This is a genomic window from Amycolatopsis iheyensis (assembly GCF_024703995.1).
Lineage (GTDB): Bacteria > Actinomycetota > Actinomycetes > Mycobacteriales > Pseudonocardiaceae > Amycolatopsis > Amycolatopsis iheyensis.
Genome location: NZ_JAMXQV010000032.1, coordinates 1 through 56,376, shown reverse-complemented (window position 1 = coordinate 56,376; position 56,376 = coordinate 1). Strand labels below are relative to the sequence as shown.

Annotated in this window: 53 protein-coding genes (1 of these 53 only partly in view); 35 read left to right on the top strand and 18 right to left on the bottom strand. The window is 71.2% G+C overall.

Features of this window, described 5'->3' with window-relative positions:
* Positions 1 to 1,406: the 3' portion of a malate synthase A gene (gene aceB / locus M8542_RS41840; RefSeq protein ID WP_257925938.1), read on the top strand. The gene continues 202 nt to the left of window position 1, outside the view; the window shows 1,406 of its 1,608 coding nt (coding positions 203-1,608); the start codon falls outside the window, past its left edge; it ends in the stop codon at positions 1,404 to 1,406.
* A gap of 118 nt (positions 1,407 to 1,524) precedes the next feature.
* Here the strand turns inward: aceB and M8542_RS41835 are convergent, their stop codons facing one another.
* Positions 1,525 to 5,091 carry a S8 family serine peptidase gene (locus M8542_RS41835; RefSeq protein ID WP_257925937.1) on the bottom strand — a complete coding sequence of 1,189 codons (3,567 nt, stop codon included), beginning with the start codon at positions 5,089 to 5,091 and terminating at the stop codon, positions 1,525 to 1,527.
* 142 nt (positions 5,092 to 5,233) lie between these two features.
* Between M8542_RS41835 and M8542_RS41830 the strand changes: the two genes are divergently transcribed.
* Both M8542_RS41830 and M8542_RS41825 read left to right on the top strand, forming a co-directional pair.
* Complete coding sequence (locus M8542_RS41830; RefSeq protein ID WP_257925936.1) at positions 5,234 to 5,725, top strand: SigE family RNA polymerase sigma factor; 492 nt, start codon at positions 5,234 to 5,236, stop codon at positions 5,723 to 5,725.
* 10 nt (positions 5,726 to 5,735) lie between these two features.
* Positions 5,736 to 6,590 (top strand): hypothetical protein, encoded by an 855-nt coding sequence (locus tag M8542_RS41825; protein ID WP_257925935.1) that lies wholly within the window; start codon positions 5,736 to 5,738, stop codon positions 6,588 to 6,590.
* On the opposite strand, the gene M8542_RS41820 is transcribed toward M8542_RS41825, so the two are convergent.
* Entirely contained in the window at positions 6,581 to 7,111 is a 531-nt protein-coding gene (locus M8542_RS41820) for a TetR/AcrR family transcriptional regulator (RefSeq protein ID WP_257925934.1), read from the bottom strand. The genes M8542_RS41825 and M8542_RS41820 overlap by 10 nt on opposite strands.
* Before the next feature lie 82 nt (positions 7,112 to 7,193).
* Between M8542_RS41820 and M8542_RS41815 the strand changes: the two genes are divergently transcribed.
* From M8542_RS41815 to M8542_RS41805, 3 genes are all read left to right on the top strand, one after another.
* Complete coding sequence (locus tag M8542_RS41815; protein ID WP_257925933.1) at positions 7,194 to 7,652, top strand: nuclear transport factor 2 family protein; 459 nt, start codon at positions 7,194 to 7,196, stop codon at positions 7,650 to 7,652.
* 57 nt (positions 7,653 to 7,709) lie between these two features.
* A complete protein-coding gene (locus M8542_RS41810) occupies positions 7,710 to 8,489 on the top strand; it encodes a class I SAM-dependent methyltransferase (RefSeq protein ID WP_257925932.1) in 780 nt (259 codons plus the stop codon).
* Between the two features lie 118 nt (positions 8,490 to 8,607).
* Positions 8,608 to 8,736: a hypothetical protein gene (locus M8542_RS41805; RefSeq protein ID WP_257925931.1), complete on the top strand. Its 129-nt coding sequence runs from the start codon at positions 8,608 to 8,610 to the stop codon at positions 8,734 to 8,736.
* Between the two features lie 12 nt (positions 8,737 to 8,748).
* Here M8542_RS41805 and M8542_RS41800 read toward each other — a convergent pair whose 3' ends face one another.
* Positions 8,749 to 10,026, bottom strand: a complete 1,278-nt coding sequence (locus M8542_RS41800; protein WP_257925930.1) for a glycosyltransferase family 4 protein — start codon at positions 10,024 to 10,026, stop codon at positions 8,749 to 8,751.
* A 123-nt stretch (positions 10,027 to 10,149) separates the two neighbouring features.
* Between M8542_RS41800 and M8542_RS41795 the strand changes: the two genes are divergently transcribed.
* Positions 10,150 to 11,913, top strand: coding sequence for a glycoside hydrolase family 2 protein (locus tag M8542_RS41795; protein WP_257925929.1), 1,764 nt, complete (start codon positions 10,150 to 10,152; stop codon positions 11,911 to 11,913).
* 173 nt (positions 11,914 to 12,086) lie between these two features.
* On the opposite strand, the gene M8542_RS41790 is transcribed toward M8542_RS41795, so the two are convergent.
* Positions 12,087 to 13,205 carry an ROK family transcriptional regulator gene (locus M8542_RS41790; protein ID WP_257925928.1) on the bottom strand — a complete coding sequence of 373 codons (1,119 nt, stop codon included), beginning with the start codon at positions 13,203 to 13,205 and terminating at the stop codon, positions 12,087 to 12,089.
* Positions 13,206 to 13,295: 90 nt separating this feature from the next.
* Between M8542_RS41790 and M8542_RS41785 the strand changes: the two genes are divergently transcribed.
* On the top strand, positions 13,296 to 14,525 hold the full coding sequence (locus M8542_RS41785; protein ID WP_257925927.1) for a YbiU family protein: 1,230 nt from the start codon (positions 13,296 to 13,298) through the stop codon (positions 14,523 to 14,525).
* Positions 14,526 to 14,571: 46 nt separating this feature from the next.
* Here M8542_RS41785 and M8542_RS41780 read toward each other — a convergent pair whose 3' ends face one another.
* The 3 genes from M8542_RS41780 to M8542_RS41770 are packed head-to-tail and all read right to left on the bottom strand — an operon-like array spanning position 14,572 to position 17,346.
* Entirely contained in the window at positions 14,572 to 15,060 is a 489-nt protein-coding gene (locus M8542_RS41780) for a glutathione peroxidase (RefSeq protein WP_257925926.1), read from the bottom strand.
* A gap of 10 nt (positions 15,061 to 15,070) precedes the next feature.
* On the bottom strand, positions 15,071 to 16,576 hold the full coding sequence (locus M8542_RS41775) for a 1,4-alpha-glucan branching protein domain-containing protein (protein WP_257925925.1): 1,506 nt from the start codon (positions 16,574 to 16,576) through the stop codon (positions 15,071 to 15,073).
* Positions 16,573 to 17,346: a class I SAM-dependent methyltransferase gene (locus M8542_RS41770; RefSeq protein WP_257925924.1), complete on the bottom strand. Its 774-nt coding sequence runs from the start codon at positions 17,344 to 17,346 to the stop codon at positions 16,573 to 16,575. The genes M8542_RS41775 and M8542_RS41770 overlap by 4 nt, the downstream gene beginning before the upstream one ends.
* A 53-nt stretch (positions 17,347 to 17,399) precedes the next feature.
* On the opposite strand from M8542_RS41770, the gene M8542_RS41765 reads away from it, so the two are divergent.
* Positions 17,400 to 17,825 (top strand): hypothetical protein, encoded by a 426-nt coding sequence (locus M8542_RS41765; protein ID WP_257925923.1) that lies wholly within the window; start codon positions 17,400 to 17,402, stop codon positions 17,823 to 17,825.
* On the opposite strand, the gene M8542_RS41760 is transcribed toward M8542_RS41765, so the two are convergent.
* Positions 17,803 to 18,648 (bottom strand): DegV family protein, encoded by an 846-nt coding sequence (locus M8542_RS41760; protein WP_257925922.1) that lies wholly within the window; start codon positions 18,646 to 18,648, stop codon positions 17,803 to 17,805. The two genes, M8542_RS41765 and M8542_RS41760, sit on opposite strands and share 23 nt — an antisense overlap.
* Positions 18,649 to 18,890: 242 nt before the next feature.
* Here M8542_RS41760 and M8542_RS41755 point away from each other — a divergent pair, with 242 nt between their 5' ends.
* From M8542_RS41755 to M8542_RS41740, 4 genes are all read left to right on the top strand, one after another.
* Positions 18,891 to 19,676 carry an electron transfer flavoprotein subunit beta/FixA family protein gene (locus M8542_RS41755; protein WP_257925921.1) on the top strand — a complete coding sequence of 262 codons (786 nt, stop codon included), beginning with the start codon at positions 18,891 to 18,893 and terminating at the stop codon, positions 19,674 to 19,676.
* A gap of 28 nt (positions 19,677 to 19,704) precedes the next feature.
* Positions 19,705 to 20,664, top strand: a complete 960-nt coding sequence (locus M8542_RS41750) for an electron transfer flavoprotein subunit alpha/FixB family protein (protein ID WP_257925920.1) — start codon at positions 19,705 to 19,707, stop codon at positions 20,662 to 20,664.
* Positions 20,665 to 20,822: 158 nt separating this feature from the next.
* Positions 20,823 to 21,605: a GNAT family N-acetyltransferase gene (locus M8542_RS41745; RefSeq protein WP_257925919.1), complete on the top strand. Its 783-nt coding sequence runs from the start codon at positions 20,823 to 20,825 to the stop codon at positions 21,603 to 21,605.
* Positions 21,602 to 22,489, top strand: coding sequence for a lysophospholipid acyltransferase family protein (locus M8542_RS41740; protein ID WP_257925918.1), 888 nt, complete (start codon positions 21,602 to 21,604; stop codon positions 22,487 to 22,489). The genes M8542_RS41745 and M8542_RS41740 overlap by 4 nt, the downstream gene beginning before the upstream one ends.
* A gap of 106 nt (positions 22,490 to 22,595) precedes the next feature.
* On the opposite strand, the gene M8542_RS41735 is transcribed toward M8542_RS41740, so the two are convergent.
* Positions 22,596 to 23,498, bottom strand: coding sequence for an NADP-dependent oxidoreductase (locus M8542_RS41735; protein WP_257925917.1), 903 nt, complete (start codon positions 23,496 to 23,498; stop codon positions 22,596 to 22,598).
* Positions 23,499 to 23,648: 150 nt separating this feature from the next.
* On the opposite strand from M8542_RS41735, the gene M8542_RS41730 reads away from it, so the two are divergent.
* From M8542_RS41730 to mnmA, 4 genes are all read left to right on the top strand, one after another.
* Positions 23,649 to 24,932, top strand: coding sequence for a helix-turn-helix transcriptional regulator (locus M8542_RS41730; protein ID WP_257925916.1), 1,284 nt, complete (start codon positions 23,649 to 23,651; stop codon positions 24,930 to 24,932).
* Between the two features lie 44 nt (positions 24,933 to 24,976).
* The gene (locus tag M8542_RS41725) at positions 24,977 to 26,344 is read left to right on the top strand and encodes an MFS transporter (protein WP_257925915.1); all 1,368 of its coding nucleotides are present in this window, start codon (positions 24,977 to 24,979) and stop codon (positions 26,342 to 26,344) included.
* A 64-nt stretch (positions 26,345 to 26,408) separates the two neighbouring features.
* Positions 26,409 to 27,605: a cysteine desulfurase family protein gene (locus tag M8542_RS41720; RefSeq protein ID WP_257925914.1), complete on the top strand. Its 1,197-nt coding sequence runs from the start codon at positions 26,409 to 26,411 to the stop codon at positions 27,603 to 27,605.
* Positions 27,606 to 27,609: 4 nt separating this feature from the next.
* A complete protein-coding gene (gene mnmA / locus M8542_RS41715) occupies positions 27,610 to 28,701 on the top strand; it encodes a tRNA 2-thiouridine(34) synthase MnmA (protein WP_257925913.1) in 1,092 nt (363 codons plus the stop codon).
* A 7-nt stretch (positions 28,702 to 28,708) separates the two neighbouring features.
* Here mnmA and M8542_RS41710 read toward each other — a convergent pair whose 3' ends face one another.
* The 5 genes from M8542_RS41710 to M8542_RS41690 all read right to left on the bottom strand — a co-directional run bounded on the left by M8542_RS41710 (position 28,709) and on the right by M8542_RS41690 (position 33,108).
* Entirely contained in the window at positions 28,709 to 29,983 is a 1,275-nt protein-coding gene (locus M8542_RS41710; RefSeq protein WP_372508748.1) for a DUF222 domain-containing protein, read from the bottom strand.
* A 220-nt stretch (positions 29,984 to 30,203) separates the two neighbouring features.
* Positions 30,204 to 30,656: a GNAT family N-acetyltransferase gene (locus tag M8542_RS41705; RefSeq protein WP_257925911.1), complete on the bottom strand. Its 453-nt coding sequence runs from the start codon at positions 30,654 to 30,656 to the stop codon at positions 30,204 to 30,206.
* 10 nt (positions 30,657 to 30,666) lie between these two features.
* Positions 30,667 to 31,068, bottom strand: a complete 402-nt coding sequence (locus M8542_RS41700) for a GNAT family N-acetyltransferase (protein WP_257925910.1) — start codon at positions 31,066 to 31,068, stop codon at positions 30,667 to 30,669.
* Positions 31,069 to 31,135: 67 nt separating this feature from the next.
* Positions 31,136 to 32,179: an MBL fold metallo-hydrolase gene (locus M8542_RS41695; protein WP_257925909.1), complete on the bottom strand. Its 1,044-nt coding sequence runs from the start codon at positions 32,177 to 32,179 to the stop codon at positions 31,136 to 31,138.
* Between the two features lie 104 nt (positions 32,180 to 32,283).
* On the bottom strand, positions 32,284 to 33,108 hold the full coding sequence (locus M8542_RS41690; RefSeq protein WP_257925908.1) for an LURP-one-related family protein: 825 nt from the start codon (positions 33,106 to 33,108) through the stop codon (positions 32,284 to 32,286).
* A 121-nt stretch (positions 33,109 to 33,229) separates the two neighbouring features.
* Here M8542_RS41690 and M8542_RS41685 point away from each other — a divergent pair, with 121 nt between their 5' ends.
* The 4 genes from M8542_RS41685 (at position 33,230) to M8542_RS41670 (ending at position 37,734) form a co-directional block, all read left to right on the top strand.
* A complete protein-coding gene (locus M8542_RS41685) occupies positions 33,230 to 34,267 on the top strand; it encodes a uroporphyrinogen decarboxylase/cobalamine-independent methonine synthase family protein (protein WP_257925907.1) in 1,038 nt (345 codons plus the stop codon).
* An 83-nt stretch (positions 34,268 to 34,350) separates the two neighbouring features.
* A complete protein-coding gene (locus M8542_RS41680; RefSeq protein ID WP_257925906.1) occupies positions 34,351 to 35,055 on the top strand; it encodes a hypothetical protein in 705 nt (234 codons plus the stop codon).
* An 11-nt stretch (positions 35,056 to 35,066) separates the two neighbouring features.
* Entirely contained in the window at positions 35,067 to 37,247 is a 2,181-nt protein-coding gene (gene ligA, locus M8542_RS41675; protein ID WP_257925905.1) for an NAD-dependent DNA ligase LigA, read from the top strand.
* Positions 37,240 to 37,734, top strand: coding sequence for a GNAT family N-acetyltransferase (locus M8542_RS41670; protein WP_257925904.1), 495 nt, complete (start codon positions 37,240 to 37,242; stop codon positions 37,732 to 37,734). The genes ligA and M8542_RS41670 overlap by 8 nt, the downstream gene beginning before the upstream one ends.
* Positions 37,735 to 37,767: 33 nt before the next feature.
* On the opposite strand, the gene M8542_RS41665 is transcribed toward M8542_RS41670, so the two are convergent.
* On the bottom strand, positions 37,768 to 38,421 hold the full coding sequence (locus M8542_RS41665) for an ACT domain-containing protein (RefSeq protein ID WP_257925903.1): 654 nt from the start codon (positions 38,419 to 38,421) through the stop codon (positions 37,768 to 37,770).
* A 236-nt stretch (positions 38,422 to 38,657) separates the two neighbouring features.
* Between M8542_RS41665 and gatC the strand changes: the two genes are divergently transcribed.
* The 8 genes from gatC (at position 38,658) to M8542_RS41625 (ending at position 46,731) form a co-directional block, all read left to right on the top strand.
* Complete coding sequence (gene gatC, locus M8542_RS41660) at positions 38,658 to 38,957, top strand: Asp-tRNA(Asn)/Glu-tRNA(Gln) amidotransferase subunit GatC (RefSeq protein ID WP_247013514.1); 300 nt, start codon at positions 38,658 to 38,660, stop codon at positions 38,955 to 38,957.
* Complete coding sequence (gatA, locus tag M8542_RS41655) at positions 38,954 to 40,471, top strand: Asp-tRNA(Asn)/Glu-tRNA(Gln) amidotransferase subunit GatA (RefSeq protein WP_257925902.1); 1,518 nt, start codon at positions 38,954 to 38,956, stop codon at positions 40,469 to 40,471. The genes gatC and gatA overlap by 4 nt, the downstream gene beginning before the upstream one ends.
* The gene (gatB, locus tag M8542_RS41650) at positions 40,468 to 41,973 is read left to right on the top strand and encodes an Asp-tRNA(Asn)/Glu-tRNA(Gln) amidotransferase subunit GatB (protein ID WP_257925901.1); all 1,506 of its coding nucleotides are present in this window, start codon (positions 40,468 to 40,470) and stop codon (positions 41,971 to 41,973) included. The genes gatA and gatB overlap by 4 nt, the downstream gene beginning before the upstream one ends.
* Before the next feature lie 2 nt (positions 41,974 to 41,975).
* Positions 41,976 to 42,509, top strand: a complete 534-nt coding sequence (locus M8542_RS41645) for a hypothetical protein (RefSeq protein WP_257925900.1) — start codon at positions 41,976 to 41,978, stop codon at positions 42,507 to 42,509.
* 343 nt (positions 42,510 to 42,852) lie between these two features.
* On the top strand, positions 42,853 to 43,947 hold the full coding sequence (locus tag M8542_RS41640; protein WP_257925899.1) for a Gfo/Idh/MocA family protein: 1,095 nt from the start codon (positions 42,853 to 42,855) through the stop codon (positions 43,945 to 43,947).
* Positions 43,944 to 44,864 (top strand): DUF6807 domain-containing protein, encoded by a 921-nt coding sequence (locus tag M8542_RS41635; RefSeq protein ID WP_257925898.1) that lies wholly within the window; start codon positions 43,944 to 43,946, stop codon positions 44,862 to 44,864. The genes M8542_RS41640 and M8542_RS41635 overlap by 4 nt, the downstream gene beginning before the upstream one ends.
* Positions 44,861 to 45,592: a cupin domain-containing protein gene (locus M8542_RS41630; protein ID WP_257925897.1), complete on the top strand. Its 732-nt coding sequence runs from the start codon at positions 44,861 to 44,863 to the stop codon at positions 45,590 to 45,592. Before M8542_RS41635 ends, M8542_RS41630 begins: the two co-directional genes overlap by 4 nt.
* Positions 45,589 to 46,731 (top strand): Gfo/Idh/MocA family protein, encoded by a 1,143-nt coding sequence (locus tag M8542_RS41625; RefSeq protein WP_257925896.1) that lies wholly within the window; start codon positions 45,589 to 45,591, stop codon positions 46,729 to 46,731. Before M8542_RS41630 ends, M8542_RS41625 begins: the two co-directional genes overlap by 4 nt.
* Here M8542_RS41625 and M8542_RS41620 read toward each other — a convergent pair whose 3' ends face one another.
* Complete coding sequence (locus tag M8542_RS41620) at positions 46,732 to 47,940, bottom strand: PQQ-dependent sugar dehydrogenase (RefSeq protein ID WP_257925895.1); 1,209 nt, start codon at positions 47,938 to 47,940, stop codon at positions 46,732 to 46,734.
* Positions 47,941 to 48,005: 65 nt separating this feature from the next.
* Here M8542_RS41620 and M8542_RS41615 point away from each other — a divergent pair, with 65 nt between their 5' ends.
* Both M8542_RS41615 and M8542_RS41610 read left to right on the top strand, forming a co-directional pair.
* Positions 48,006 to 48,914, top strand: a complete 909-nt coding sequence (locus M8542_RS41615) for an NAD(P)-dependent oxidoreductase (RefSeq protein WP_257925894.1) — start codon at positions 48,006 to 48,008, stop codon at positions 48,912 to 48,914.
* A gap of 46 nt (positions 48,915 to 48,960) precedes the next feature.
* A complete protein-coding gene (locus M8542_RS41610; protein WP_257925893.1) occupies positions 48,961 to 49,536 on the top strand; it encodes a DoxX family membrane protein in 576 nt (191 codons plus the stop codon).
* A 202-nt stretch (positions 49,537 to 49,738) separates the two neighbouring features.
* Here the strand turns inward: M8542_RS41610 and ilvD are convergent, their stop codons facing one another.
* The gene (gene ilvD, locus M8542_RS41605) at positions 49,739 to 51,583 is read right to left on the bottom strand and encodes a dihydroxy-acid dehydratase (RefSeq protein WP_257925892.1); all 1,845 of its coding nucleotides are present in this window, start codon (positions 51,581 to 51,583) and stop codon (positions 49,739 to 49,741) included.
* A gap of 83 nt (positions 51,584 to 51,666) precedes the next feature.
* Complete coding sequence (locus M8542_RS41600) at positions 51,667 to 52,116, bottom strand: PH domain-containing protein (RefSeq protein WP_257925891.1); 450 nt, start codon at positions 52,114 to 52,116, stop codon at positions 51,667 to 51,669.
* Positions 52,117 to 52,541: 425 nt separating this feature from the next.
* Between M8542_RS41600 and M8542_RS41595 the strand changes: the two genes are divergently transcribed.
* From M8542_RS41595 to M8542_RS41580, 4 genes are all read left to right on the top strand, one after another.
* Entirely contained in the window at positions 52,542 to 54,338 is a 1,797-nt protein-coding gene (locus tag M8542_RS41595) for an acetolactate synthase large subunit (protein WP_257926013.1), read from the top strand.
* A 1-nt stretch (position 54,339) separates the two neighbouring features.
* On the top strand, positions 54,340 to 54,846 hold the full coding sequence (gene ilvN / locus M8542_RS41590; RefSeq protein ID WP_003080760.1) for an acetolactate synthase small subunit: 507 nt from the start codon (positions 54,340 to 54,342) through the stop codon (positions 54,844 to 54,846).
* 34 nt (positions 54,847 to 54,880) lie between these two features.
* Positions 54,881 to 55,894, top strand: a complete 1,014-nt coding sequence (gene ilvC, locus M8542_RS41585) for a ketol-acid reductoisomerase (protein WP_013223583.1) — start codon at positions 54,881 to 54,883, stop codon at positions 55,892 to 55,894.
* Between the two features lie 80 nt (positions 55,895 to 55,974).
* Positions 55,975 to 56,253: a DUF397 domain-containing protein gene (locus M8542_RS41580; RefSeq protein ID WP_257925890.1), complete on the top strand. Its 279-nt coding sequence runs from the start codon at positions 55,975 to 55,977 to the stop codon at positions 56,251 to 56,253.
* The last annotated feature ends 123 nt before the right edge of the window (positions 56,254 to 56,376 follow it).

The window sequence follows — 56,376 nt, the reverse complement described above, 5'->3', positions numbered from 1 at the left end:
AGACGCGCCAGGTGCGTGACGACGAGTCTTGGCACGTCGCCCCGACCGCGCCGGGCCTGGAAGACCGCCGCGTCGAGATCACCGGCCCGACCGACCGCAAGATGACGGTCAACGCGCTGAACTCCGGCGCGAAGGTGTGGCTGGCGGACTTCGAGGACGCGACGTCGCCGACGTGGCACAACGTCATCGACGGCCAGCTCAACCTCCACGACGCGATCCGCCGCAACATCGACTTCACCACGGAGGCAGGCAAGCACTACACGATCGGCGACGACCCCGCGACGATCGTGGCGCGCCCCCGCGGCTGGCACCTGGTCGAGAAGCACATCCGCATCGACGGCCGCCCGGTCTCGGCGAGCCTGGTCGACTTCGGCCTGTACTTCTTCCACAACGCGCGCCAGCTGCTCGCCCGCGGCGCCGGCCCGTACTTCTACCTGCCGAAGCTCGAGAACCACCTCGAAGCGCGGCTGTGGAACGACGTCTTCCTGATGGCGCAGCGCGAGCTGGGCATCCCGCGTGGCTCGATCCGCGCGACGGTGCTGATCGAGACGATCACCGCCGCGTTCGAGATGGACGAGATCCTCTACGAGCTGCGTGAGCACGCGGCGGGCCTGAACGCCGGGCGCTGGGACTACATCTTCAGCCTGATCAAGAACTTCGCCGCGCACGGCGCCGACTTCGTGCTGCCGGACCGCGCGCAGGTCACGATGACCGTGCCGTTCATGCGGGCCTACACCGAGCTGCTGGTGCGGACCTGCCACAAGCGTGGCGCGCACGCCATCGGCGGCATGGCCGCGTTCATCCCGAGCAAGGACCCTTCGGTCAACGAGATCGCCGCCGAGAAGGTCCGCGCCGACAAGGAACGCGAGGCCGGCGACGGTTTCGACGGCTCCTGGGTCGCGCACCCCGGCCTGGTCCCGATCTGCCGCGAGGTGTTCGACGGCGTGCTCGGCGGCTGGCCCAACCAGCTCGGCAAGCTCCGCGAGGACGTCGACGTCACCGCCGAGGACCTGCTCGACGTCGCCAGCGCCGGCGGCGAGGTCACCGAAGCGGGCGTGCGCGCGAACATCAACGTCGCGCTGCGCTACGTCGACGCGTGGCTGCGCGGCACCGGTGCGGCCGCGATCCACAACCTGATGGAGGACGCGGCGACCGCGGAGATCGCGCGTTGCCAGGTCTGGCAGTGGATCCGCAACGGCACGAAGCTCGAAGACGGCACGGCGCTGACACTCGAGCTGGCGACGCAGTACCTGGACGAGGAGCTGGCGACGGTCCGCACGGACCTCGGCGAGGGCAACCGCCTCGACGACGCTCGCGAGATCTTCACCGAAACCGCGCTGGGCGAGAAGCTGCCGAGCTTCCTGACCACGGGTGCGTACGCGCGGTACCTCACAGACGCCCGGTAGCAGGGGCCCCAACCGCCCCTACCTGACGAGGGGCGGCGGGAACCCACACTGTTTGGGATGGTGTGGGTCCGGACTGACCCGGCGACGGTGGCTCCCCGTCGCCGGGTCAGTCCGATTTTCAGCTCACCGCATACGCCCGGATCACCGTCTGGCGCACGGTGTTCCCGTCGGCGTCCGCCGCGCTCGCCCGCAGCGAGACGTACCCGGACGCCGGGTTCCGGACCGCGACCGTCCAGTGGTCACCGGTCCGCAGGGTCACTGCCGGTTGCCAGGTGCGTCCGTCGTCGGTGGACGTTTCGACGGCCAGCTTGGTCCCGCCCGGCTCCACATAAGCCGGGAACGTGAAGATCCGGTTGCCCGGCGCCCGGTTCCGCAGATCGACCGCGGGCGTGAACCGCGTCGTCAGCAGCGGCAGCGCTTTCCCGTCCGCGGCCGCCGACGAGCGGAAGCCCCACTCGGCCGAGACGTCCGTCCACAGTGGCCACCAGTCGGCGTGCCGGTGGGCCTCGGCGGTGAGCCGGTACGCGCCGTCGGCGGCCGGCACCGGGATCGACGCCAGCGTCGGCTGTCCTGAAGGTTCGACGGGAATCGCGACGCCGTCCCTGGTCAGGGTCACCGAGCCGGTGTCCCCGGCGAGGGAGTCGGGCGTGCGCGTCCGCCCATCGGCGTCACCGAAGAGCGGCAACCACAGGTCGAAGACGTCGTCCTTGCGCCACGCCCACGGCCTCGGGGCCTCGCCGGAGTGCGTGACCGTCAGCCCGCGCAACGACGGCCCGGCGACGGCCTTGTTCCAGCTCAGCCGGTACTTCCGGCCCGCGGCGACGTCGAGGGTGTCGGTCAGCTCGCCGCGCCACCCGCTCGTCCAGACCGTGTCCCACTTGCCGGGGGAGTAGTACTCCGAGCGTTCCTGTTGTGCGGCAACGGGTTCGGTGTAGCCGTACCCGATCGTCCGGCCGAAGAACCCGTACCCGGCGACGTACCGGACCTCACCGGGAGCGTTGTCGTGGTACGCCGTGCGCACCTCGGCGAGGTCGCGGGTCTTCGGCCGCTGCACCCGGGGCGCCGACAGCTGACCCTGGACGCCGTCGGCGAGCTCGTAGCGGAAGTTCGGCGACGGGCGGCTGACGACCGTCGCCGACGCGCCGCCCTTCTTCGCCAGCTCAGTGAACCGTCGCGCGGTCACGCTCCGGCCGCTCCAGATCGTCGGCAGGGTCAGGACCGGCAGGCCACCGCCGAGGACCGTCGTCGCGGCCACGTCGCCGGACAGCTCGACCATGCCGAGTTTCGCCCCGGCCCGCTCGACGTTCGCGAGCCGCCGGTAGGCCTCGTCGACCGCGATGCCCAAGGGCAGGTGGACGACCACGAGCTTGCCGCGGGCGTCGATCTTCGCCAGGTCCTCGGGGGTGCCCTCGCCGCCGAACACCACCGGGAGCGTGCTGCGCCCGGCCGGCGCGGCCGACTCCAGCCAGACACCCTTGACGGCGAAGGGCTGCCCGTCGTCCGCGGTCAGCTCGAGGTCCGGTTCGGTCGCCCGCCGCGTCTGGGCGAAGGCGAAGGCCGGCGACGACGTCGCCGGGACGGTCGCGGCGAACGCCTCCTGGAACCGGGGATCGAGGTCGACCCCGGAGTCGAAGACACACGCGCACGCCGTGACCCGGCTCAGCCGTTCGACGCTGTACGTGCCGCCGCGCGCGGCCGGGTTGTCCGGCTCGAGCGACACCGGCTTGCCGTCGCGTGCGTCCAGCGTCTGCGTGACGGCGTGGTCGAGGACCAGTTCGGGATGGGTGACGAAGCTGTACGACGGCTCCTGGCCCGGCCGCGGCGTCTCGATCATGCTGTTCACGACGTAACGACCGCGCGGCAGCCGGAAGGTGCCCGGCTCGCCCTGGGTGAGCGAGCCGCTGTCGAGGTCGACGATCGAGACCGGCGGGTACCCGGTCGGCGTCCACGGGTTGCCGTCGCGGTTCACGAGGCCGACGGTGAGGTCGTACATCTCGTCTTCCTGCCGCAGCGACAACGCCGTGCGGGTGCTGACGCCGTCGCCGCTCGCGGTGAGGACGCCCGAGAAAGTCCCGGCGTGGCCGTCCCGCGAGGTGAAGGCCAGCTCGACGGGGGTGCTGCCGCCCGCGGGAACGGTCACGGTCGCCGGGAAGGTGAGGCCTTCGACGGACGACCCGAGCGTCAGCGTCACCGGTGTGGCGCCCGAGTTGTACCAGGTCACCGTGGCCTTCCCGGTCGTCCCGTGGTTGGGCCACGGCAGGAACACCGACGCGCTGCCGGTCGCGGTGACCGGCGTGGTCGTCGCGCGGGCGACGTCGACGCGGCCGGTGCCGACGGCGGCCGGTCCGGCGTCGACCGGGGTGGCCGTGCTGGTCAAGGCGGCCTTGAGGCGGTCCGCGGTCCAGTCCGGGTGCTGCTGGGCGAGAATCGCCGCCGAACCCGCCACGTGCGGCGACGCCATCGACGTGCCGCTCAGCGTCTGGTAGCCGCCGCCCGGCATCGCCGCGGTGATCGACTCGCCGGGCGCCGCGACGTCCGGCTTGGCCGCGCCGTCGCCGACCCGGGGCCCGCGGCTCGAGAACGGGCTCAGGACGTCCTGTTTGGACACACTGGCCACGGCGAGGGCGGCGTCGGCCGCGGCCGGGCTCGACACGGACTCGTCCTGGCCGAAGTTCCCCGCGGCCACGACGAAGAGCGTGCCGTACTGGCGGGACAGGGTGTTCACGGCTTCGGACACCGGATCGGTCCCGTCGGACGGGCCGCCGCCGAGGCTCATGTTCACGACCCGGGCGTGCGCTTCGGCCGCCGCCCACTGCATGCCGGCCAGGACCATGTCGAGCGTCCCCTGACCGGAGTCGTCGAGGACCTTGCCGACGGCCAGCGTCGCGTCCGGCGCCACCCCCTTGTACCGGCCGCCGGAGGCCGCGCCGCTCCCGGCGATCGTCGACGCGACGTGCGTGCCGTGGCCCGCGCCGTCCTCCACGCTGCCCTTGCCGGTGAAGTCCTTGCTCAGCGCGACGTGACCGGCCAGGTCCGGGTGCCCGGTGGCGATCCCGCTGTCGAGCACCGCGACCTCGACGCCGCGGCCGGTCAGGCCCGCCTGCCACGCCGTGGGCGCGCCGATCTGCGGCACGCTTTGGTCAAGGCTCGCGCGCATCTTCGCGTTGAGCCACACCTTCGCACCGCTCGCGGCGAGCGTGGTCGGTTGCGTGACGAGCCGGTTCCAGAACGACGCGGCGCCGTCCTTCGGCTCGTCGAGCGTCGCGAAGCCGAGGCCGGTCGGCCGGGCCGCGACGCCGGTCCGGGCGGCGACGGCCGGGCCCGCCTGGCGGACCAGCAGCGGCACGCGTGGCGTGCGGGCGTCGTCGTAGCCCTGGCGCAGCAGGCCGGTGACGTTGAACAGCTGCTCGTCGAGCCGACCGGCCCGGACCAGCGTGGCCGCGTCACCCGGCAGGACGTACTGGTCGCCGCGGCGCGCGTACTGCTGGATCGGCACCGGACGGTCCCGGCGCGCGGGCAGCACCCGCACGGTGGTGCCGCTGACCAGCACCTGGTCGCCGGTGATCAGCGTGATCCGGGTCGGCGCGAGCGCCGGCGGGTCCGCCGGTGCGGCCGCGGCGGCGGGTGCGGTGAGCACGGCCGCGGCCAGGGTCACCGCGAGCACCGCGGTGATCGGTTTCTTCATGGGATGGTTCCTCGCTGTCGGGGACTCTCGGCTTGTGGAACGGCCCCGGCGAGCCGGCGGGTTGCCCGGATTTCGACCTCGGAGCAACCCCGGTGGCCACCTGCCCCGTTGGACACGGTGTGGGGGCGACGAGGAGGAACAGGTGAAACGGGCGGAAGAGGCGGGGTACCGCGACTACGTCACGGCCAGGATGGAAGTCATGCGCCGCACGGCCTTCCTGCTGTGCCGCGACTGGCACCTCGCCGACGACCTGGTGTCGATCACGATCGGCAAGCTCTACCGGCACTGGCCGCGAGCCCGGCGCATGGCGCATCTCGACGCCTACGTGCGCCGGATCCTGGTGCGGACGTGGCTGGACGAGAAGGCCCGGGGGTGGCGGCGCGAGGAGCCGGCCGAGACCCTGCCGGAGCCGGCGGTGCTGCCCGGCGACGACGTCGTCGAGCGTCTCGGCCTGCTCGAGCTGCTCGACGCGCTGCCGCCGCGGCGCCGGGCGGCGGTGGTGCTGCGCTACTACTGCGATCTCTCGGTCGAGGAGACCGCGGAGATCCTCGAATGTTCGACCGGAACCGTGAAGAGCCAGACCGCGCGCGGGCTCGACTCGCTGCGCGCGCTCGTCGCCGCGAGCCAGAGCTGATGGAGGGAAAATGAGCAGGGAACAGTTCGACGCGGCGATCGGCACCGCGCCGGCGTCCACTGTGGACGTCGAGGCGGTCCTGGACCGGGAACGCCGTCGCGCGCGGGTGCGCCGGGTGGCGAACCCGTGGACCGCCGTGGGCGCGGGCGTGGCGGCGGTGGCCGCCGGCGCGGCGTTCGTGTTCGCGCCCGGTGAGCCGGCCGCGACCTTGGTGCCGGGCAACCCGCCGTCGGCTCCGCCGTCGCCGGATCCGTGTGGCCTCGTCATGCCGCAGACCGGTGCGCCCATCCCGGAAAAGGCGGACACCGCGGCGAACCGGCTCAGCGGTGTGCTCACCGCCGCCGTCCAGCAGCGGGTCGCGGCCGGGACGACGCTCCAGCCGCACGCCCAGGGCGAGTACCCGAAAGGCACGCCGCACGGGCCGCTGGCCTTCTTCCACGTGTTCTCGGCCCAGGTGCGGAACGGGAGCACCTGCAGCGGCGGCGAGGACTACTTCATGGCCGCGGCGACGACGGCCGGCCCGGCGGGCAAGGGCAACGTTTGGGCGATCGCCACCCGGCTGGGGGGCAACGCCACGCCGGCCACCGAATGCACCGATCCGCCCGAGGGGACGCAGGGTTCGTGCGACCGGACGACCGGCCCGCACGGCGAGACCGTCGTCGCGCTGACGTTCTCTTCGCCGGGACAGGCGACGGTCAACCAGGTGAACGTCGTCAAGCCCGACGGGACGGGCGTCATCGTCGAGGCGGAGAACATCGCCAGCAGCGCGAAGCAGCCGCTGCCGCCGGACATGCCGTCGCCGCCGCTCAGCCTCGCCCAGCTGACCGAGGTCGCCCTCGATCCGGGCCTGACGCTCTACCCCTGAGCGGCCAGCACGGCCTTCGCGGCCTCGCGGGCGGTGTCGGCTTCGCCGGGGTTGCCGGTGATCGCGGCGAGCACGGTCGCGCCTTCGACCAGCGAGAACAGCTGGTCGGCGGCGCGGCCGGGAACGAGACCACCCAGGTAGGCCCGGACTTCCTCCTTGTGCTCGCGGATCGCGGCGGCGATCCCCGGCGTGGGTTCGCCGAACTCGCCGAAGGAGTTGATGAACGCGCAGCCGCGGAAGCCGGGCTCGGCGAACCAGTCCTTCAGCCAGGCGAACACGGCCAGCGGGTCGTCGCCGCGGGCGTGGACGAATTCGCGCAACGACCGCCGCCACCGCTCGTCGCGGCGCCGAAGGTAGGCCTCGACCAGGTCGGTCTTCGCCGGGAAGCACTGGTAGAGCCGCTTGAGCGAGACGCCCGAGCGCGCGCGGACGGCGTCCATCCCGACGGCCTGCACGCCGTGGGCGTAGAAGAGCTCCTCGGCGGCCTCCAGCAGCCGGTCGGTCGCCTCCGTGGGATGCATGTCACCTGCCTCTGGTGCGGAGAATGTGCGTTCTCTACGCTACCGGAGAACGCACGTTCTCCACTTCCTCGAAGGAGCCGTCATGCCCCCGCGTCCGCCGTTCCCGCCGTTCGACGAAGACACCGCCCGCCAGAAGGTCCAGGCCGCCGAGGACGCGTGGAACACCCGCGACCCGGAGAAGGTCTCGCTGGCCTACACGGAGGACTCGGTGTGGCGCAACCGCGACCAGCACGTCGTCGGGCGCGCGGAGATCGTCCGGTTCCTGACGGCGAAGTGGGAGCGCGAACTGGACTACGCGCTGCGCAAGGAGCTCTGGGGCTTCCGCGGCAACCGCATCGGCGTCCGGTTCCAGTACGAGTCCCGCACCGCCGAGGGCCAGTGGTTCCGCAGCTACGGCAACGAGCTGTGGGAGTTCAGCGACGAAGGCCTGATGCGAAGGCGCGAAGCGAGCATCAACGACCGCGCGATCACCGAGGACGAGCGTCGCATCTTCGGCCCGCGCCCGGAGTCCGAACACGGCGTCCTGCTGCCGGTCTTCTGAGTCCGCTGCGCGCGTAACCACCCCCGGCCGGGTTCCGTCGTGGGCATGCTCGTGACCATGACGGCACCGGCGTTCGGCGGCGAAGTGAGCGAGTTCTACCAGCGGTTCCGCCGCGGCTACCCGCCCTCGGTGGCCGAGGCGCTGGCGACGGCGTTCGCGCTGACGCCCGGCGACGTCGTGCTCGACCTCGGCTGCGGCACCGGCCAGCTCACCCGGGTCCTGGCGCCCCGGGTGGGCGCGGTGCTCGGCATGGACCCGGAGCCGGCGATGCTCGCCCAGGCCCGCCGGGCGACGTCGGCCCCGAACGTCGGCTGGCTGCTCGGCGCCGACTCCGACATCGGCGCGCTGACGCCGGCGCTGGGCCCGGGCCGGCTGGCCGCCGTGACGGTCGCGCAGGCACTGCACTGGATGGACCACGAGCGGCTGTTCGCCGACGTGCGCCCGTTGCTGCGCCCAGGCGGCGGGGTCGCGGTGGTGACCAACGGCGAACCGCTCTGGCTCCAGGACACCGCGTGGTCGGCGGCGCTGCGTGAGGTCGTCTCGTCGTTCTTGGGGACACCGGTGCACCGCACGTGCGGCACGGACGACGCCAGCCAGGCCCGCTACCGCACCGCGCTCGAGGCGGCGGGATACGCCGTCGACCAGCGGGTGGTCGAATATGTGACCACGCTGACCGTCGAAGAAATCGTCGGTGGCGTGTACTCGGCGATGAGCCCGGAGCAGCTGCCCGCCCCGGACGCGCGGGAGGCGTTCACCAAGCGCGTCCGGGCGGCGGTGGTCCCGCACGGACCGCTGCGGGAGCAGGTTCGCGTCCGGCTCCTGATCGGCGTCCGGTGATCGGGACGAACCGGTCACGGAAGGCGAATACGTAGCGGCCCGTACTGTTCCGCTTATTGTTTCGCCGGGAGGCGGCGCGGATGCTCACAGCGAAGCGTCCCCTCCCCAGGAGCACCCCATGACCAGCAGGTTGAGAGCGGTCGTCGCCGCCGCCTTCGTCGTTCTGTCGTTCTCGTTCGGCGCCGTCGTGACCACGGCCGCGCCCAGCGCGGCCCAGCCGGACTGCGTCCGGCCCTGCCACTTCTGAGCCGTCCGCTACCTACAGTTCGCCGACGCCCGAGGCGACCGGCTCGAACGCGTTCCCGGTGGCGATCTTCGGCCGCGGCAGCTCGACCGGCTCACCCGCCTTGGCCCGCTTGTAGACCGCGGCGGTCGCCTCGGCGATCCGGCCCCAGTCGAAGTCCGCGGCGAGCCGGGACTGCGCGGCCTTCGCCCGCTTCGCCGCGGCCGGCGCGTCACTGAGCACCTTCGTCACCGAATCGGCCAACGCCGCGACGTCGCCGGGGCTGAAGGCGAGTCCGGTCTCGCCGTGCACGACGACCTCGCCGAGCCCGCCGGCGGTCGAGGCCACCAGCGGCGCCTTCGCGGCCGCGGCCTCCAGCGCGACGATCCCGAACGGCTCGTACCGGCTCGGCAGCACGACGGCGTCGGCCGCGGCCAGCGCCGCACGCAGGTCGCGGTCCGACAGGTGCCCGACGAAGTCGACCGCGCGCCGCACCCGCAGCTTCCGCGACTGCTCGACGAGCTCGTCGAAGTGTCGTCCTTTCCCGGCGACGACCACGCGCGTGCCGGGGTGGCGGCGCCGGATGCGGGGGAGCGCGGCCAGCAGGTCCTGGATCCCCTTCTCCCATTCGAGCCGTCCGAAATAGAGCAACAGGGGAGCGCCGGCCGGGCTGTAGACCTCGCGGGCGTGCGCGATCTCCTTCGCCGGCACCTGCCAGCCGCGCTCCTCGATGCCGTTGTGGATCACCGTGACGTCGCCGGCCTCGACCTCGAAGAGGTGCGCGACCTCGCGGCGCATGGCCTGCGAGCAGGTGATCAGCGCGTCGGCGCGGTTCGCCAGCCACCACTCGACCGAGTGAACCTGCTGGTTGAGCGGGTGCGACAGCCACCCGGAGTGCCGCCCGGCCTCGGTCGCGTGGATCGTGCCGACCAGCGGTACCCGCGCGGCCTCGGCGATCGCGATGGCCGGGTGCGCGACCAGCCAGTCGTGCGCGTGGACGACCTCGGGCTGCCAGCCGCGCAGCAGGTCCTGCGCGGCGCGGATCATGGCGTGCCCCATGGCCAGCGTCCAGGCGACGAGGTCGCGTTCGAACGTGACGTGCATCGGGTCCTCGGCGACCCGGATGACCCGCACACCCTCGACGACGCGGTCGGTGCGCGGGTGCGTCCCGGCGTCGGTGCCCGCGGCGTGCCGGCAGAGCACGACGACCTCGTGCCCCTGGCGGGCCAGGTGGGTGGCCAGCGCGTGTACGTGCCGAGCCAGGCCACCGATGGCCACTGGCGGGTACTCCCAGGACAGCATCAGCACACGCATGGGCAGAGGTTACTCGCGAGTCGCAAGTGGGTGACGGGCCCGTGCTCGCCGACCGGCTAGAACCTGTTCTCCTGTGACCGGAGTCACTGGCGGGGCCGAGGTTGTCTGCCACCATCGACCGGGATGACATCTCCCGAGGACACCGGCTGGCGCCGGCTCGACCCGCCCCTGCCGACCCCGTGGTCCGGGGAGGTCGGCCCCGGCAACGCGCTGCCCGAGTACCCGCGCCCCCAGCTGACGCGGCCCCGCTGGCTCACCCTCAACGGCGTCTGGGAGTACGCGGGCTGGCCGTCGTCACCGGACGAACCCCGCCCGTCGGGCTACGCGGAGCGGATCCTGGTGCCGTTCCCGCCGGAGTCGGCGTTGTCGGGAATCGGACGACGCGACGAGGTCCTCTGGTACCGCCGCCTGGTCGAGATCCCGCCCGGCTGGCGCGGCTCCCGGGTCCTCCTGCACTTCGGCGCGGTCGACCAGACGGCGAAGGTCTGGGTGAACAACCAGCTGGTCGCGACCCACGAGGGCGGCTACACGGCGTTCAGTGCGGACATCACCGACGTCCTGCGGGCGTCGGGGGCGCAGGAGCTGACGGTGCGGGCCGAGGACCGCACCGACATCGAGCCGTTCCCGGTCGGCAAACAGCGCAACGCGCCCGGCGGGATTTGGTACACGGCGTCGTCCGGAATCTGGCAGACGGTCTGGCTCGAGCCGGTGCCCGAGACGCGCGTCGAGCGGCTGGACCTGACCCCGGACCTCACCGGCGTGACAGTGTTCCCCCAGGTCACGGGCGGCGACGAGGTCGTGGTCATTTTTTCGACCACGGACGGCGAAGTCGCCCGCGGCTCGGGCGCACCCGGCGCGGCGGTCCGCGTGGACGTTCCCGAACCACGCCTCTGGACCCCTGACGACCCCCACCTCTACAAGGTGCAGGTCCAGCTGCTCGACGGACACGGCGCGGTCCTGGACGAGGTCGGCAGCTACGCCGGCCTCCGGACGGTCGGCCTCCTCCCGGACGCGACGGGTCGCCCGCGGATCGCGCTCAATGGCCGGCCGACGTTCCTGCACGGCCCGCTGGACCAGGGCTACTGGCCGGACGGCATTTCGACCGCGCCCACCGACGACGCCCTGCGCTTCGACCTCGAAAAGACCAAGGAGCTGGGCTTCAACTTCGTCCGCAAGCACGTCAAGGTCGAGCCGGCCCGCTGGTACTTCTGGGCCGACACGCTGGGCCTGCTCGTCTGGCAGGACATGCCGTCGCTGACCGCGACGTTCGACGGCCCACCCGGCATCGCGCCGGACCCGGTGCCGGAGGCGCAGACGCGGTTCGAAGCAGAATTGATCAAAATGATCAATCAGCTGCGCGCGGTCCCCTCGATCGTCGGCTGGGTGCCGTTCAACGAGGGCTGGGGCGAGTTCGACACGGCGCGTGTCGCGGAACTGGTCAAAAAAATGGACCCGACACGCTTGGTGATCGCGAACAGCGGCGTCAACTGCTGCTTCTCCCGCCCGGACACCGGCGCGGGCGACGTCTACGACGACCACACGTACGTCGGCCCGGGCACGCCGACGGCGGCCGACGGCCGAGCGATCGTCGACGGCGAGTACGGCGGCCTCGGCCTGGTCCTGGACGGTCACTGCTGGCCAGGCCCGCCGAACGCGTACGAAATGACGCCGACGCGCGAGCGCCTGACCGAGCGGTACGCGGAGGTGAGCGCCGCATTGGAGCGGGTGGTGGCGGAGCGCGGCCTGTCCGGCGCGGTCTACACCCAGACGACGGATGTCGAGAACGAGGTCAACGGCTTGCTCACGTACGACCGCCAGGTGGTCAAGGTGGACCCGGCGGTGGTGGCGAAGTGCGTGCGCGCGGTCATCGAGGCCGGCTCCGCCTGAGGTTCGGCGGCCAGCTGTGGTCGATTTCCGGCAATGGCTTCGAGCTGGGGCCGGTGGGATTGGGTCGCTTCAGCGACCGCTTCGAGCCGCCCGGGGGTCACGAATCGTCGACGGGCCCTCCCGACCGTGGTCGATTTCCGGCAACGGCCTTGAGCAGACCATCCATACTGTGGTCAGTTTTCGGCAACGGCGTTGAGCAGGCCGTCCCGGCCGTGGTCCAGCGCGGACAACAGCGCGCCGCGCAGGGCCGCCGAGTCCGTCACCTCGCCGGCCTCCACCCGCACCGGCCCCGGTGCCGCCGCCTGGACCGTTCGCCGGATTTCCGCCACGAGCGCCGGGTGGCTCCCCGCCGGGCCACCCAGCAGCACCACGTCCGGGTCGACGATCGTGCAGATCGCGGCCACCGCCCGGCCGAGCGTCGCGCCGAGCAGCCCCAGCCGTTCCGCGGCCACGGCGTCCCCCGACCCGGCCTGGTCGAGCGTGGTCAAGATCGCGTCGACGTCCAGCGAAGGCGCATCCACCCGGCCGAACCCCTGGTCGGCGAGGGCCGAAGCGAGCGTCGCTCCCGAGCTGTCGAGGTACCCGATCTCGCCGGCCAGCCCGTGCGCGCCCCGCACGAGCTGGTCGCCGACGTAGAGACTCACGCCGAGCCCGGCCCCGACATAGACGTAAGCGAAGCTCTTCGCCTCCCGTGCGGCGCCCTCCCGGCGTTCGGCGAGGGCGGAGAAGTTCACGTCGTTGTCGAGCAGGACGTCGCGGCCGATGTCCGCAGCCCGGAGCGTGCCTTCGGGAAACGGCGATCCCGGCAGCGCGACGACCTCGTGCGTCACCGGGTCGACGGGGTTCGCCACCGAGATCGCGGTCGCCCGCACCGGCCCTGCCCCGACGGCGCCTGCCGCATCGACGGCCGCCCGGACCGCGGCGGTCATCGGCCGGCCGTCGGGCGGGTGGTGGTCGGTGGCCAGGACTGTCCCGGTCAGGTCGGTCGTCACCGTGCGGATGCCCTGCTGGTTGACCTCGGCGGCGACCACGCGCCCGGCGTCGGCGGCCAGCTCGTAGAAGGTCGCGATCCGGCCGCGGCGGCCGGTCTGGTCGGTGCCGGTCGCCCGCAGCGCGCCCGCCGTCTCCAGCCGCCGGACCGATTCCGAGATCGTCGGCTTCGAGATCCCGGTCGTCGCGGCGAGCTCGGCGCGCGTGGTCCGCCCGTGGACGAAGACCTGGTCGAGCACCGCGCGGTCGGTCATGGCCCGCAGCATCGCCAGGCGCGGAAGCGGCCGTTCGGGGTCGGACATCGCACCTCTTGTGGCGGGGGATGGACAGGAGTTACCGTAACCGGGACATTCTAGTAAGGAGTCCTAACCAAAAGATCGCGAGGGACACCGATGACGACCACAGAGCTGCCCGCGAACATGTCCGAGGCCATCTCGCGGACCAAGCGCGAGCTGCGCGCCCGGTTCGGCGACGTCGCCGGCGCGTTCGCCGAGGTCCGGGAGTGGACGCGGCGGGAGGTCGACGCCGTCGCCGCCGATCCGGACGCCTTCCCCGTGGTCCAATTTCGCGACATCGCCGAGGGGACGGTGCCGCAGGGTCTGCGAGACGCCGTCCGGCGCCGCGGCTGTGCCGTGGTCAAGGGCACCTTCGCGCGTGAAACGGCCGAAGCCTGGGACACCGGCCTGGCCGCGTACCTCACCGAAAACGACTTCGCGGGGACCTACCAGGGCCCGGCCGACGACGTCTTCGCCGGTCTCGCCTCCAGCCAGCCGCAGATCTACCCGGTCTACTGGTCGAAGCCGCAGATCGAGGCGCGCCAGCACGAGCACATGGTGACCGTCCGGCGGTTCCTCAACTCCTTCTGGCGGCACGAGTCCGAGGGGCGCGTCTGGTTCGACCCCGACCGGGACACGGCCTACCCGGACCGCATCCGCCGCCGCCCGCCCGGCTCGGCCTCCCTCGGGCTGTCCGCCCACACCGACTCCGGCTCGGTCGAACGCTGGCTGCTGCCCGCCTACCAGCAGGTCTTCCGGCACGTCTTCGACGGCAACTGGCGCGCCTACGACCCCTGGGACGGCGCCTACCGCACGGAAGTCGACGAATACCCGTCCACGGTGATGTGCTCGGCCTTCCGCACCTTCCAGGGCTGGACGGCGTTGTCGGAAATGCGCCAGGGCGACGGCGTGCTGCACGTGGTGCCGATGCCGTCGGCGATGGCGTACGTCCTGCTTCGCGCGCTTCAGGACGACGTCCCCGAAGACGACCTCTGCGGCGCGGTCAACGGCCAGGCCCTCCCGGTCGGCGACAAGTACCACGACGACCTGCTGCCCGCGCAGACCTCGATCCCCGACGTCGAGCCGGGCGACACGGTCTGGTGGCACGGCGACGTCATCCACTCGGTCGCCGACGGCACCAACCCGAACCGCTGGGGAAACGTCATGTACATCCCGGCGAGCCCGCACTGCCCGAAGAACGCGGCCTACGCCAAGAACTGCGGCCGCGCGTTCCTGGCCGGCGCCAGCCCGGGCGATTTCGCGCCCGAAGACTACGAAGTCGGCTGGACCGGCCGGGCCACGCTCGACGACCTCAACGCCGTCGGCCGCGAACAACTCGGCCTGTGAACGGCGCCGCGCCGGGCATCGAGAGCCCGGCGCGACACCGGCCGTCTCACGCCGGCAGCGCCGCCTCGATGGCCTTCACGATCGACTCGTCCTCGGGCTCGGTGCGCGGCCGGAACCGCGCCAGGACCTCGCCGTCCGCGCCGACCAGGAACTTCTCGAAGTTCCACTTGACGTCGCCGGTCTCGCCGTCGCCGTCGGCCGTCTTGGTCAGCTCGGCGTACAGCGGGTGCCGGCCCTCGCCGTTGACGTCGATCTTCTCGAACAGCGGGAACGTGACGCCGTAGGTCGTCGAACAGAACGTCTGGATCTCCTCCGCGCTGCCCGGCTCCTGCCCGGCGAACTGGTTGCACGGAAAACCGACGACGGAGAAGCCCTGCGCGCCGAAGCGCTCCTGCAGCCGCTCGAGGCCGGAGTACTGCGGGGTCAGGCCGCACTTCGACGCGACGTTGACCACGAGCAGCGCCTTGCCCGCGAGCGACCCCAGCGAGCTGTCCTGCCCGTCGAGGGTCTTGACCGGAATTTCGTGGATCCCCATGGAGTCCCTTTCAGTCGTGCTTCAGCGCCCGGGCGTCGAGGTGCCCGAACGGTCCGTCGTCGGCGCGGTAGGCGGCGGCGAGTTCCTCGGCCCGCGCGCGGTCGCCGCGGCGGAGCAGGCCGGCCAGCGTGTCGAAGCGCTCGGTGTGCACCGCCGCGCGCCGGCGCGCGTAGTCGGCCGCGGAGTCCTTGGTGACCATGAACGCCCAGTCGCTCTCCAGGGCCAGCATCGCCTCGGCGACGGCCTGGTCGGCGACGGTGTCACGGGCCGTCGTGTCCAAATCGGCGACAAGGGAAAGGAGCCGCTGCTGGAGCGCCGTGTTGGCGTCGACCATGTCCTTGACCTGCTCGCCGTCCCAGACGCGCCAGTCCTTGCCCGACCCCCACGACGACGAAGGCAGCTCGATCGGCTCGCCGACGTGCCCGGCTTCCGCGGCGCCCTTCAGCGTCGTCACCCGGACGCCCGCCTCCGGCAGCGCGCGCAGGACGCCCTCCAGCCAAGCCGGGCCCTCGTGCCACCAGTGGCCGAACAGCTCCGTGTCGTACGCGGCGACCACGAGCGCTTCGCGGCCGTGGTGTTTTTTCAGCGAACGCAGCCGGGTCACGACCGTGTCGACGAAGTCCTTGACGTGCAGCCCGAGCACGTCGGCGGCCAGCGACGGGTCGTAGGGCGCCTTGTCCGCGGGCTCGATCGTCTTGCCGGTGACGCGCGACGCCTTGAGGCCGACCTCGTGGGCCCAGGTGTGGAAGTCGCGGTACGCCGCGTGGCCGGGGTAACCGGCCTTCGGCGACCAGACGCGGTAGGTGACCTCGAGGTCTCGTCCGAACGCGAGCACGTCGCTGTCGCCGACCGGGCGCGCCGCCCAGGTCTCGCCGCGCAGCGACGGGCCGTCGACCATGAACCGCCGGACGCCCGCGGCGGCGTAGCCCTCTTCCATGCCCGGCGCGTAGCCGCACTCGGGCGCCCAAATCCCCTCCGGTCGCGACCCCAGCCGCAGCGCCGTGTCGGCGAGGCCGGCGGTCAGCGCGAACTCGCGGACCCGTGGGTCGAGCAGCGGCTGGAACGGGTGGGCCAGCGGTCCGCCGAGCAGCTCGATCGTCGAATTGTCGACCAAAGAACGGAGGAGGGGGGAGAAGCCGTGCCGCCAGCGCGCGCCGAACTCCTCGGCCGCGCCGACGGCGGTCCGGTGCTCGGCCGCGGCGAGCTCGCGCAGGACCGGGTCGCCGCGCCAGAGCGTCGACGCGTGCTGGGCGCGCAGCTGCCAGTGGCCGAGCCAGTCGTGGAACGCGCGGATGCTGTACGGGTCGTCGAGCTGCGCGGCGAGCACCGGCGTGACGCCGAGTGTCAGCACGTCGCGGCGGCCTTCGGCGGCGAAGCGCTCGAGCAGGTCGACCATCGGCAGGTAGGAATGCGCCCACGCCTGGTAGAGCCATTCCTCGCCGACCGGCCAGCTGCCGTGGTGCGGCAGCCACGGCAGGTGGCTGTGCACGACGAGGCAGAAAGTGCCCTCGCTCATCGGCGCACCGCCACGGCGATCAGGTCGAGGCTGGCGTCGAGGTCGTCGCCGTGGATGTCGAAGCCGGTGGCCTCGATCGCCGCGACGTCGGCGAGCAGCGCCGCGGGCCACACGGCCTGGCCGGGCAGCGAGCCCATGACCACGTCGAGCTGGGCGTCGATGACCGACCCGCCGTACCGCTCGTCCAGAGCGCGGACCGACGGACCGTGGTGCAGGCCGTGCAGCGTCTCGACGTCGAAGCCGGCGTCGGCGAGGAGCCCGGCCAGCTCGGCGGGCGCCAGCTCGCGGGTGTGGAACGGGTTGAGCGGCGTGTCGCTGTCCGGGGTGAACGTCAGCCGGTTCGGCGTCGTGACCAGCAGTTTGCCGTTTTTCGGCAAAACCCGTCGGCACTCGGCGAGGAACCCGGCCTGGTCCCACAGGTGCTCGATGACCTGGAAGTTGGCCACGACGTCGACCGCGCCGTCCCGGACCGGCAGGAACGCCAGGTTCGCCCGCGCGACGGCGACCGCGGGGTAGCGGCGGGCGACGTGCTCGGTGGTCGGCACGTCGTAGTCCAGCGCGAGCACCCGGCGGGCCGTGGCCGCGATCAGGCCGGCGCCGTAGCCCTCACCGCAGCCGGCTTCGAGCACCGTCGCGCCTGCGCAGTGGGGGAGCAGGGCGGCGTACGCAGCTTCGTGGCGTCGGAACCAATAGTTTTCCTCGGCGATGCCGGGGACAGTCCGTTCGCCGGTCAGGTGCAGCGCCTCGGCCCGGGTGGCTGGGGTGGTCACCTTCGCGACCCTAGCGGGTGTCACGTCCGGCCCGGCCGGCTCGTTCCGTGGTCATGCAACGGACCATCACCCGCGTTCTGCTCGTCGTGTCCGGCCTGGCCGAGGTCGTGGTCGGAACTTGGCCACTGGTGTCGCCCACCGGCTTCTACCAGGACTTTCCCGGCTTCCGGACGGGCTGGGTCGCCATGGACGGGCCCTTCAACGAGCACCTCCTGCGCGACTTCGGCGGCCTCAACCTGACGCTCGCCGCGCTGCTGGTCGGCGCCGCCGTGATCGGCACCACAGCCGTGGCGCGGCTCGCCGGCGTGGCGGGGCTGCTGTTCGGGGTGCCGCACTTCCTCTACCACCTTGGCCACGTCGCGCACTTCGAGCGGATCGACCAGGTGCTGATCATCGCGACGACCGGGCTCGGTGTCCTGGTCCCGCTCGTGGTGCTGCTGATCCCCGGCCGCCGGGTCAGTACACCGGCGACACCGTGATGCCGAGCGCGCCCGGCCCGAGGTGCGCGCCGATGACCGTGCTCGCTTCGACGACCATGCTCTCGGCCATCGCGGGCACCCGGCGTTCGATCTGCCTGCCGATCTCCAGCTCGTGGTCGCTGGCGCCGAAGCGGCTCACGGCGATGTCGGCGCGGAAGCCGCCGGACTTCTTGACCGCGAGGTCGACCATCTTGGCCAGCGCCCGTCGCGTGCCGGGGACGCGGGCCAGCGGCGCGACCTCGCCGTCCTTGACCGTGAGCAGCGGCTTGATCGAGAACGCGCTGCCGAGCATCGCCTGCGCGGCGCCGATCCGCCCGCCGCGGCGGAGGTACTCCAGCGTGTCGACGTAGATGAACTCGGTGCTGCTGACGCACCGGCGTTCGGCGGCTTCGATGACGCGCCCGGCGTCCGCGCCGGCCGCGGCCGCCCGGGCCGCGGACACCGCCGCGAAGCCGAGGCTCATGCCGGTGGTCCGGCTGTCCAGGATGTGCACGGGGATGCGGACCTGCTGGGCGGCTTCGCGGGCCGCGCGGACGGTGTCGGACATACGACCGGAGATGTGGATGCTGACGATGGCTGTCGCACCGGAGGCGGCCGCCTCCTGGTAGGTCCAGAAGAACGCCCCCGGATCCGGGGGCGAAGTGGTGATCACGTGCCCCGCTCTCAGCGCGTCGATCACCTCGCCGCGGTCGAAGCGGTTTTCGTCGTCGAAGTGACCACCCAGGTTCAGCTGGATCTGGACGACGCCGATGGCCCAGCGGGAGGCGACGAGGTCGGGCAGGCAGGAGCTCGAGTCGGTGATGACGGCGATGCGCGCGGGCATGGTGGGGGAGGTTAATGCCTGACACCCACTGCGAGTAGGCCGTGGTTGGTCCGATCGGACGAACGGCAGTTCGGGCGGGGTAACCGGTCGACTACCGGGACGATAGTCCCATTAGATTGCTCATCCAGGTGAATGGCGTCACCTCGACGGGTCTTGGCGGCCGAATGGCCCTAATCTACCGGCCAGTAGAGCACTGACCCGTGGGCGTCCGCGGGCCACAACCGGGAGGTCGAAGCAGACCCATGACGAACATCGTTGTCCTGGTCAAGCAGGTACCGGACACCTACTCGGAGCGGAAGCTCAACGGGACGGACCACACCCTTGACCGCGAATCCGCCGACGCCGTGCTCGACGAGATCAACGAGAAGGCCGTCGAGGAAGCCCTGAAGATCAAGGAAGCCGGCGAGGGCGAGGTCACCGTGATCTCGGTGGGCCCGGACCGCGCGACCGACGCCATCCGCAAGGCGCTGTCCATGGGCGCCGACAAGGCCATCCACGTCTCCGACGAGGCGCTGCACGGCTCCGACGCCATCGCCACCGCGAAGGTGCTCGCCGCCGCGATCGGCAAGGTCGAAGGCTACGACCTGATCATCGCCGGCAACGAGTCCTCCGACGGCCGCGGCGGCGCCATCCCGGCGATCCTCGCCGAGCTGCTGGGCCTGCCGCAGGTCACCTACGCCCGCGAGGTGACCGTCGACGGCACGACCATCAAGGCCGTCCGCGAGACCGAAGACGGCCTCACCCACCTCGAGGCGACCCTGCCCGCGGTGGTCAGCGTCGGCGAGAAGATCAACGAGCCGCGCTACCCGTCCTTCAAGGGCATCATGGCCGCGAAGAAGAAGCCGGTCGAGACGTTCACCATCGCCGACCTGGGTGTCGACGCGGGCGAGGTCGGTCTCGGCAACGCGTGGTCCACCGTGACCGAGTCCTCGCCGAAGCCGCCGCGCACCGCCGGTGAGAAGGTCGAGGACGAGGGCGACGGCGGCACCAAGGTCGCCGAGTACCTGGTCGGCCAGAAGCTCATCTGACAACGGATCTTCGAGGAGGAACAAGAACATGGCTGAAGTACTCGTCCTCGTCGACCACGTCGACGGTGAGGTCAAGAAGGTCACGCTCGAGCTGCTGACCGCCGCCCGCGCGCTCGGTGAGCCGTCGGCCGTCGTCGTCGGCCCGACCGGCACCGCCGCCAAGGCGAAGGAAGCGCTCGCCTCGCACGGCGCCGCCAAGGTGTACGTCGCGGAAGGCGACGACGCCGCGAACTACCTCGTCACGCCGAAGGTGGACGTGCTCGCCGCGCTGGCACAGCAAGCGTCCCCGGCCGCCGTGCTCGTCACCGCCAGCGGTGAGGGCAAGGAGGTCGCCGCCCGGCTGGCCGTGCGCCTGGGCTCCGGCCTGATCTACGACGCCGTGGGCGTCAACGGCGACGGCGTCATCGACCAGTCCATCTTCGGTGGCGCGTTCTCGGTGAAGTCGAAGTCCGCGAAGGGCGCTCCGGTCGTCTCCATCCGCCCGGGCGCGGTCGAGGCCGAGCCGGCCGAGGGCGCGGCGGCCGAGGAGAGCGTCGAGCTCCCCGCCACCGACGCGGCGAAGTCGACCAAGATCACCGGCGTCGAGCCGGTGACCGGTGGTGACCGGCCCGAGCTGACCGAGGCCTCGATCGTGGTCTCCGGTGGCCGTGGTGTCGGTTCGGCGGAGAAGTTCGACGTCGTCGAGAAGCTGGCCGACTCGCTCGGCGCGGCTGTCGGCGCTTCGCGTGCCGCGGTCGACTCCGGCTACTACCCGGCGCAGTTCCAGGTGGGCCAGACCGGCAAGACCGTGTCGCCGCAGCTGTACATCGCGCTCGGCATCTCCGGCGCGATCCAGCACCGCGCCGGCATGCAGACGTCGAAGACGATCATCGCCGTCAACAAGGACCCGGAGGCACCGATCTTCGAGATCGCCGACTTCGGCATCGTCGGCGACCTGTTCAACGTCGCGCCGCAGCTGACCGAAGCGGTCGCGAAGCGCAAGGGCTGAGCTGCTGCTCCGAAGGGCCTTCCGGGATCACCCGGAAGGCCCTTCGCGCGTCTCCGGGACCTGAGAGAAGCCTGAGAACCCGCAATTAACTGAACGTGCACTAATCGGTCATCGGATGGCACTCTCCGCGGTTTCCAACGCGCAGGTACACCTTGACCATGACGACGTCACAGCTCCTCGTCAGCACTGATCAGGCGGGTGCCGACCTCCCCGCGGACGCTCCCCGGTACTCCCTCCTCGTCGCTCACGCGAACGACGAAGTGGTCGCCGCGCAGAAACTGCGGCACCGGGTTTTCGCCGAGGAAATGGGCGCGCGGCTGCACTCCCCGACGCCCGGGCTCGACGTCGACGAGTTCGACGAGTTCTGCGACCACCTCGTGGTCCGCGACGACAACACGGGCGAGATCGTCGGCACCTACCGGATGCTGCCGCCGGACCGCGCCGCGCGGGCCGGGCAGCTCTACGCCGACAGCGAGTTCGACCTGAGCGCGCTGGACGCGCTTCGGCCGTCGCTGGTCGAAACCGGCCGGTCCTGCGTGCACCCCGACCACCGCAGCGGCGCCGTCGTCAGCCTGGTCTGGGCCGGGATCGCCCGCTACATGCTGCTTTCCGGCCACCGCTACCTCGCCGGCTGCGCGTCGGTCCCGCTGGTCGACGGCGGCTCCTTCGCCGCCGGCGTCTGGGACGTCCTGCGCACCAAGCACTACTCGGACGAGGCCACGCGCGTCGCACCGCTGATCCCGTGGGACCACGCGGAGATCGCGCGCCCGGCGCGCTCGACCCTGCCGCCGCTGATCAAGGGGTACGTCCGGCTCGGCGCCAAGGCCTACGGGCCGCCCGCGCTCGACGCCGACTTCGGCGTCGCGGACTTCTTCGTCGTGCTGGACCTGCACAACGTCGACGAGCGCTACCTGAAGTTCTTCCTCGGGGTCCAGGTATGAGCCACGCGTGGATGCCGGCCTCGCCCTGTGGCGACGGCTGCCTCACCGAAGGCGACCCGGTCGTCGCCTTCCCGCGGCGCGCGCTGCGCGTCACGGCGGCGATCCTGGTCGTCTTCGCGGCGCTGGCGTCGGCGCCGCTGCTGCTCGTGTCGTGGGGCCGGGAGCGCCGGATCCGGCTGATCTTCCGCGGCGTGCTTCGGGCGTTCGGCGTCCGGCTCGACATCCGGGGCGGCGAGGACTTCCTGACCGCGCCCGCCGGCCGTGGCGCGCTGGTGGTCAACAACCACATCTCGTGGCTGGACATCGTCGCGATCAACGCGCTGCGGCCGATGCGCGCGCTGGCCAAGAAGGAGATCGCGGGCTGGCCGGTCCTGGGTGGCCTGGTCCGCCGCGGTGGCAGCATCTTCCTGGACCGCGAGCGCCTGACGACGCTGCCCGCCACGATGGCGTCGCTCGCCGACGCCCTGCGGACGGGCTCCCTGGTCAGCGTGACCCCGGAGGGCACCACGTGGTGCGGCCTGGCCTCCGGGCGGTTCACGACCGCGACGTTCCAGGCGGCCATCGACGGCGGTGTCCCGGTGCGCCCGATCGCGCTGCGGTACCGCCTGGCCGACGGCCGCGAGACGAGCCGTCCGGCGTTCATCGGCCCGGAGTCGCTGATCGCGTCCCTGCGCCGGGTCTCGGCGCTGCGGGGCCTGGTGCTGGAGATCCACGTCTGCCAGGAGATCGCCCCGGGCCGCGCGGAGACCCGTCGCGAGCTGGCCGGGCTCGCCGAGGCCGCGGTCCACTCCGCCCTCGGCACGGTGCAGATCCCGGCCCAGCCGCGGCGCCGGACCACCCGCCGCCTGCCGGCGGCCCCACTGGCTTCGCCTCCCGCGAAGTGATCCGGGCCCTGTCGCCGCGATCCGGCGACAGGCCCGGGTTGGCGGCGTTTCGTTCTTTTTCACGACAGGCCCGTCACCGCGATCCGGTGACGGGCCCGTTCGTCGTTCAGCCCACCGAGAGCGTGAGCTTCCCGCCGGGGTGCCCGTCCTCGCTCTCGACCTGCGCGGCCGCCGCCTCGGCGAGCGGGTAGCTGCGGCCCTGCGCGACGCGGACCCCACGGTCGGTCACCCAGCCGGCGATCCCGGTCAGGACCTCCCGCGACTGCTCGCCCCCGCTGGAGAACGGGATGTCGAGCTCGAAAGCGGCGCCGTCGGCGATGGTGATGATCCGGTCCTTCGAGCCGCGCAGCTCGACCGAGCCCGGCAGCACGCCGTGCCCGACGGCGTCGAACACGGCGTCCACCGGCCCGGACACGGCCTCGCGGACCCGGTCGACCCAGCCGTCGCCGTAACGCACCGGGATGACCCCCAGCGACTTCAGGTCGTCGAGGTTGCGGCTGCCGGCGGTGCCGATGACGGTCGCGCCCTGAGCGACGGCCACCTGCGCGGCGAACCGGCCGACGGTGCCGCTGGCGCCGTGGATCAGCAGCGTCTCGCGGTCGCGGACGCCGAGCAGCCCGAGGACGCGAAGCGCCGTTTCCCCGGCGACGGGCAGCGCCGCCGCGTCGGCCCAGGAAAGGCCTGGCGACTTCAATGCGACCGTCTTGGCCAGCGCGTACTCGGCGTACGCGCCGGTTTCGGACCAGCCGAACACCTCGTCGCCGACGGCGAAGTCCGCGCCCTCGCCGACCGCGTCGACGACCCCGGCCACCTCCAGGCCCGGGGTGTGCGGGAAGGAGACCTGGAAGTTCTGCCGCATGAAGCCGTTGCGGATCTTCCAGTCGATCGGGTTGATCCCGGCGGCCCGGACGGCCAGCCGCACCTGCCCCGGACCGGGCTCCGGCACCGGAACCTCGGACAGCTGCAGGACGTCCGGCCCGCCATAGGCGGAGAAGGTGATTGCTCGCATGGTGTTCTCTGCGCTCCTCGGATCGAGACTTCGAATGTCCTCCCCAACGAGTCAACGCGCCGCGTATTCCGGCCGAACCACCCGGACGAGCAGTGTTCACTAGCCGGACGAGCAGGCCGCCGTGGCGCGCTCGCGCCTACGTTGGACGGCATGGATGCTTCGTGGTCGGATCCGCGACACGTGCTGGACGTCGTCGAGCGGCTGCTGTCGGCGCCGCGGCCTCAGCTGCTCCACCGGTTCTCGGCCGAGCTGGGCAAGCTGATCCCGCACCACGCGGCCGCCATGCAGACCGGCGACTGTCCGCGCAGCCCGCTCAAAGTCGTCGGTGACCAGGCGATCGCCGAGGCCGTGACGAGCGCCGAGCTGCAGCGCCTGGTCGACCGGAGCGAGCCGGGCAAGGCGCTGGTGGTCGACGACGCGCTGGGCGGCGTCGAACGCCGTCTGGTCCTGCTTTCGTCGATGCCGCCGGTCGGCAAGGGCGCGGTGCTCGCCCTGGTGCCGACGGACGGCGAGCTGCCGACGGCCGACCTGGAACTCGCCGCCCAGCTGTGGCACATCCTGAGCACCGACGCGGGCCAGCGCGCGACCGACCCCGGTCCGGACGTCCTGGCCAGCAACCTCGCCGCGGCCACCGCCCGGGCCCAGGTGATCACGGACCTCGGCCAGACCCACGCGGCGACGTTGGCGACGCTGCTGGCGGTGCTCCGGTCGGGCCGGCTCTCCGACACCGTCGCCCGCCGCACCGCGGTCGACCTCGCCGCGGACGCGCTGGTCGCGCTCAAGGGCGTCGTCGATCGCGACCAGGCGTTGTCCGAAGAACGGGCGAACGCGGCCTTCGCCGTGCTGAAGACCCAGCTCGCCGACCTGGCCCGGCACACCGAGGTCGACGTCGACCTGGTCGACCCGGTCGGCGAAGCGTCCCTTCCGCAGGACATCGCCCACACGGCGCGGACTCTGACCCGCGGCCTGGTGCTCGCCGCCCTGGATCGGCCGTCTACCACCCGGCTGCGCGCGTCCTGGCGGCTGGACGGCCCGGTCCTGCGTGTCACGGTCCGCGACGACAGCCCCGAGGTCGCCGACGCGATCCCGGCCCGCGGCCTCACCGAACGCCTGACGACCCTCGGTGGTCACTGGGAGGTCGACGCGGTGCCCGGCTGGGGCACGACGGTCACCGCGGTCCTCCCGCTCGGCGTCGCCGAGCCGCCGGAACTGCGGCCGCTCGACCGGCTCAACCCGCGGGAGGTCGAGGTCCTGACGGGCATCTCGCAGGGCCTGCGCAACCGGCAGATCGCCGAGCAGCTGCAGCTCAGCGAGCACACGGTCAAGTTCCACGTCCGCAACATCCTCGGCAAGCTGGACGTGAGCTCCCGCGGCGAGGCCGCCGCCCTGGCCCGCGACTTGCGTCTGGAGCCGGTGACGCACCGCTCGGCCTGAATCGGCTTGACCTCGAGCGCGCTGGAGGTTGCAGGCTGCTGATCATGGCCTCGACGCTCGATTCCGCACCCCGTCGCCGCAGCGTGCTCTGGAGCGCCGAACACCGGCTGGTGACGATCGCGCTGCTGCTCGTGGTCACCTTGGTCGCGTTCGAGAGCATGGGCGTCGCGACGGCGATGCCGACCCTGGTCGCCGACCTCGACGGGCTGTCGCTGTACTCGTGGCCGTTCACGATCTTCCTGATCTCGAGCGTGGTCGCGACGGTGCTGTCAGGCCGCATCGGCGACCGCCGCGGCCCGGCGCCGGCGCTGCTGGCGGGTCCCGTGTTGTTCGCGGTGGGCCTGGTCGTCGCGGGGACGGCGAGCGGGATGCCGATGTTCCTCCTCGGCCGGGCCCTGCAGGGCTTCGGCGCGGGACTGCTGCTGGTCTCGGTGTCGCTGCTGATCGCGGTGACGTTCACCGACCACGAACGCCCGGTGATCTACGCGGCGAACGCGGCCGCCTGGGTCCTGCCGGCGGTCATCGGGCCGTCGTTGGCCGGGGTGCTGACGGTCAGCGTCGGCTGGCGCTGGGTCTTCCTCGGCCTGGTCCCGCTGGTGGTCGTGGGCGTGGCGATGCTGGTGGTGGTCGTCCGCCGCCTGCCCGCGCACTCGCCGTCGACCGGTGGACGCCGCGCGGGGGTATTCACGGCGGTCGTCGCGGCTCTCGGCGTCGCGGCCCTGACCTGGGCGGCCCAGCACCAGTCGCTCCTCTCCCTCGGCTACGGCACGGTCGGGCTCATCGCCCTGGCCTACGCCCTCCGCACGCTGCTGCCGACGGGCACGCTGACCTCCCGCCCAGGCCTGCCGACAGTCGTCGCGTCCCGTGCCCTCATCGCCGGCGCTTACGCGGGCATGGAGGCCTACCTGCCGCTGACGATGAGCGCGGTCCACGGCTACAGCCCGGCCCTCGCCGGCCTGCCCCTGACGATCACGGCGCTGGGCTGGTCAGCGGCGTCGGCCGCTCAGGGCCGATTCCTCAACTGGTCGAGGGAGGCGTCGCTGCGGACGGGCTTCTGGCTGGTCGCGGCGGGGTTGGTCTGCTTCGGCCTGGTCTCCCAACCGTGGATTCCCGCGTGGCTGGCGTTCGTGGCCTGCGCGATCGGTGGCGCCGGCATGGGAATCGCGATGCCCGCGATCTCGGTGCTCCTGCTCCGCTTCTCGCCGGAGGGCGAGCGAGGGTTCAACACCTCAGCGATGCAGCTGGCGGACTGGGTGGGCTCCGCGCTGCTGATCGGTCTGGGCGGCGTCCTGCTGACCGTCGTGGGCTCGGTTCTCGACCCCTCGCCGGCGATGGCCCTGCTCACAGTGGCCTTGCTGGCGCTCGCGCTGCTGGGCGTTCGCCTGACCGGACGGTGGCCGTCGAAGGTGTGACAGCCCACTTCGAGGGCCAGGGTGGACTTCGTCACGCGCTGGAGCGGACTACCCTGAAGAGGCGATGACCTATCTCGACCACGCGGCGACCACTCCGATGTTGCCCGAAGCCGTAGCGGCGATGACCGAGGCGCTGTCCAACGTGGGCAACGCCTCCGCGCTGCACTCTTCGGGCCGCCGAGCCCGTCGGATGGTCGAAGAAGCCCGCGAAACGATCGCCGACGCGCTGGGCGCCCGCCCATCCGAGGTGATCTTCACCGGCGGTGGCACCGAGAGCGACAACCTCGCGGTCAAGGGCATCTACTGGGCCCGCCACGAGGAGCAGGCGCAGCGCCGTCGCATCCTGTGCGGCGCCGCGGAGCACCACGCCGTGCTGGACACCGTGGAGTGGCTCGAAGCTCGCTGCGACGCCGAGATCACCTTCCTCGAGGTGGACAGCCAAGGCCGCGTCTCGCCCGACGTCCTGCGTGCCGCCATCGCCACGGATCCCGAAACCGTGGCGCTGGCGACCGTGATGTGGGCCAACAACGAGGTCGGCACGATCAACCCGATCGCCGAGCTGGCCGCGATCTGCGCCGAGTTCGACATCCCTCTTCACACCGACGCGGTCCAGGCCGTCGGCGCCGTCCCGGTCGACTTCGCGGCCAGCGGCGCCGCTGCGCTCACCCTGACCGGCCACAAGCTCGGTGGCCCGTTCGGAGTGGGAGCCCTGCTGCTCGGTCGCGACGTGACCTGCGTCCCCCTGCTGCACGGCGGTGGCCAGGAACGCAGCGTCCGCTCGGGCACCCTGGACGTCCCGGCGATCGTCGGCTTCGCAGCGGCCGTCAGGGCCAGCGTGGCGACCCGCGCCGAATACGCGAAGCGCATCGAGGAAATCCGAGACGGGCTGATCGAGGCCGTCCAGCGCGAGGTCCCCGACGCCATCCTCAACGGCGGCGACGGCGAGCGGCTGCCCAGTCACGCCCACTTCACGTTCCCCGGGTGCGCCGGCGACAGCCTGCTGATGCTGCTCGACGCCAAGGGAATCGAGTGCTCGACGGGCTCGGCGTGCACCGCAGGCGTCGCTCAGCCGAGCCACGTGCTGCTCGCCATGGGAGCCGACCCGGCGGCGGCCCGCGGTTCCCTCCGTTTCTCCCTCGGTCACACATCCACTGTCGCGGACGTCGAGGCAGTGGCCGCCGAAATCGGCGGTGTCGTCACGCGCGCCCGCCAGGCCGGCCTGGCCGGGATGCGCAAGCAGACCCAGAAGCAAGAGGTGTAAGGCAATGCGGGTTTTGGCCGCGATGAGCGGTGGAGTGGACTCGGCGGTGGCCGCGGCGCGCGCGGTTGAGGCCGGGCACGACGTCGTCGGCGTGCACTTGGCGCTGTCGGCCAAACCGGGCACCCTGCGCACCGGTTCGCGCGGGTGTTGCACGATCGAGGACTCGCACGACGCTCGACGGGCTGCCGACATTCTCGGAATCCCGTTTTACATCTGGGACTTCGCGGAACGCTTCACCGAGGAGGTCGTCGAGACCTTCGTCGGCGAATACGCCGCTGGGCGCACCCCCAATCCTTGTGTCACTTGCAACGAGAAGATCAAGTTCGAAGCTCTCCTCGAGAAGGCGATGGCGCTCGGGTTCGACGCGGTCGCGACCGGCCACTACGCGCGGCTCACTGTCGTGGACGGCGTGCCCGAACTGCGTCGTAGCGCGGACAGTGGTAAGGACCAGTCCTACGTGCTCGCCTCCCTCACCGCGGAACAGCTCAGCCACGCCATGTTCCCCCTGGGGGACTCCTGGAAGACCGACGTGCGCGCCGAGGCGGAGCGACGGGGGTTGTCCGTCGCCAACAAGCCGGACAGCCATGACATCTGCTTCATCCCGGACGGCGACACCAAGAAGTTCCTGGAGAACCGGCTAGGGCAGCGGCCCGGTGAGCTCGTGGACGCCGAAACCGGCGCCGTGCTCGGCCGCCACACCGGAGTGCACGGGTTCACCGTCGGGCAGCGCAAGGGCCTCGGGATCGAAGCTCCCGCGCCGGACGGCCGTCCTCGGTACGTCCTGTCGCTCGAACCGGTCTCCGGCTCCGTCAAGGTCGGCTCCGTCGCCGGCCTCGGCGTCGAGGTGATCGAGGCCGACCGCGCGATCTGGCCCAGTGGCCGGCCGCTGACCGAGCTGACCGAGTGCGTCGTCCAGGTCCGGGCCCATGGAGGCATCGTCGACGCCGTCGTCGACGTCGATTCCGACGCCATGACGGTGCAGCTGCGTGAGCCGCTGCGCGGGGTCGCGCCCGGCCAGGTCATCGTGCTCTACCGGCCGGATGCCGAGGGTGGCGACATCGTCTTGGGCAGCGCGAAGATCTCGGGCACCCGCTGACCGTCGCTCACTTCCGGGGCTTCATCCGGAGCCGGTTCGTTCGCCGGACGCCGGAAAGCATCGACGGTGGCGTCGTCGAGTGCACCAGGCCGGCCGGTGTCGTGACGTTCACCGTGCTGTCGGCGGTGACTTCGTAGTCCCAGCCGGGCTCCCCTTTGAGTTTCCGATGCCGGGAGCAGTACGTGACGGGCTGATCGGAGTCGCCTTCGGCCTCGCCTTGCGTGCGAGTCGGGTCGATGCCGCAGTTCTGCGCGGGACGCGTGCAGCCCGGCTGTCGGCACTCCTGGTCGCGGACCCGGATGAACTCACCGTGCGCCGGGTCCAACTGATAGCGCGTCGGTGACAGCTCGACCGCCTGGCCTGTGCGCGGATCGGTGAGGACCCGTCGCAGTGTCGTGTCGGACCCGCTGATGATGCGGCGGGCCACGGCCGCCGTGACCGGCCCGCGGCCGGCGAGTGTGGCCGGTGATTCGTTCATGCCGAGGTAGGTGTCCAGGTCGATGTGCAGGAACACCTCGGTGCGCTCGCTCGGGCCACCGGTGCCGCTGAGCAGCAGGTCCATGGCGACGTCCGCGCGGAGCTGGTCCAGCGTGCGCGGCTCGTCGGATGTCTTCAGGGCCCGGGCCGTCCGGTCGATGCGGGCGTAGGCCGCGGTCGCCTTCTCGGTCGGCGTGTTGTTGACCGACAAGTGGGTTATGCCCGTGTCGTGGTGGTGCAGGGCCAGTCGCCGCTCGACGAGCTTCCGTTCGGTGCGTTCGGCGGCCCCGTCGGGGTCGACCTTCGCGGCCTCGTAGGTGGCGGCGCGGCGGACCTGGGTGGCGTTGCGTCCCGGGACTTTGTCCTCCAGCTTCGCGTCCACGACGCGGACGTGATCACCCGAGAGCCACGACGTCGCGTCCGTGACCTTCATGGCGCGGTAGAGGTCGAGCTGGCCGTCGTCCATCAGGTTCAGCATGCGGGGGAGCCGGGCGATGAGTGCGGTGGCCGCGGAAACTATGGCGCTGGCCCGATGTTCCGTTATGGACAAGGCCAACGCTACTTCCGAGGCCGCGCTGGGCGCGCGTCTCCGTCGCACACTCAGGTTCGCGATCGCTCTCAGCTGAATTGCCTGCATTCTGGAGATCGCGGCGTCGGTGTCGCGGATGAGGTCGATGATCTGCTCATCTTCCATGTGCTGCAACGTATCCGGGTCGGTGCGGACCGCGTCCAGCATGAACTTGTCTCGGGCTTCCTGCGATTCATCCGATGCGACGAGCTTGCGGATGGGTTGTGAGGCTGTCATGAGCGCGACCGTACGTCGGTTTCCGGGAAAAGTCATCGACGTTCGGCGGAAAGGATGACAAAAGGGCGCGAACGGTCCGTTCGCGCCCTTCGTGACTTGACGGCAGGGAATTGATTCGGAATGGTTCGCGTGCGCAGGCGTGTGCGTGGTGATCCCGGAAGGAGACCCTGTGTCTGATGTAGACAGACAAGTATTGTTTCAGTGCCGAGGGTTTCGCAACTCAGAGCTTGAGTTTGAACCCGGTGTGGCTGGGTGTGAACCCGAGACGCTCGTAGAACCGGTGCGCGTCCGTCCTGGAGACGTCCGACGTGAGCTGGACCAGCGCACACCCGCGCCGTCGCGACTCGTCGATCGCCCAGCGGACAAGGTCGGCGCCGAGGCCGGAGCCGCGGTGGTCGGCATGGATCCGGACGGCCTCGATCTGACCGCGGAGCGCGCCTCGCCGGGCGAGGCCGGGAATGATCGTGAGCTGCAGGGTTCCGACGGGTTCATCGCCGGACGTCACGACCGCCAGGAACTGGTTCGGATCCGTGTCGATGTCGTCGAAGGCCCGGAGGTAGGGCTCGAGGTCTCCGGGATCGTCCCGGGTCGCGCCGAGCTGGTCGTCCGCCAGCATGCGCACGATCGCGCCGATGTCTTCACGTCGTGCCTTGCGGATGGTGTAGTCGCTCACGGCGGCAGTATCACAGGGGGCGGGTGAAGCCTTGATAGCTGTGTTCGAAACCGAAGCGTGCGTAGAAGTCTCGCAGGTCGGCGCGGTTGAGACCGGAATCGAGGTGGAGGCGTGTGCAGCCACGCCGGCGGGCTTCGTCGATGCCCCACGTCAGGAGCGCGCTGGTCACTCCGCGCCGAGCGGCGCGGATACCTTCGAGCAGACCGCGCGACGCGCCTTCCCAGGCAAGCCCGCGCAGGACCGTGAGTTGCGCGGTGCCGGCGACGCCGTTGTCGTCTTCCGCGACGACCAGCGTGACGTTCGGGGTGCTCATGAGCTCCCGCAGGGCGGCTGCCAGCGGCTCACCCGGGGCGCCGAACAAGCGCACGAGCGCTTCGATGTCCGTCGCGCGGGCACGTCTGATGACATCCATTTCACCCAGTATGCAGGAACCCCCGCACCGGCCCTAATTGCGACGAGGCGGCTACTGGGGGTGTCGATCAGGCGACTGTGTAGTGCCGGACTCCGTCGACGGTCTGGGCGTTCAGTTTGCCTTGCGACACCAGCAGATCGAGGTGCGCCGCGGTTTCCAGGACCGCGAGCATCTGGTTGAAGGAGTCCATTTCGGACAGCTTGCGGTTGCGACGCGTCCAGCCGATGCGGTGCGCGGCTTCGAACGCGGTGCTCGCGCCGGCCGCGATCTGCGAACCCATTGTCTCCAGGCGTTGCCGGTGGTGGTCCAGGAGTTCGTCGACCCGCGTGTGCACGCTTTCGGACACCGGGCCGTGGGCGGGAAGCATGCGACGGTCCGGCATCGCGCGGACCAGGCGCAGCGAGTCGATGAAGTCGTTGAGCGGCAACTCGGCCGGCACCGGCTGGAAGCCGATCGAAGGCGTGATGTGCGGGAGCACGTGGTCGCCGGAGAACAGCAGATCGGCGGTGTCGTCGACGAAGACGACATGGCCGGCCGTGTGTCCCGGGGTGGCGACGACGTCGAACTCGCGTCCGGGCAGGATCGGGCGTCGGCCTGGCGTGAGCCATTCGTCCGGCGCTTCCCAAAGGTCGGCCTCGGTGTGTTTCCGGTCTGTGCCGAATTCCCGTGCCAGCGCTTCGACCACGTCATTGGCGCCGGCCTTGAACAGCAGGTCGACCTGAGCTTCCATCGGCAGCCGGTCGGGGTTGCCCGAAACTTTGAGCGACGGCTCTTCGTCCTGGCCCAGGGCGATCTTCGAGCCGAATTCGCGGCGGAGAACGACAGCTTGCGAATAGTGGTCCCGGTGCACGTGGGTCACCAGGAACTCGCTGACGTCGGCGAGTTCGGCGCCGATTCCGCTGAGTGCGTCCGCGAGCTGCTGCCGGGCGTCGGCCAGCGCCCAGCCGGAGTCGACCAGCACCAGCTTCTCGCCGTCGGTGACCGCGTAGACGTTGACCGCGCGGAGACCGTCGTTCGGCAGTGGCAACGGGATCCGGTAGACGCCGGTCGAGACCTCGTAGATTCCGGGCTCGGTCCAGTTCCTGTCGCTGCTTTCCGGCAACGGTTCCACGGTGACCTCCGTCCCGGCGAGACGGCGTCGTCCCAGCCTCCATTCACCCTGAGCCGTGCCGGGCCCGCTGTCCACCTGGGCGAGCTGAGACGCCGGTCACTCGGTCAGTCGGTGTCCTGCTTCAGGGCGGTGTCGATCGTGAGGGCCGCGGCGACCACCATGCTCGCCAGCGGATCCGGCAGCGGGTGGGGGATCTCGACGACGTAGTTGTCCGCCGTGGTGAGGGCGGCCTTGAGGAACCCGCCCCACGTCTTGGTCACCCGGGCGACCTCGGTGCCGGCGTGGTCGCGGATCGAGAAGTTCCAGGCGCGCCAGTTCTCCGCGAAGATCCCGCCGACCGAGCGGCCGTCGACGACGAAGCCGAAGCGGATCTTCCCGAAGACGTTCTCCTGGACGATCTCCCCGATCGGGGTCTCGTCGGCCCGCGTGACCAGGAACCGGGACTTGAAGACCTTGGCGGGCCGGGTCACCTTGAGCACCGTGCTGTGGTTGGCGTCCCGGACCTCGAACTTGTGGGTCAGGAACTGGTCGTAGTTGGTCAGCAGTCGGATCGCCTTCTTCAGCGCGCTCTGGCCGACCTGGACGACGCCGCCGATCCGGTTGCCGTTCTGGTCGAAGACGCCGAACTCGTTGGCCATCTCGATCAGCTTGGCGCGCTGGTTCACCACCAGGACCGGCTCGGTGAACAGCGTCCCGCTGCCGGCACGCCCGCTGCTGCGTCCCCGCGTCGCGCGGCCGACCTGGTTCTGGATCCGCGCCGGGTCGTGGCCGCGTTCGATGTCCAGCTCGATCGGCGCGGAGTCGCTCGGGGGCGGCGCCTGGTGACCCGGCCGGGTGTGGGCGGTCCAGGCCTGACCGTCCCACCACCGTTGCAGACGCGGGTCCCGGGCATCGGGATACCAACCCGGTTGCGGTGGCGTGTTCGTCATGGCCGGTGAGCCTATCCGCGCGGACCCGTCCGCGGTGCGGGTCAAGGCAAATGCGGTGATTGTCTGCTCCGGGACGGCCCGGTCGGCGTCGGCCGCGGGTGGTCGACCAGAATCGGTTGCCGTGACTGAGCGAGTTTGGCCAAGCGGTGCCGCCACGGCGATCGGCTCGATGCCCGGCACGGACCCGGCGGAAGCCGCGGCGATCGTGTTCGGCGAGCTGCCCGACTTCCCGCACCTGCCCGAGCTACCGGCCCGCGGCGTCGGCGCGGACATGCTCGGCCGGACCGCGGCGCTGCTGGTGGACCTGGCCGTCGAAGTCGTGCCGAGCGGCTACCGCGTCGCGGCGCGGCCGGGGCACGAGCACCGCCGGGCCGTCGACCTGCTCCGCTGGGACCTCGACGCCGTGCAGGAAGCTCGCGAGAAGGCCGGAGCTGCGCCGCCGGCCTTCAAGGTCCAGCTCGCCGGGCCTTGGACGCTCGGTGCCGGCATCGAGCTCGCGCGCGGCCACCGTGTCCTCACCGACCGCGGTGCCTTGCGCGACTTCACCTCGTCGCTGCTGGACGGCCTCGCCGGGCACGTCGCGGAAGTGCACGCACGAACCGGCGCGCCCGTGGTCGTCCAGCTGGACGAACCGTCGTTGCCCGCGGTGCTGGCCGGTGGTCTGTCGACGCCGTCCGGGTACGGGAACGTCCCCGCGGTGCCGGAACCCGAGGCCCGCGACCTGCTCACCACCGTGATCGAGGGCGTCCGCACGATCACCGGCCAGCCCGTGATCGTGCACTGCTGCGCCGCGAAACCGCCCCTCGGCCTCCTGCGCAAGGCCGGCGCCGACGCGCTCGCCTTCGATCTCGCCGCCCTCGACGGCGCGACCGCCGCGTTCCTGGACGAGATCGGCGAAGTCTGGGACAGCGGCGCGACGCTGTTCCTCGGCGCGGTTCCGACGACTGCGCCCTCCCAGCCGCCGAGTCTGAAGGACGTCGGCGAGCCGGCATTCAGGCTTGCCGACCGGCTCGGCTTCAACCGCGACGTCCTCGCCGAACGGGCAGTGCCGACTCCCGCGTGCGGCCTCGCCGGCGCCACGCCGGAATGGATGCGCCGTGCCCTCTCGCTGACGCGGGACCTCGGCAAGGCCTTCGTCGAGCCACCCGAGGGCTGGTGAGAATCCCGGCAACTCGCCTACGTCCGCCCCGCTCGGCCAGTAGCGTGGCGGAGTAGCCGACCGAACGAGGACCACCCGAAGCCATGCGCCTGTTCCGCCGCAAGAACACCACCGACGACCCACCCGACCCGCGCACCGCGTGGCCGGAGCAGCACGTGCCGGAGGACCCGGCGGCTGCCGCGGAGACGTTCTGGCACGGTTGGTTCGAGCTGCTCCCGATGGTCAGCGCGGCGCTCGGCGAGGGTGAGCCCCACCGCGTCGAGCACGAGCTCTGTCAGCTGGTCGAGGCACTGCACCCGCGGCTGCACTTCTCGCTCGAGCGTGGGCGTCAGGCGATCTACGCCCTGGTCGTGACCGGCCAGGAGGACCCTGAGGTGCGTCCCTTCACCGACGCGTGGCGGGCCGCCGCGCCGCCGGACGACGCGATCTGGGAGTACCACGACTCGGTCCCGCCCGTGCCCGATCCGACCGGCGTCACCGTCAACCTAGGCGAGCACCGGATCGCGCTGGCCGACGTGCGCGTGGTCGCGCAGGTCGACGACGCCGAGCAGGTGGTCGACGTCGCCGTCTTCCACCCGGGCTTCGGCGAGCTGGACGACGCCACCCGGCGGACCATGACCTTCCTGCCCCTCGACGCGACACTGGGTGAACGGCTCGCCGCCGAACGGTTACGCCGCGTAGAGACCGCGGAGACCGAACCCGCCGGGGCCATCACCCTTCTGGAGCTCCGCGAACTGGTCCGCGGGCTGGGCCTCGCGCCGGACGAAAATGTCGGTGCCGCCGACTAGGGTTACCACCCGTGAGCAGCACCGAACTCCCTCAGGACCAGATCGCGGCGGTCGACGCCCCGGCGGCCGCCGAGGACGTCACCGACGTCCCGGCCGACGTGCGTGAGCGGCACAGCGCCCTCGCCGAGGAACTGCGCGACCACCAGTTCCGCTACTACGTCCTGGACTCGCCGATCATCTCCGACGGCCAGTTCGACGACCTGCTCGGTGAGCTGCAGCGGATCGAGGAAGCGCACCCGGGGCTGGTCACGCCCGATTCGCCGACCCAGATGGTCGGCGGCACGTTCTCGACCGATTACACGACGTACGACCACCTCGAGCGCATGCTCAGCCTGGACAACGTGTTCGACCGGGACGAGTTCCTCGCCTGGGTGGAGCGGGTCGAAAAAGAGGTCGGGCGCACCGACTTCCTGGCCGAGCTGAAGATCGATGGGCTCGCGATCAACCTCCTGTACGAAAACGGTCACCTCACCCGGGGGCTCACCCGCGGCACCGGCGTCACCGGCGAGGACGTCACGCTGAACGTCCGCACGATCGAGCACGTGCCCGAGGTCCTGACCGGCACCGACGAGTTCCCGGTGCCCGCACTGGTCGAGGTGCGCGGCGAGGTCTTCTTCCGGGTCGAGGACTTCCTCGAGCTCAACGCGAAGATGGTCGAAGTGGGCAAGGAGCCCTACGCGAACCCACGCAACACCGCGTCGGGCACGCTGCGGCAGAAGGACCCGAAGATCACCCGGGAACGCCGGCTGCGGATGATCTGTCACGGGCTCGGCAAGCGCGAAGGTTTCGAGCCACAGCGCCAGTCGCAGGCCTACGACGCGCTGGCCGCCTGGGGGCTGCCGGTGTCGCCGTACAGCAAGGTCCTGACCACGGCCGAAGAGCTCACCGAGCACATCGCCTACTGGGGCGAGCACCGGCACGACGCCGAGCACGAGATCGACGGCGTCGTCATCAAGGTCGACCAGGTGGCGCTCCAGCGGCGGCTGGGCTCGACGTCGCGAGCCCCGCGGTGGGCGATCGCGTACAAGTACCCGCCGGAAGAGGCCATCACGACGTTGCTGGACATCAAGGTCGGCGTCGGGCGCACCGGACGGGTGACACCGTTCGCGCTCACCGAGCCGGTCAAGGTCGCGGGGTCGACCGTCGCGCGCGCCACCCTCCACAACGGGGAGGAGGTCAAGCGCAAGGGTGTGCTGATCGGCGACCGGATCGTCATCCGGAAGGCCGGCGACGTCATCCCCGAGGTCCTCGGCCCGGTCGTCGACGCGCGCACGGGCGACGAGCGCGAGTTCGTCATGCCCACCCACTGCCCGGAATGCGGCACCGAGCTCGCCTACGAGAAGGAGGGCGACAAGGACATCCGCTGCCCGAACACGCGGTTCTGCCCGGCGCAGCTGCGTGAGCGGCTGTTCCACGTGGCCGGGCGCGGCGCCTTCGACATCGAGGTGCTCGGCTACGAGGCGGCGGTCGCGCTGCTCGACGCGCGGGTCATCGCCGACGAGGGCGACGTCTTCGACCTGAACGAGGACAGCCTCGCCGAGGTCGAGCTCTTCCGGACCAAGGCCGGCGAGCTGTCGGCGAACGCGCGAAAGCTGCTCGCGAACCTCGACGCGGCGAAGGACCGGCCGTTGTGGAAGGTGCTGGTCGCTTTGTCGATCCGGCACGTCGGGCCGACCGCCGCGCAGGCGCTGGCCCGCGAGTTCGGCTCGATCGAGCGGATCGAGGAGGCCACCGAGGAGGAGCTGGCCGACGTCGACGGCGTCGGCCCGACCATCGCGCACGCCACGCAGGAGTGGTTCGAGGTCGGCTGGCACCGGGAAATCGTCGAAAAGTGGCGACGTGCCGGCGTGCGGATGGTGGACGAGCGTGACGACTCGGTCCCGCGCAACCTCGAGGGCCTGTCGATCGTGGTGACGGGCTCCCTCGACACCTTCTCCCGCGACGAGGCCAAGGAGGTCATCATGGCCCGCGGCGGCAAGGCCGCCGGTTCGGTGTCGAAGAAGACCGCCTTCGTCGTCGTGGGTGACTCGCCTGGTTCGAAATATGACAAGGCGATGCAGCTCAAGGTGCCGGTGCTGGACGAAGCCGGTTTCCGCGTCCTGATCGAGCGCGGGCCCGACGCGGCGCGGGAGGTGGCGCTGCCGGCCGGCGACGAGACCGCCGAGGGTGAATCCGGGGAGACGGATGGGTGACGTCGAAATACGACCACCGCGGCCCGAGGAGTTCGCCGCGGCGGGCGAGGTCACGGTGCGGGCCTACGACGTCGACGGTCACTTGGCCGGCGACGTCGGGTACGACACCCAGCTGCGTGACATCGCGCGCCGGGTCGAGCAGGCCGAGGTCCTGGTCGCCGTCGACGGGCTGGGGGACGTGCTCGGCACCGTGACCGTCGTGCGGCCCGGGTCGCCGTACGCCGAGATCTCGCGGCCGGGTGAGATCGAGTTCCGGATGCTCGCGGTGGCGCCGTCGGCGCGTGGCCGTGGCGTCGGCGAGGCGCTGACCAGGGCCGTCCTCGACCGGGCGCGGGCTCTGGGCGTCCGGAAGGTCGTGCTGAGCAGCCTCGACGGGATGCACAGCGCGCACCGGCTTTACGAGCGTCTCGGGTTCGCGCGCCTCGCCGAGCGCGACTGGCGGCCGTTCCCGCACATCAGCCTGATCGCCTACCAGATCGACGTCTGAGGCGGCGCTGACCAGGGCGTTGCCGAAAAAGTGTCAACCGTCGAGGACGACCGCGACGATGCCCGCGAGGTGGGCGAGCCGGGCGACCTCGGCGGCGCGGAAGGCCGGCCCGCCCGGGCGGGCCACGAGCAGCGCCTTGCCCGGCTTGCCCAGCGGCGTCGCCGCCAGCTCGGTGCCCAGCTCCTGCCACGTCTCCGGGATCCAGGCTTCCTCGCTGTCGAGCACCGTCGCGCGCTCGAGCGGCAGCCAGGGCAGGTCGGTGATCGGGGTCTCCGGGGCCGCGCTCGACGACGCCAGCCGCAGCGCGCCGGTCTCCGCGTGCTCGACGATCATCGCCCAGCCCGCGCGCACGATGCGCGGCACGCCTTCGGCCAGGATGTCGAGACCGCTCTTCGGCCGCGCGGCGATTTCTTCGACGAGCTCGAGCTCGCGGTGCGTGTCCAGCACGCCCGCGTACGGGCGCACGGCGTCCACTTCGACGCCTTCGACGCTCTCCGCCGCCGTGATGAGCGCGTCGGGCAGGCGGCCCGACGGGAGCTCGACCACCAGGTCGTCGACGGCGACGCCGGTGCCGCGTTCGACGACGTCCACGCTGAGGATGTCGGCGCCTACCGTGCCGAGCGCCGTGGCGACCGCGCCGAGGGTTCCCGGGCTGTCCGGAAGGAGGACCCGGATCAGGAACGACACCACGCGCCCCTCTCGCCTCTGGCGTCCCAGCCTTGCCGTGGGACGCTCGATGCCGGTCGCCGATTGTGACAGACCCACCCGGTCGGTGGGACCCGCTGTCCGCCGGGCGGGACGCCGGCGTCGCCGGACGGCACCCGGCCTGCGCCGGGCGTAACCCAGTCGAGTCCTCCGGCGCCGTCACCATAGACTTGCAGCTTCCGAGACAACCCGCACAGCACAACCCGGGAGTCACCCGCGTGCCCAACATTTCCCGAGACGAGGTCGCGCACCTCGCGAAGCTGGCCAGGCTGGCCGTGACCGACGACGAGATCGACGTCTTCGCCGGCCAGCTCGACCAGATCCTGGACTCGGTGGCCAAGGTGAGCGAGGTCGCCGCCGCCGACGTGCCGCCGACGTCGCACGCCGTGCCGCTGACGAACGTCTTCCGGCAGGACGTCGTCCGTCCCGGGCTCACGCAGCAGCAGGCGCTGGCCGGTGCGCCGGCCGCCGAAGACGGCCGCTTCCGGGTGCCGCGCATTCTGGGGGAAGAGCAGTGACCGACCTCATCAAGCTGACCGCCGCGGAGCTAGCGGAGAAGATCCACTCGCGTGAGGTGTCCGCGGTCGAGGTCACCCAGGCGCACCTGGACCGGATCGCCGAGGTCGACGACCACGTCCACGCGTTCCTGCACGTCGACACCGAGGGCGCGCTGGCCGCGGCCAAGACCGTCGACGAGGGCATCGCCGGGGGCAACGCGCCCGCGTCGGCGCTGGCCGGCGTGCCGCTCGCGCTCAAGGACGTCCTCACCACCGAGGGCATCCCGACGACCTGTGGTTCGAAAACGCTCGAAGGCTGGATCCCGCCGTACGACGCGACCGTGACGCGCAAGCTGCGCGAGGCCGGCGTCGTCATCCTCGGCAAGACGAACATGGACGAGTTCGCCATGGGCTCGTCGACCGAGAACTCGGCGTACGGCCCGACGCACAACCCGTGGGACCACGCTCGCATCCCGGGCGGGTCGGGCGGTGGCTCGTCGGCGTCGATCGCGGCTTTCGAGGCTGCCATCGCCATCGGCACCGACACCGGTGGCTCGATCCGGCAGCCCGGGTCCGTCACCGGCACCGTCGGGGTCAAGCCGACCTACGGCGGGGTGTCGCGCTACGGGCTCGTCGCTTTTTCGTCCTCGCTCGACCAGGCCGGGCCCTGCGCGCGGACGGTGCTCGACGCCGCCCTGCTGCACGAGGTCATCGCCGGGCACGACCCGATGGATTCGACGTCCATCGACGCGCCGGTGCCGCCCGTGGTCGCCGCGGCCCGGCAGGGCATGACCGGTGACCTCAAGGGCGTCAAGGTCGGCGTCGTGAAGGAGTTCGCCGGCGACGGTTACCAGCCGGGTGTCGAGCGGTCCTTCCAGGCCGCGGTCGAGCAGCTGCGCGCGCTCGGGGCCGAGGTCGTCGAGGTCTCTTGTCCGCATTTCGTCTACGCGCTGCCCGCGTACTACCTGATCGCGCCGAGCGAGTGCTCGTCGAACCTCGCCCGGTTCGACGCCATGCGCTACGGCCTGCGCGTCGCCGACGACGGCGACCACAGCGCCGAAGAGGTCATGTCGCTGACCCGTGAAAAGGGCTTCGGCGCCGAGGTCAAGCGGCGGATCATGCTGGGCACCTACGCGTTGTCGTCCGGCTACTACGACGCTTACTACGGCTCGGCGCAGAAGGTGCGCACGCTGATCACGCGTGACTTCGACGCCGCGTTCGAGAAGGTCGACGTCCTCGTTTCGCCCACGACGCCGACCACGGCGTTCAAGATCGGCGAGCGCGTGGACGACCCGATGGCGATGTACCTCGCCGACCTGTGCACGATCCCGTCGAACCTGGCCGGCAACGCCGCGATGAGCGTGCCGAGCGGGCTGTCCGACGAGGACGGCCTGCCGGTCGGCCTGCAGATCATGGCCCCGGCGCTCGCCGACGACCGGCTCTACCGGGTCGGCGCCGCCTACGAGGCCGCTCGCGACGCCGCCGCCGGCGGGGCGCTCATCCACAAGGTCCCGGAGCTGGGAGGAACGAAGTGACTGCCGTGGCCGAGTTGATGGACTACGCCGACGTCATCGAACGCTTCAACCCCGTGCTCGGGCTCGAGGTGCACGTCGAGCTCAGCACGAACACGAAGATGTTCTGCGGCTGCGCGAACGAGTTCGGCGGCGAGCCGAACACGAAGGTCTGCCCGACCTGCCTCGGCCTGCCCGGCGCGCTGCCGGTCGTGAACGGCAAGGCCGTCGAGGGCGCGATCCGGATCGGCCTGGCGCTCAACTGCGAGATCGCCGAGTGGTGCCGGTTCGCCCGGAAGAACTACTTCTACCCGGACATGCCGAAGAACTTCCAGACGTCGCAGTACGACGAGCCGATCGCCTTCAACGGCTACCTCGACGTCACGCTCGACGACGGTGAGGTCGTCCGCGTGGAGATCGAGCGCGCGCACATGGAGGAGGACACCGGCAAGTCGCTGCACGTCGGCGGCGCGACCGGGCGGATCCACGGCGCCGAGCACTCGCTGCTCGACTACAACCGGGCCGGCGTTCCCCTGATCGAAATCGTGACGAAGCCGATCGAGGGCACCGGCGAGCGGGCTCCCGAGGTCGCGCGCGCATACGTGTCCGCCCTGCGTGACCTGCTTCGCGCACTCGACGTGTCCGACGTCCGGATGGACCAGGGCTCGCTGCGGTGCGACGCGAACGTCTCGCTGATGGCGAAGGACGCGACCGAGTTCGGCACCCGCACCGAGACGAAGAACGTCAACTCGCTGCGCAGCGTCGAGCGGGCCGTCCGCTACGAGATGACCCGGCAGGCGGCGATCCTCGCCGAGGGCGGGTCGATCAAGCAGGAGACGCGGCACTTCCAGGAGGCCGACGGCTCCACGTCGTCGGGCCGGACCAAGGAGACCGCCGAGGACTACCGGTACTTCCCGGAGCCCGACTTGGTCCCGATCGCGCCGTCGCGCGAGTGGGTCGAACAGCTGCGCGGCACGCTGCCGGAGATGCCGTCCGAGCGGCGGAAGCGGATCCAGCAGGAGTGGTCACTTTCCGACGAAGCCCTGCGTGACCTGCTGAACGTCGGGGCGGTCGACCTCGTCGCGGCCACGGTCGAGGCCGGCGCGTCGCCGGACGAGGCCCGCGGCTGGTGGGTCAACACCCTCGCCCAGGAGGCGAACGCGCGCGAGGTCGAGCTGGCCGACCTGGCGATCACGCCGAAGCAGGTGGCCGAGGTCATCGGGCTGGTTTCGTCGGGCGAGCTGACGAACAAGCTGGCCAAGGAAGTCGTCCAGGGCGTGCTCGCCGGTGAGGGCGAGCCGCGCGAGGTCGTCGAGAAGCGCGGGCTGAAAGTCGTCTCTGACGACTCGGCGCTGTTGTCGGCGATTGACGAGGCCCTGGCGGCGCAGCCGGACGTCGCGGACAAGATCCGCGGCGGCAAGGTGGCCGCGGCGGGCGCGATCGTCGGCGCGGTCATGAAGGCGACCAAGGGACAGGCGGACGCCAAGCGCGTCCGCGAGCTGATCATCGAACGCGTCGGTTCCTGACGTTGTCGTCGTTTTCCGTCAAGAGCGTCACCTGGCGCGAGTGGCTCGGCCTGGCGGCCGGGCTGCTCGCGCTGGGCTCGACGTTCCTGCCGTGGACGACGCTGAGCACCAACAAGCCGGACATCGAGGTCGTCCTGGGGCAGTTGCCGCAAGGTGACGTCGTCCGAAGCGCGTGGCACTCGAGCTTCTTCGCCTGGTGCCCGCCGCTGGCGTTGCTACTGGCCGGGCTGGTCGTGGTCGTTTTCGGACGAATCCGCAGCGCGCGGGTCAGCGGCCTGCCGCACCTGTGGCTGGTGGTCGCGGTGGCGGCGCTGCTGCTGATGGCGCTCGGCTGGGCGACGATCGACTGGCAGTTCGACGCCGACCAGCGCGGCATCTTCGAGGCCGCCGACATCGCGATCGGCCCCGGCTTCGGCCGGTTCCTCGGGCTGCTGGCCGCGCTCGTGTCTGGTGTGGTCGCTTTTCTGGACATGCGGGCGGCGCGCGCCGAGAGCCGGTTGCCTCGGAAACGGGATCCTCGTAGCAAGAGCCGCTGACCGGAGCCGGGGGAGCGGGGCCGGCCTGGGTGGTGGGCGCGGGCGCGTGGTGCTGGCTGGCGGCCGTCGGTTCTGCGGATCAGAACGTCGAGGGAGCGCAGCGCTGAGGCAGGTCGCCGGGGCTGGATCCTGGGTGGGCCACGCGGGATTCCGGGCGCCGGGGAGGGCCTGGGCGGCGTCGGCCATTCCGGTTGACCACCAGCGCTGACAACGTTGACAGCGGACGCGGCCGTTGCGTGAGAAAGCGCTTTCTGAGACGGTCGAGACGGCGGGGATGAGAACCAGGCAGCGGGGGTAGAGCCGTGCGGTGCGGGACGTCCACGTCGAGGAAGGAGGTCCGGGATTGGCTGACGGAAAGCGCTTACGGGTGGCCGTCGTCGGGGCGGGGCAGATCGCCGACAGTCATCGGGCCGCCTATGACGCTCATGGTGACCACGTTGACATCGTCGCCGCTGTCGATGTCGATGAAGCCCGGGCCGTTGCCTTCTGTGCGGCCACCGAGCACGCCAAGCCCTACGGCGATCTCGCGACGATGCTTGCCGAGCAGGAGCCCGACCTCGTTTCGATCTGCACGCCGCCCGGGTTGCACCTCGAACAGGCCGTTCTGGCCCTGCGCGGCGGTGCCTGGGTCTGGTGTGAGAAGCCGCCCTGTCGATCGCTTGCCGAGTACGACGCGATGGTCGCCGCCGAGGGGGAGGCGGGGCCGTACCTCTCCTTTGTCTTCCAGCAGCGGTCGGGGGCGGCCGCGGGGCATTTCCGGCGTCTGCTCGGGGAAGGCGAGTTCGGGCGGCCGCTCGTCGCGCACTGTCAGACCACCTGGTTCCGCGATGCCGCTTACTACGCCGTTCCGTGGCGGGGGCGGTGGGCGACCGAGGGCGGCGGGCCGGCCATGGGGCACGGCATCCACCAGATGGATCTGCTGCTCCACCTGCTCGCCGAACGCGCCGGTGAGTGGGCCGAGGTACAGGCGATGACCGCGCGGCTCGTGCACGACGTCGAGACCGAGGACGTCTCCACCGCGCTCGTCCGGTTCGAATCCGGGGCGCTGGCGACGGTCGTCAACAGTGTCCTCTCACCCGACGAAGTGAGCCGGATCCGGATCGACTGCGAGGACGCCTCCGTCGAGCTCACGCACCTCTACGGCTACGGCGCCGGGAACTGGCGCTACACCGCCGCGCCGCACGTGGCCGTGGACCGGACGCAGCGCTGGCGGACGCCGGATGACGTCCGCAGCTCGCACGCCGCCGCCTTCGCTCCCGTTCTGGCCGCCTACCGGGCTGGGCGGCGGCCGCCCTGTGGTGGGGATGACGGTCGGCGGGTGCTGGAGTTCGTCGCCGCGCTGTACAAAGCCGCCGCCACCGGGCGGGGTGTGCGGCGTGGGGAGATCGGGCCGGGTGACGCGTTCTACTCGGCCATGGCCGGGGCGGCCGCCGGATGAGCGCGCCGATCACCGTCACGCACCGGCACGGCGACCACGTGACCGTCGAGGCCGGTGGTGTGCAGCTGATGTCCTATGTGTACAAGCCCGACCCCGTCGCCTACGAGTCGCGCAAGCCCTACACCCACCCGTTGCGCACGCTGCGCGGCCGGCGCGTCAGCGGGTACCGGCCCGCCGACCACCGCTGGCACAAGGGCCTGCAGATGACCTCCAGCCACCTCTCCGGCCAGAACTTCTGGGGCGGCCACACCTACGTCCCCGGCCACTGGTACCTGGACCTGCCCGACCGCATCGGCTCCATGCGCCACGACGACTTCGCCGCGTTCACCGTCGACGGCGACCGGCTCAGCCTCACCGAGCGGCTCACCTGGGTCGCCAACGGCGGCGACGAGTGGGCGCGCGAGCGGCGCGACATCGTCGTCCACTCGGTCGAACCGGACGAGGGCTCCTGGGCCATCGACTGGGGCATCGAGCTGACCAACCTCCGCGCCGTCCCGCTCGAGTTCGGCAGCCCGACCACGGCCGGGCGCGAGCAAGCCGGGTACACCGGTCTGCACTGGCGGGGACCTCGCGACTTCGGCGGCGGCCGGGTCCTCGGGCCCGGCGACCTCGGTGGCGAGGAGATGATGGGCGCGCAGGCGCCGTGGCTGGCGTTCGTCGGCGAGCACGACGACGTCGACGCGCACTCGACGCTCGTCTTCGCGCATTCGCCGGAAAACGACCGGGCCATCCACGAGTCGCACTGGTTCGTCCGGGCGGACGAGACGCCGATGGTCGCCATTTCGTGGGCGTTTTTTGAAGAGTTCGTGCTGCCGCCTGGGGAGAGCTTCACGTACCGCTACCGGATCGTCGTCGCCGACGGGGCGTGGGACCGCGATCAGGTGACCCGATACCTCGACAGGCACGGATGGTCATGAACGAATTCCCACTTCCGGGTGGCATTGGCGTCTCTCAGCTACGCGCGTACGACTGGGAGGCGGAAGATGGTGTCTGCGGCGGCAGCCCGCACCTGCACCTCGCCTGCACCGAGGCGTATGTCGTCACCGGCGGACAGGGCGCCGTCCAGACGTTGAGCACCGGTGGCTACGCGGAGACGCCCCTGGAGGCCGGCGTGATCGCGTGGTTCGCGCCGGGCACCGTCCACCGGATGGTGCAGGGCGGCGGCCTGCGCGTCACCGTCCTCATGCAGAACAGCGGCCTGCCCGAGGCGGGCGACGCCGTGTTCACCTTTCCGCCGGATGTGCTCGCGGATCCGGTCGCCTACGCCGAAGCGGCGGCGTTGCCGAAAAATGACCACGCCGCCCGCCGACGCCGTGACCTGGCGGTTCGCGGCTACCTGCCGCTGCGGGAGGCCCTGCTGGACGGCGACGCGGAGCCGTTGCGGGAGTTCCACCGGTCGGCCGTCGCGCTGGTTTCGCCGAAAATCGGAGACTGGGCGCCGCGCTGGCGGGCCGGGGCGCTCGCGGCCGCCGAGCTGACCGGCGCGCACCTCACGGCCCTCGCCGACGGGGACGGGAGCCACCTCGAACAGTCCGGCGTCCGGGTCGCGACGCCGTCGAACCCCGACGGCTACGGCATGTGCGGGCGTCGCGCGGAATACGACATCCCCGGGGAACGCGTCATCGACCAGGAAGGCCGGCCATGAACCAGACCAGTATCGGAGTGCTGCTCAACGGCGTCACGGGCCGGATGGGCTACCGGCAGCACCTGCTCCGGTCGGTGCTGGCCATCCGCGACCAGGGCGGCGTCGAGCTGCCCGACGGCACCCGCGTGCAGCTCGAGCCGATCCTCGCCGGGCGCAACGCGACCAAGCTCAAGGAGCTCGCCGACCGCCACGGGCTGACCGCGTGGACCACCGACATCGGCTCCGCGCTCGACGACGTGGGGATCTACTTCGACGCGCAGCTGACGTCGGCGCGCGAGCCGGCGGTGCGGGCGGCGATCGCCGCGGGCAAGCACGTCTACGCCGAGAAGCCCCTGGCCGAGACGCTGCCGGCGGCCCTCGAGCTGGCCGGCCTCGCCCGCGACGCCGGGATTTGTCACGGCGTCGTCCACGACAAGCTGTTCCTGCCCGGCCTGCGGAAGCTGCGGCGGCTGGTCGACGGCGGGTTCTTCGGGCGGATCCTGTCGGTGCGCGGCGAGTTCGGCTACTGGGTCTTCGAGGGCGACTGGCAGGAGGCGCAGCGGCCGAGCTGGAACTACCGCGCCGAGGACGGCGGCGGGATCGTGCTCGACATGTTCTGCCACTGGAACTACGTCCTCGAGAACCTCTTCGGCCGCGTCGAGGCCGTGACGGCGAAGGCGGTCACGCACATCCCACGTCGCTGGGACGAACAGGGCGAGGCGTACGCGGCGACGGCCGACGACGCCGCGTACGGCATCTTCGAGCTCGAATCGGGGGCGATCGCGCAGATCAACTCGTCCTGGTCGACGCGGGTCTTCCGCGACGAGCTGGTCGAGTTCCAGGTCGACGGCACCGAGGGCAGCGCCGTCGCCGGCCTGCGGCGTTGCCGGGTCCAGCACCGCTCGGCGACGCCGAAGCCCGTCTGGAACCCGGACCTGCCGGCCACCGACGCCTTCCGCGACCAGTGGCAGGAGGTGCCGGACAACGCCGAGTTCGACAACGGCTTCAAGGCCCAGTGGGAGGAGTTCGTGCGGGACGTCGTCGCCGGGCGGCCGCACCGCTACGACTTCTTCTCGGCCGCCCGTGGGCTGCAGCTCGCGGAGGCGGGGCTGACTTCGTCGGCGGAAGGACGGCGGGTGGAGCTCAAGCCGCCGGCTTGATCAGTCCTTGCCGTTGCCGCCACCGGACGTCGCCGGCGCGATCAGCACCACGCGGTCGTCGCTCGAGACGGGGGCGCCGCCGTCCTTGTTGACCGTGCCGGCCACCGCCAGCTGCGGGTTGATCATGCTCATCCCCGCGAGCCGCCCGTAGGTGAGCGGCGGCTTGCCGGACTTGCCGTCCAGGCGGACCTGCGGCTGCCCGGTCACGGCGCCTTCCTTCGACACCGGCACGTCCTGGAGGTTGCCGGCCAGCGACGCGCCGATCGCGACGTAGCCGTTCGCGTCGATGAAGTCCGCGCACCCCGCGACGCCCGGCTTGTCCGCCCACGTCCACGCCGGCGTCGTCATCGGCTGCCCGGCCTGCACCCGGTAGAGGGCGTCCTTGTCGGCGAGCCGGTCAGTGACCCAGACCCGGCCGCCGTCGGCGGACGCGCAGAGGCCGCCCGGCGCGTGCAGGCCGGACGTGAAGACCAGGGAGCCGTTCGGGTTGCCCGCCGCGGCCTTGCCGGAGGTGTCGATCCGCAGCACCTTCCCGGCGAGGGAGTTCGGGTCGGCCGCGGCGCTCGGGTTGCCCGCGTCGCCGGTCGCGACGAGCAGCGCGCCGCGGTTGTCGACGCTGATCGCGCCGTGGTTGCCCGTCGCGCCCTTCGGGATCCCGGTGAGCACCGGCTTCGCCGCCTGGCCCTTCGCGAAGCGCACGACGCGGTTGTCGGTCGCCGTGGTGACGTACGCGAACACCAGCTGGTCTTCGACGTACGACGGCGAGAGCGCGAGCCCGGTGAGGCCGCCGTCGCCGGCCGCCTGGACGTCGAGCTTTGCGAAGTCCGTCGCGTCCTTGCCCGCGGTCGCGAGCAGCACCCGGCCGCTCTTGCGCTCGCCGGCCAGGGCGCTCGGGGTGGAGCCGTCGCCCGGCAGGCCGGCCACCGCGGCGACGGTGTCCAGGCAGGTCGCGATCACGGCCGTGTCGAAGTCTTTGCAGCCCTGCGGCGGCGGCACCGGCGTGCGGGACGGGCCGGGCTGCGCCTGCTTGCCGTCGCCGCCGGAGTCGGCGCCGGGGCCCTGGACCTCGGGCGGTGACTCGGGGCTGGGCACGGGCGCGGGGCTGAACGTCTGGCCCGCCGCGGTGTCGTCGAACCGCGCGCACCCGGCGGGCAGCAGGACACCGCAGGCCAGGATCGCCAGCAGGGCCGACCGGTACCGGGTTCGCATGATTCACCAGCCTAGGGCCAGCCGCGTGAACCATGGGTGAGCACCTCTGGATTACGTTGGGGATCATGACGCTGACCGTGCTGGTGCCCGACGACGAGGGCCTGAACGTGCTCGCCGAGGTTCCGCGGGTCCTGCCCGTGCGCTACCAGTGGGGCGAGCCGGTGCCACCCGAGGCCGCCAAGGCCGAGGTGCTGATCCCCGGCAAGCACCCGCCGGGCGAACAGCTGTGGCGCACGCTGCCGAACCTGAAGCTGATCCAGCTGCTGGCCGCGGGCGCCGAGGACTGGGTGGGCAAGGTGCCCGACGGCGTGCTGCTGTCGACGTGCCGGGGCGCGCACGGCGGGAGCACCGCCGAGTGGGTCGTCGCCGCGCTGCTGTCGATGTACCGGAAGCTGGACGTCTTCGCGGCGGCGCAGCGCGAACAGCGGTGGGAGCGGCAGACCGCCGACACGCTGCAGGGCAAGCGCGTGCTGATCGTCGGGGCCGGCGACCTGGGGCGGCACCTGCGCCGCCGGCTCGAGCCGTTCGACGCGCGCTGCACGATGGTCGGGATGACCGCGCGCGAGGGCGTGCACGGCGTGCGCGAACTGCCCGCGCTCCTCGGCATGCACGACGTCGTCGTGCTGATGGTGCCGCTGACCTCGCGCACCCGCGGGATGGTCGACGCGGAGTTCCTGGCCGAGATGCCGGACGGCGCGGTGCTGATCAACGTCGCGCGCGGCGCCGTCGTGCTCACCGAGGCCCTGGTCGCCGAATTGACCACGGGCCGGCTGCGCGCCGCCCTCGACGTCACCGATCCCGAGCCGCCGCCGCCCGGGCACCCGCTGTGGACGGCGCCGGGCCTGCTGCTGACGCCGCACATCGGCGGGGCCGTGCGCGGGGTGCGGGGGCGGTCCTACGCCGTGGCCGCGGCCGAGATCGCCCGGTACGCCGGGGGTGAGCTGCCCGACAACCTCGTCCACGGCGAGTACTAGGCGCGTACTGGTCGCGACGGGCGCGCTGATCCCCTACCCTTCGCGCGTGAGCAGTGGAGACGACATCTCGCAGCAGCCGACCAGCCTCCTCTCGGGCGTCGAGGACGACGGGCCCGACGACACCCCGCGGCAGGGCGGGCTGGGCCTCGGCCTGCTGATCCTGCGGCTGGCGCTCGGCGTGACCATGGGCGCGCACGGGCTGCAGCACCTGTTCGGCCTGTTCGGTGGCCCCGGCATCAGCGGATTCGCGCGGATGCTGGAGACGTTCGGCTACCACAAGCAGACGACGCTGCTGTCCTGGATCACCGGGATCGCCGAGGTCGGCGGCGGGGTGCTGGTGATCGTCGGCCTGTTCACGCCGCTGGCCGCGGCCGCGCTGCTCGGCGTCGCGGCGAACGCCGTGTACGCGAAGTTCCACGGCGGGTTCTTCGAGGGCCAGGGGCAGGGCTTCGAGTTCGAGCTGCTGCTGGCGGCTTCGGCACTGAGCCTGCTGTTCACCGGGTCGGGGCCGATTTCGCTGGAGCGGAACACGCCGTGGCGGAAGCGGCCGCTGCCGTTGGGGCTGGTCTCGCTGCTGCTGGCCGCGGCGGCCGCGGTGGTGGTCATCGTTTTGACGCGGTAGGGCTGGGGACCGGGGGCTGGGGACAACTCGGCTTCGCGGGCGGGGTTGTGGATAACCCGGCCGGGACGAGCGGGAAGTGTCGGTGGCCGCCGGTAACGTTGAATCCGGGGGTTCCCCTTCGCGGGCGGGGGTTGGTGCTGCCCGGAAACGGCGGAAGGCCGCCCCGGGGAACGGGACGGCCTTCGCGCGGGTGGAGCCGGGGTTATTTGTTCACGTCGCGGACCGCGCCGGTGTCGGCCGACGTCGCCATCCGGGCGTACGCGCGCAGGGCCGCCGTCACCGGGCGCTGGCGCTCCTTCGGCTGCCACGGGCGCTCCGATGCCTCCATCTTCGACCGGCGCTCGGCCAGGATCTCCGCGTCCACCAGCAGCTCCAGCCGGCGCTCGTGGATGTCCAGGAGGATCCGGTCGCCGTTTTCGACCAGGGCGATCAGGCCGCCGGCCGCCGCCTCGGGGGAGATGTGGCCGACCGAGATCCCCGACGAGCCGCCCGAGAAGCGGCCGTCGGTGATCAGGGCGCACTTCTTGCCCAGGCCCGAACCCTTGAGGAACGCCGTCGGGTGCAGCATTTCCTGCATGCCCGGGCCGCCCGCCGGACCCTCGTAGCGGATCACCAGCACCTCGCCCGGCTGGATCTCCTTCTTGAGGATCGCCGACACGGCCTCCTCCTGGCTCTCCAGCACCCGCGCCGGGCCCTCGAAGTGCCACAGGTCCTCGTCGATGCCCGCCGCCTTGATCACCGCGCCGTTCTCCGCGAGGTTGCCGCGCAGGATCGCCAGGCCGCCGTCCTTGGTGTACGCGTGCTCGACGTCGCGGATGCAGCCGCCCGCCGCGTCCGTGTCGAGGGACGACCACCGATTGGCAGTCGAGAACGCCTCGGTCGTGCGGACCCCGCCCGGCGCCGCGTGGAACAGCTCGAGAGCAACAGAAGAAGGCGACGAAGCCCGGATGTCCCAAGCCGAGAGCCAGGAGTCGATGTCCGGGGAGTGGACCGACCGGACGTCGGTGTTCAGCAGCCCGCCGCGGTACAGCTCGCCGAGGATCGCCGGGATTCCGCCCGCGCGGTGGACGTCCTCCATGTGGTAGTCCGAGTTCGGCGCCACCTTCGACAGGCACGGCACGCGGCGGCCGATCGCGTCGATGTCGGCGATCGTGAAGTCGACCTCGCCCTCCTGGGCGGCCGCGAGGATGTGCAGCACCGTGTTCGTCGAGCCGCCCATCGCCATGTCGAGGGCCATCGCGTTCTCGAACGCCGCCTTCGACGCGATCGAGCGGGGCAGCACCGAGTCGTCGTCCTCCTCGTACCACTTGCGGCACAGCTCGACGACCGTGCGCCCGGCCTCCTCGAACAGCGCGCGGCGCGCGGCGTGCGTCGCCAGCGTGGAGCCGTTGCCCGGCAGGGAGAGCCCCAGCGCCTCGGTGAGGCAGTTCATCGAGTTCGCGGTGAACATGCCCGAGCACGAACCACACGTCGGGCAGGCGGAGCGCTCGACGATCGACAGCCCGTCCTCGTCGACCTCGGGGCTGGCCGACGCGGCGATCGCGGTGATCAGGTCGGTCGGCGCCTGCGCGACACCGCCCACGACCACGGCCTTGCCGGCCTCCATCGGCCCGCCGGAGACGAACACCACCGGGATGTTCAGCCGCATGGCCGCGTTGAGCATGCCCGGGGTGATCTTGTCGCAGTTGGAGATGCAGACGAGCGCGTCGGCCTGGTGCGCGTTGACCATGTACTCGACCGAGTCGGCGATGATCTCGCGCGAGGGCAGCGAGTAGAGCATGCCCGAGTGGCCCATCGCGATGCCGTCGTCGACGGCGATGGTGTGGAACTCGCGCGCGACGCCGCCGGCTTCCTTGACCGCCCCGGCGACGATCTCGCCGAGGTCCTTGAGGTGCACGTGCCCGGGCACGAACTGCGTGTAGGAGTTGGCGATCGCCACGATCGGCTTGCCGAAGTCGCTGTCGGTCATGCCGGTGGCGCGCCAGAGCGAGCGCGCGCCCGCCGCGTTGCGGCCGTGGGTGGTGGTCCGGGAACGGAGAGGCGGCACGGAAACTCCCAGGTCAAAGGGGGGCCGACAAAACTGGTCCTACCAATTTAGACCTGCGGGCGGCGCTTGTCCGCGACGGGGGGTCACTCCCCGGGTGTCGCCTTGGGTTCGGCCGGCTTGATGTCCTCGGCGTCCAGCAGCCCGCTCGGGTCGGCGACCAGACCCTCGCTGACCAGCGACAGCACCGGCAGGTGCCGGGTCCGCACGGTCGGCAGCGGCACCTTCGTGTCGTCCTTCAGCACCGCCTGCACGCGCGCCTTCTTGGTGATCGCGAGGCCCTTGAGCGACGACCACGGCACGTCGCGGTGGCCGAACATGGTGCGCACTGCCAGCCCCGAGCGCGTCGCGATCGTGCGCGTGCGTACCACGAACACCGCCAGCGCGATCGGGAAGATGTAGAGCCACTGCAGGTACGGGATGTCCCCGAGCGCGACGGGCGTCACGCAGATCGTCAGGAGGGCGATCGCCATGAACGACGTGCGGGGGATCCGGAAGACGGCCTTCCGGCCCTCGTCCTGCTCTTTTTCGGCCACCCCGAAATGGTGCACCGCGGGCGCGCCCGGCCCGGAACCGGGTCTCGCCGGTGTGACCCGTGTCCAGCATGCGGACATGTCATCCCGCAGAGTTGACACTCGAGAGACCTTCGGACTAGCGTCAGCGTCGTGACACCGCTGACCGGCCTCGTACTTCCCAAGCGCGTCGACGCTTAGGGAAGTCTTTCCGCTGCGTCGACGCGCGAACCCTCGTGCGACCTTACGGTCGGCGAGGGTTTTTTGTTGCCCCAGGGAAGCGATTCCCGGCCCCACCGCACCAAGTGAGCTCAAAAAAGACCCGAACGAGTGACACCGAGACCCACGAGGCAGACCCGATGACCAGTGCCACAAATCCGACGAAGCCGGGCCCGGTGCCCGGCGCGCCCGGAGCACGTCCGAAGCCGGCGCCCCCGGCGGGAACCCCGGTGCGCGTCACCGGCGCGCAGTCGCTCGTGCGCTCGCTCGAGGCGGTCGGCGCCGAGGTGGTCTTCGGCATTCCCGGCGGCACCATCCTGCCCGCCTACGACCCGCTGCTGGACTCGACGAAGGTCCGGCACGTCCTGGTCCGCCACGAGCAGGGCGCCGGCCACGCTGCGACCGGTTACGCGCAGGCCACCGGCAAGGTCGGCGTCTGCATGGCCACCTCCGGCCCGGGCGCGACCAACCTGGTCACCCCGCTGGCCGACGCGAACATGGACTCCGTCCCGGTCGTGGCCATCACCGGGCAGCAGTCCCGGGCGCTGATCGGCACCGATGCGTTCCAGGAAGCCGACATCTGCGGCATCACCATGCCGATCACCAAGCACAACTTCCTCGTCACGGACCCGGCGGAGATCCCGCGGACCATCGCCGAGGCGTTCCACCTGGCCGCGACGGGCCGACCCGGCCCCGTCCTGGTGGACATCCCCAAGGACGTGCTGCAGGAGATGACGTCGTTCTCTTGGCCGACCGAGCTGCGGCTGCCGGGCTACCGCCCGACGCTGCGCCCGCACGGCAAGCAGGTCCGCGAAGCCGCGAAGCTGATCGCGAAGTCGCGCCGCCCGGTGCTCTACGTCGGCGGCGGCGTCATCAAGGCCGAGGCGCACGAGCAGCTCAAGCAGCTCGCCGAGCTGACGAACATCCCGGTCGTCACCACGCTGATGGCGCGCGGCGCGTTCCCCGACTCGCACCCGCAGCACCTCGGCATGCCGGGCATGCACGGCTCGGTCGCCGCCGTCGCCGCGATGCAGCGCGCCGACCTGCTGATCGCGCTCGGCGCTCGGTTCGACGACCGCGTCACCGGGCAGCTGTCGTCCTTCGCGCCGGACGCCGCGATCGTGCACGCCGACATCGACCCGGCCGAGATCTCCAAGAACCGCAAGGCCGACGTGCCGATCGTGGGCGACTGCAAGGAGATCATCGGTGAGCTGATCGCCGCGGTCACCACGGAGTTCGAGCACGGCGGCAAGCCGGACCTCGCTGCCTGGTGGACGCTGGCCGACGACTGGCGCAAGACCTACCCGGCCGGCTACGAGTGGCCCGACGACGGTTCGCTGTCGCCGCAGTACGTCATCGAGCGGATCGGCGAGCTCGTCGGCCCGGACGCGGTGTACGCCGCCGGCGTCGGCCAGCACCAGATGTGGGCCGCGCAGTTCGTCAAGTACGAGAACCCGCGCACCTGGATCAACTCCGGCGGGCTCGGCACCATGGGCTTCGCCGTGCCGGCCGCGATGGGCGCGCAGTTCGGCGTCCCGGACACCCCGGTGTGGGCGATCGACGGCGACGGCTGCTTCCAGATGACCAACCAGGAGCTGGCCACCTGCGCCATCGAGGGCGCGCCGATCAAGGTCGCCGTCATCAACAACGGCAACCTGGGCATGGTCCGCCAGTGGCAGAACCTCTTCTACTCGGAGCGGTACTCCAACACCGACCTCGGCACGCACAAGCACCGCATCCCGGACTTCGTGCTGCTGGCCGAGGCGCTGGGCTGCGCGGGCCTGCGCTGCGAGACGCGCGAAGACGTCGACGCCACCATCCGCCGCGCGATGGAGATCAACGACCGCCCCGTCGTGATCGACTTCGTCGTGGGGAAGGATGCCCAGGTGTGGCCGATGGTCGCCGCGGGCACCGGCAACGACGAGATCATGGCGGTCCGGGGCATCCGGCCGCTGTTCGACGACGACGAGGTCTCGGTCGAGACGACCGAAGCTGCCGCGGAAGCCGCTGGGGAAGGTGAGCGCTGAGATGAGCGTCCACACACTGAGTGTCCTGGTCGAGAACAAGCCCGGTGTGCTCGCACGCGTGTCCGGCCTGTTCTCCCGCCGCGGGTTCAACATCGAGTCCCTCGCCGTCGGGCCCACGGAAAACCCCGAGGTGTCCCGCATGACGATCGTGGTCGCCGTGGAAGAGCTACCGCTCGAACAGGTGACGAAGCAGCTCAACAAGCTGGTCAACGTGATCAAGATCGTCGAGCTGGAGCAGTCGACCGCCGTGCAGCGTGAACTGCTGCTGGTGAAGGTTCGCGCCGACAACACCGTGCGCAGCCAGGTCCTCGAGACCGTCCAGCTCTTCCGGGCCAAGGTGGTGGACGTCTCTCCCGAGGCACTCACCGTCGAGGCCACCGGGACGTCCGACAAGATCGGTGCGTTGCTGCGGATGCTGGAGCCGTATGGCATCCGCGAGCTCGTGCAGTCCGGCATGGTCGCGGTGGGTCGCGGCGCCCGTTCGATCACCGCGACATCCCCGCGCTAAAAGAAGTAAGTCAGGAAAGGAAGCAGTAACCCCCATGGCAGTGGAAATCTTCTACGACGACGACGCCGACCTCTCGATCATCCAGGGGCGCAAGGTCGCTGTCATCGGCTACGGCAGCCAGGGCCACGCCCACTCGCTGAGCCTGCGCGACTCCGGCGTCGACGTCCGCATCGGCCTGCCCGAGGGGTCCAAGTCGCGGGCGAAGGCCGAGGAGCAGGGCCTGCGCGTGCTCACCCCGGCCGAGGCGTCGGCCGAAGCCGACCTGATCATGATCCTGGCGCCGGACACGAAGCAGCGCTTCATCTACGAGCAGGACATCGCGCCGAACCTCAAGGACGGCGACGCGATCTTCTTCGGGCACGGCTTCAACATCCGCTACGACCTGATCAAGCCGCCGGCGAACGTCGACGTCGCCATGGTCGCCCCGAAGGGCCCGGGCCACCTGGTCCGCCGCCAGTTCGTCGACGGCAAGGGCGTCCCGGCGCTCATCGCCGTGGAGCAGGACGCTTCCGGCAACGCCCAGGCGCTCGCGCTTTCCTACGCGGCCGCCATCGGTGGCGCCCGCGCCGGTGTCATCAAGACGACGTTCACCGAGGAGACCGAGACCGACCTCTTCGGCGAGCAGGCCGTGCTCTGCGGTGGCGCGTCCGCGCTGGTGCAGACCGGTTTCGAGGTGCTCACCGAGGCCGGCTACGCCCCGGAGATCGCCTACTTCGAGGTGCTGCACGAGCTGAAGCTGATCGTCGACCTCATGTACGAGGGCGGCATCGCGCGTCAGCGCTACTCGATCTCCGACACCGCCGAGTACGGCGACCTGACCCGCGGCCCGCGCGTCATCTCGCCGGCGGTCAAGGAAGAGATGAAGAAGATCCTCGGCGAGATCCAGGACGGCACGTTCGCGCGTGAGTGGGTTGCCGAGGACGAGGCCGGCCGGCCGAACTTCACCAAGCTCGAGGAGCAGGGCAACCAGCACCCGATCGAGGCGACCGGCAAGAAGCTGCGCGACCTGATGTCGTGGGTGGACCGGCCGATCACCGAGACCGCCTGAGTTCCCCCAGCCGAAGGGGACGCCCGGTGCCGGGCGTCCCCTTCGGTGCGTTCGGTGGTCGTTTCGCTACGCTGGCGAACATGAGTGAGCAGCCGGTCGACGACAAGGCGCACATCCGGCACCACCTCGACTTCACGAAGGCGGAGTGGATCCGGGCGGAGCCCGAGGGCGTCACCCTCGACGACTGCGTCGAGTACGCCTTCATCGAGCACACCGACGGCGTCACCTACACCGCGATGCGGCAGTCGGCGAAGCCGGACGGCGTCATCCTCGTCTTCACGCCGGGGGAGTGGGACGCGTTCGTCAAGGGCGTCCGCGACGGCGAGTTCGACCTGCCCGAGGATCTCGCCGAGGCCTAGTGTCCTGAGTCTTAATTTCGTGGCCAGTGTCTAGGATGCTGTGATGCCGAGCCCGAAGCTGCCGCCGTTGGTGTTGAGCGATGAGGAGCGCGAGACGTTGCTGCGGTGGTCGCGTCGCCCGAC

Bases quoted from the DNA above. Each gene is read 5' to 3' on its own strand.
- M8542_RS41835 (WP_257925937.1), bottom strand. From the start codon at position 5,091: ATGAAGAAACCGATCACCGCGGTGCTCGCGGTGACCCTGGCCGCGGCC.
- M8542_RS41825 (WP_257925935.1), top strand. From the start codon at position 5,736: ATGAGCAGGGAACAGTTCGACGCGGCGATCGGCACCGCGCCGGCGTCC.
- M8542_RS41820 (WP_257925934.1), bottom strand. From the start codon at position 7,111: ATGCATCCCACGGAGGCGACCGACCGGCTGCTGGAGGCCGCCGAGGAG.
- M8542_RS41815 (WP_257925933.1), top strand. From the start codon at position 7,194: ATGCCCCCGCGTCCGCCGTTCCCGCCGTTCGACGAAGACACCGCCCGC.
- M8542_RS41810 (WP_257925932.1), top strand. From the start codon at position 7,710: ATGACGGCACCGGCGTTCGGCGGCGAAGTGAGCGAGTTCTACCAGCGG.
- M8542_RS41805 (WP_257925931.1), top strand. From the start codon at position 8,608: ATGACCAGCAGGTTGAGAGCGGTCGTCGCCGCCGCCTTCGTCGTTCTG.
- M8542_RS41800 (WP_257925930.1), bottom strand. From the start codon at position 10,026: ATGCGTGTGCTGATGCTGTCCTGGGAGTACCCGCCAGTGGCCATCGGT.
- M8542_RS41795 (WP_257925929.1), top strand. From the start codon at position 10,150: ATGACATCTCCCGAGGACACCGGCTGGCGCCGGCTCGACCCGCCCCTG.
- M8542_RS41790 (WP_257925928.1), bottom strand. From the start codon at position 13,205: ATGTCCGACCCCGAACGGCCGCTTCCGCGCCTGGCGATGCTGCGGGCC.
- M8542_RS41785 (WP_257925927.1), top strand. From the start codon at position 13,296: ATGACGACCACAGAGCTGCCCGCGAACATGTCCGAGGCCATCTCGCGG.
- M8542_RS41780 (WP_257925926.1), bottom strand. From the start codon at position 15,060: ATGGGGATCCACGAAATTCCGGTCAAGACCCTCGACGGGCAGGACAGC.
- M8542_RS41775 (WP_257925925.1), bottom strand. From the start codon at position 16,576: ATGAGCGAGGGCACTTTCTGCCTCGTCGTGCACAGCCACCTGCCGTGG.
- M8542_RS41765 (WP_257925923.1), top strand. From the start codon at position 17,400: ATGCAACGGACCATCACCCGCGTTCTGCTCGTCGTGTCCGGCCTGGCC.
- M8542_RS41760 (WP_257925922.1), bottom strand. From the start codon at position 18,648: ATGCCCGCGCGCATCGCCGTCATCACCGACTCGAGCTCCTGCCTGCCC.
- M8542_RS41755 (WP_257925921.1), top strand. From the start codon at position 18,891: ATGACGAACATCGTTGTCCTGGTCAAGCAGGTACCGGACACCTACTCG.
- M8542_RS41750 (WP_257925920.1), top strand. From the start codon at position 19,705: ATGGCTGAAGTACTCGTCCTCGTCGACCACGTCGACGGTGAGGTCAAG.
- M8542_RS41745 (WP_257925919.1), top strand. From the start codon at position 20,823: ATGACGACGTCACAGCTCCTCGTCAGCACTGATCAGGCGGGTGCCGAC.
- M8542_RS41740 (WP_257925918.1), top strand. From the start codon at position 21,602: ATGAGCCACGCGTGGATGCCGGCCTCGCCCTGTGGCGACGGCTGCCTC.
- M8542_RS41735 (WP_257925917.1), bottom strand. From the start codon at position 23,498: ATGCGAGCAATCACCTTCTCCGCCTATGGCGGGCCGGACGTCCTGCAG.
- M8542_RS41730 (WP_257925916.1), top strand. From the start codon at position 23,649: ATGGATGCTTCGTGGTCGGATCCGCGACACGTGCTGGACGTCGTCGAG.
- M8542_RS41725 (WP_257925915.1), top strand. From the start codon at position 24,977: ATGGCCTCGACGCTCGATTCCGCACCCCGTCGCCGCAGCGTGCTCTGG.
- M8542_RS41720 (WP_257925914.1), top strand. From the start codon at position 26,409: ATGACCTATCTCGACCACGCGGCGACCACTCCGATGTTGCCCGAAGCC.
- mnmA (WP_257925913.1), top strand. From the start codon at position 27,610: ATGCGGGTTTTGGCCGCGATGAGCGGTGGAGTGGACTCGGCGGTGGCC.
- M8542_RS41710 (WP_372508748.1), bottom strand. From the start codon at position 29,983: ATGACAGCCTCACAACCCATCCGCAAGCTCGTCGCATCGGATGAATCG.
- M8542_RS41700 (WP_257925910.1), bottom strand. From the start codon at position 31,068: ATGGATGTCATCAGACGTGCCCGCGCGACGGACATCGAAGCGCTCGTG.
- M8542_RS41690 (WP_257925908.1), bottom strand. From the start codon at position 33,108: ATGACGAACACGCCACCGCAACCGGGTTGGTATCCCGATGCCCGGGAC.
- M8542_RS41680 (WP_257925906.1), top strand. From the start codon at position 34,351: ATGCGCCTGTTCCGCCGCAAGAACACCACCGACGACCCACCCGACCCG.
- M8542_RS41670 (WP_257925904.1), top strand. From the start codon at position 37,240: ATGGGTGACGTCGAAATACGACCACCGCGGCCCGAGGAGTTCGCCGCG.
- M8542_RS41635 (WP_257925898.1), top strand. From the start codon at position 43,944: ATGAGCGCGCCGATCACCGTCACGCACCGGCACGGCGACCACGTGACC.
- M8542_RS41630 (WP_257925897.1), top strand. From the start codon at position 44,861: ATGAACGAATTCCCACTTCCGGGTGGCATTGGCGTCTCTCAGCTACGC.
- M8542_RS41625 (WP_257925896.1), top strand. From the start codon at position 45,589: ATGAACCAGACCAGTATCGGAGTGCTGCTCAACGGCGTCACGGGCCGG.
- M8542_RS41620 (WP_257925895.1), bottom strand. From the start codon at position 47,940: ATGCGAACCCGGTACCGGTCGGCCCTGCTGGCGATCCTGGCCTGCGGT.
- M8542_RS41615 (WP_257925894.1), top strand. From the start codon at position 48,006: ATGACGCTGACCGTGCTGGTGCCCGACGACGAGGGCCTGAACGTGCTC.
- ilvN (WP_003080760.1), top strand. From the start codon at position 54,340: ATGAGCGTCCACACACTGAGTGTCCTGGTCGAGAACAAGCCCGGTGTG.
- ilvC (WP_013223583.1), top strand. From the start codon at position 54,881: ATGGCAGTGGAAATCTTCTACGACGACGACGCCGACCTCTCGATCATC.
- M8542_RS41580 (WP_257925890.1), top strand. From the start codon at position 55,975: ATGAGTGAGCAGCCGGTCGACGACAAGGCGCACATCCGGCACCACCTC.